General features: G+C 57.8%; 55 protein-coding genes and 2 pseudogenes (1 of these 57 running past the window's edge). 38 read left to right on the top strand and 19 right to left on the bottom strand.

Annotated elements, in window-relative coordinates:
* Both AACY11_RS14940 and AACY11_RS14935 read right to left on the bottom strand, forming a co-directional pair.
* A protein-coding gene (locus AACY11_RS14940; protein WP_339495099.1) for a flagellar basal body rod protein FlgF crosses the window boundary here: on the bottom strand, nt 1-58 show its start. The gene continues 683 nt to the left of window position 1, outside the view; 58 of the gene's 741 nt are visible here — the first part of the coding sequence; the start codon lies at nt 56-58; the stop codon falls past the left edge of the window.
* A gap of 310 nt (nt 59-368) precedes the next feature.
* Entirely contained in the window at nt 369-1928 is a 1560-nt protein-coding gene (locus tag AACY11_RS14935; RefSeq protein WP_221732010.1) for a sigma-54-dependent transcriptional regulator, read from the bottom strand.
* 325 nt (nt 1929-2253) lie between these two features.
* Between AACY11_RS14935 and phhA the strand changes: the two genes are divergently transcribed.
* The 6 genes from phhA to AACY11_RS14905 all read left to right on the top strand — a co-directional run bounded on the left by phhA (nt 2254) and on the right by AACY11_RS14905 (nt 6660).
* The gene (phhA, locus tag AACY11_RS14930) at nt 2254-3045 is read left to right on the top strand and encodes a phenylalanine 4-monooxygenase (protein ID WP_339432637.1); all 792 of its coding nucleotides are present in this window, start codon (nt 2254-2256) and stop codon (nt 3043-3045) included.
* A gap of 107 nt (nt 3046-3152) precedes the next feature.
* A complete protein-coding gene (locus AACY11_RS14925) occupies nt 3153-3509 on the top strand; it encodes a 4a-hydroxytetrahydrobiopterin dehydratase (RefSeq protein WP_003222798.1) in 357 nt (118 codons plus the stop codon).
* Nucleotides 3509-4702 carry an amino acid aminotransferase gene (locus AACY11_RS14920; RefSeq protein ID WP_339495098.1) on the top strand — a complete coding sequence of 398 codons (1194 nt, stop codon included), beginning with the start codon at nt 3509-3511 and terminating at the stop codon, nt 4700-4702. Before AACY11_RS14925 ends, AACY11_RS14920 begins: the two co-directional genes overlap by 1 nt.
* Nucleotides 4703-4972: 270 nt before the next feature.
* Nucleotides 4973-5104, top strand: a complete 132-nt coding sequence (locus AACY11_RS14915) for a hypothetical protein (RefSeq protein ID WP_260455831.1) — start codon at nt 4973-4975, stop codon at nt 5102-5104.
* A 70-nt stretch (nt 5105-5174) separates the two neighbouring features.
* Nucleotides 5175-5357, top strand: a complete 183-nt coding sequence (locus tag AACY11_RS14910; protein WP_042558181.1) for a hypothetical protein — start codon at nt 5175-5177, stop codon at nt 5355-5357.
* Between the two features lie 103 nt (nt 5358-5460).
* Nucleotides 5461-6660 carry an MFS transporter gene (locus AACY11_RS14905; RefSeq protein ID WP_339495096.1) on the top strand — a complete coding sequence of 400 codons (1200 nt, stop codon included), beginning with the start codon at nt 5461-5463 and terminating at the stop codon, nt 6658-6660.
* Here the strand turns inward: AACY11_RS14905 and arfB are convergent.
* Nucleotides 6657-7070, bottom strand: coding sequence for an alternative ribosome rescue aminoacyl-tRNA hydrolase ArfB (arfB, locus tag AACY11_RS14900; protein ID WP_339495095.1), 414 nt, complete (start codon nt 7068-7070; stop codon nt 6657-6659). The genes AACY11_RS14905 and arfB overlap by 4 nt on opposite strands.
* A 138-nt stretch (nt 7071-7208) precedes the next feature.
* Here arfB and AACY11_RS14895 point away from each other — a divergent pair, with 138 nt between their 5' ends.
* From AACY11_RS14895 to AACY11_RS14870, 6 genes are all read left to right on the top strand, one after another.
* On the top strand, nt 7209-8630 hold the full coding sequence (locus tag AACY11_RS14895; protein ID WP_339495093.1) for a tyrosine-type recombinase/integrase: 1422 nt from the start codon (nt 7209-7211) through the stop codon (nt 8628-8630).
* Nucleotides 8631-9094: 464 nt separating this feature from the next.
* Nucleotides 9095-9310, top strand: a complete 216-nt coding sequence (locus AACY11_RS14890; RefSeq protein WP_339495091.1) for a helix-turn-helix transcriptional regulator — start codon at nt 9095-9097, stop codon at nt 9308-9310.
* A gap of 606 nt (nt 9311-9916) precedes the next feature.
* A complete protein-coding gene (locus tag AACY11_RS14885) occupies nt 9917-10531 on the top strand; it encodes a hypothetical protein (RefSeq protein ID WP_339495090.1) in 615 nt (204 codons plus the stop codon).
* 201 nt (nt 10532-10732) lie between these two features.
* Complete coding sequence (locus AACY11_RS14880) at nt 10733-11746, top strand: toprim domain-containing protein (RefSeq protein ID WP_339495088.1); 1014 nt, start codon at nt 10733-10735, stop codon at nt 11744-11746.
* Entirely contained in the window at nt 11743-13521 is a 1779-nt protein-coding gene (locus AACY11_RS14875; RefSeq protein ID WP_339495087.1) for a DUF927 domain-containing protein, read from the top strand. The genes AACY11_RS14880 and AACY11_RS14875 overlap by 4 nt, the downstream gene beginning before the upstream one ends.
* A 497-nt stretch (nt 13522-14018) precedes the next feature.
* Complete coding sequence (locus AACY11_RS14870) at nt 14019-14309, top strand: hypothetical protein (RefSeq protein ID WP_339495085.1); 291 nt, start codon at nt 14019-14021, stop codon at nt 14307-14309.
* Nucleotides 14310-14392: 83 nt separating this feature from the next.
* Here AACY11_RS14870 and AACY11_RS14865 read toward each other — a convergent pair whose 3' ends face one another.
* Nucleotides 14393-14650, bottom strand: a complete 258-nt coding sequence (locus AACY11_RS14865; protein ID WP_339495083.1) for an ogr/Delta-like zinc finger family protein — start codon at nt 14648-14650, stop codon at nt 14393-14395.
* Nucleotides 14651-14779: 129 nt separating this feature from the next.
* On the opposite strand from AACY11_RS14865, the pseudogene AACY11_RS14860 reads away from it, so the two are divergent.
* From AACY11_RS14860 to AACY11_RS14830, 7 genes and pseudogenes are all read left to right on the top strand, one after another.
* Nucleotides 14780-15238, top strand: a pseudogene (locus tag AACY11_RS14860) (GPO family capsid scaffolding protein); the annotation flags it as partial.
* 184 nt (nt 15239-15422) lie between these two features.
* Nucleotides 15423-16148 carry a hypothetical protein gene (locus AACY11_RS14855; RefSeq protein WP_339495079.1) on the top strand — a complete coding sequence of 242 codons (726 nt, stop codon included), beginning with the start codon at nt 15423-15425 and terminating at the stop codon, nt 16146-16148.
* A gap of 1024 nt (nt 16149-17172) precedes the next feature.
* On the top strand, nt 17173-17874 hold the full coding sequence (locus AACY11_RS14850; protein ID WP_339495078.1) for a hypothetical protein: 702 nt from the start codon (nt 17173-17175) through the stop codon (nt 17872-17874).
* Between the two features lie 59 nt (nt 17875-17933).
* Nucleotides 17934-18368: a hypothetical protein gene (locus tag AACY11_RS14845; protein WP_339495077.1), complete on the top strand. Its 435-nt coding sequence runs from the start codon at nt 17934-17936 to the stop codon at nt 18366-18368.
* 604 nt (nt 18369-18972) lie between these two features.
* Nucleotides 18973-19458: pseudogene (locus AACY11_RS14840) on the top strand (Hcp family type VI secretion system effector).
* Nucleotides 19455-20174 carry a DUF4225 domain-containing protein gene (locus AACY11_RS14835; protein WP_339495076.1) on the top strand — a complete coding sequence of 240 codons (720 nt, stop codon included), beginning with the start codon at nt 19455-19457 and terminating at the stop codon, nt 20172-20174. Before AACY11_RS14840 ends, AACY11_RS14835 begins: the two are co-directional and overlap by 4 nt.
* Nucleotides 20167-20472 carry a hypothetical protein gene (locus AACY11_RS14830; RefSeq protein WP_339464119.1) on the top strand — a complete coding sequence of 102 codons (306 nt, stop codon included), beginning with the start codon at nt 20167-20169 and terminating at the stop codon, nt 20470-20472. The genes AACY11_RS14835 and AACY11_RS14830 overlap by 8 nt, the downstream gene beginning before the upstream one ends.
* A 227-nt stretch (nt 20473-20699) precedes the next feature.
* On the opposite strand, the gene AACY11_RS14825 is transcribed toward AACY11_RS14830, so the two are convergent.
* A complete protein-coding gene (locus tag AACY11_RS14825) occupies nt 20700-22121 on the bottom strand; it encodes an amino acid permease (protein ID WP_339464118.1) in 1422 nt (473 codons plus the stop codon).
* 893 nt (nt 22122-23014) lie between these two features.
* Here AACY11_RS14825 and AACY11_RS14820 point away from each other — a divergent pair.
* Nucleotides 23015-23152, top strand: coding sequence for a hypothetical protein (locus AACY11_RS14820; protein WP_003222780.1), 138 nt, complete (start codon nt 23015-23017; stop codon nt 23150-23152).
* Nucleotides 23153-23223: 71 nt separating this feature from the next.
* Nucleotides 23224-24189, top strand: a complete 966-nt coding sequence (locus tag AACY11_RS14815; protein WP_339495075.1) for a leucyl aminopeptidase — start codon at nt 23224-23226, stop codon at nt 24187-24189.
* 119 nt (nt 24190-24308) lie between these two features.
* Here AACY11_RS14815 and rluB read toward each other — a convergent pair whose 3' ends face one another.
* From rluB to AACY11_RS14785, 6 genes are all read right to left on the bottom strand, one after another.
* The gene (rluB, locus tag AACY11_RS14810) at nt 24309-25529 is read right to left on the bottom strand and encodes a 23S rRNA pseudouridine(2605) synthase RluB (protein ID WP_339495074.1); all 1221 of its coding nucleotides are present in this window, start codon (nt 25527-25529) and stop codon (nt 24309-24311) included.
* A gap of 143 nt (nt 25530-25672) precedes the next feature.
* Nucleotides 25673-25864, bottom strand: a complete 192-nt coding sequence (locus tag AACY11_RS14805) for a DUF1289 domain-containing protein (protein ID WP_339432646.1) — start codon at nt 25862-25864, stop codon at nt 25673-25675.
* A 46-nt stretch (nt 25865-25910) separates the two neighbouring features.
* On the bottom strand, nt 25911-26882 hold the full coding sequence (gene scpB, locus AACY11_RS14800) for an SMC-Scp complex subunit ScpB (protein WP_339495072.1): 972 nt from the start codon (nt 26880-26882) through the stop codon (nt 25911-25913).
* A gap of 11 nt (nt 26883-26893) precedes the next feature.
* Complete coding sequence (locus tag AACY11_RS14795; RefSeq protein WP_221732046.1) at nt 26894-27592, bottom strand: segregation and condensation protein A; 699 nt, start codon at nt 27590-27592, stop codon at nt 26894-26896.
* Between the two features lie 123 nt (nt 27593-27715).
* Complete coding sequence (locus tag AACY11_RS14790; protein WP_221732024.1) at nt 27716-28345, bottom strand: L-threonylcarbamoyladenylate synthase; 630 nt, start codon at nt 28343-28345, stop codon at nt 27716-27718.
* A 13-nt stretch (nt 28346-28358) separates the two neighbouring features.
* Entirely contained in the window at nt 28359-29222 is an 864-nt protein-coding gene (locus AACY11_RS14785; protein ID WP_339495071.1) for a PHP domain-containing protein, read from the bottom strand.
* Nucleotides 29223-29309: 87 nt separating this feature from the next.
* On the opposite strand from AACY11_RS14785, the gene AACY11_RS14780 reads away from it, so the two are divergent.
* From AACY11_RS14780 to AACY11_RS14755, 6 genes are all read left to right on the top strand, one after another.
* Nucleotides 29310-29906, top strand: a complete 597-nt coding sequence (locus AACY11_RS14780) for a septation protein A (RefSeq protein WP_339432649.1) — start codon at nt 29310-29312, stop codon at nt 29904-29906.
* 1 nt (nt 29907) lies between these two features.
* Nucleotides 29908-30207 carry a YciI family protein gene (locus AACY11_RS14775; protein WP_025110562.1) on the top strand — a complete coding sequence of 100 codons (300 nt, stop codon included), beginning with the start codon at nt 29908-29910 and terminating at the stop codon, nt 30205-30207.
* A gap of 112 nt (nt 30208-30319) precedes the next feature.
* Nucleotides 30320-30730, top strand: a complete 411-nt coding sequence (locus AACY11_RS14770) for a translation initiation factor 2 (protein ID WP_221732027.1) — start codon at nt 30320-30322, stop codon at nt 30728-30730.
* 7 nt (nt 30731-30737) lie between these two features.
* A complete protein-coding gene (locus tag AACY11_RS14765) occupies nt 30738-31415 on the top strand; it encodes a response regulator transcription factor (RefSeq protein WP_339432650.1) in 678 nt (225 codons plus the stop codon).
* 125 nt (nt 31416-31540) lie between these two features.
* Complete coding sequence (locus tag AACY11_RS14760; RefSeq protein WP_095187815.1) at nt 31541-31990, top strand: Spy/CpxP family protein refolding chaperone; 450 nt, start codon at nt 31541-31543, stop codon at nt 31988-31990.
* Between the two features lie 178 nt (nt 31991-32168).
* The gene (locus AACY11_RS14755; RefSeq protein WP_339495069.1) at nt 32169-33509 is read left to right on the top strand and encodes a sensor histidine kinase; all 1341 of its coding nucleotides are present in this window, start codon (nt 32169-32171) and stop codon (nt 33507-33509) included.
* 112 nt (nt 33510-33621) lie between these two features.
* Here AACY11_RS14755 and AACY11_RS14750 read toward each other — a convergent pair whose 3' ends face one another.
* Complete coding sequence (locus AACY11_RS14750) at nt 33622-34188, bottom strand: nitroreductase family protein (protein WP_339432652.1); 567 nt, start codon at nt 34186-34188, stop codon at nt 33622-33624.
* A gap of 121 nt (nt 34189-34309) precedes the next feature.
* Between AACY11_RS14750 and AACY11_RS14745 the strand changes: the two genes are divergently transcribed.
* Nucleotides 34310-35764 carry a TrkH family potassium uptake protein gene (locus AACY11_RS14745; protein WP_339464114.1) on the top strand — a complete coding sequence of 485 codons (1455 nt, stop codon included), beginning with the start codon at nt 34310-34312 and terminating at the stop codon, nt 35762-35764.
* Here AACY11_RS14745 and AACY11_RS14740 read toward each other — a convergent pair.
* The gene (locus AACY11_RS14740) at nt 35721-36782 is read right to left on the bottom strand and encodes an AraC family transcriptional regulator (RefSeq protein WP_339432654.1); all 1062 of its coding nucleotides are present in this window, start codon (nt 36780-36782) and stop codon (nt 35721-35723) included. The two genes, AACY11_RS14745 and AACY11_RS14740, sit on opposite strands and share 44 nt — an antisense overlap.
* 164 nt (nt 36783-36946) lie before the next feature.
* On the opposite strand from AACY11_RS14740, the gene AACY11_RS14735 reads away from it, so the two are divergent.
* Both AACY11_RS14735 and AACY11_RS14730 read left to right on the top strand, forming a co-directional pair.
* A complete protein-coding gene (locus AACY11_RS14735; RefSeq protein WP_339432655.1) occupies nt 36947-37258 on the top strand; it encodes a DUF962 domain-containing protein in 312 nt (103 codons plus the stop codon).
* Between the two features lie 25 nt (nt 37259-37283).
* The gene (locus tag AACY11_RS14730) at nt 37284-37874 is read left to right on the top strand and encodes an HD domain-containing protein (protein ID WP_339495068.1); all 591 of its coding nucleotides are present in this window, start codon (nt 37284-37286) and stop codon (nt 37872-37874) included.
* A gap of 54 nt (nt 37875-37928) precedes the next feature.
* Here the strand turns inward: AACY11_RS14730 and AACY11_RS14725 are convergent, their stop codons facing one another.
* Nucleotides 37929-38744, bottom strand: a complete 816-nt coding sequence (locus AACY11_RS14725; protein ID WP_339432657.1) for a UDP-2,3-diacylglucosamine diphosphatase — start codon at nt 38742-38744, stop codon at nt 37929-37931.
* 132 nt (nt 38745-38876) lie between these two features.
* On the opposite strand from AACY11_RS14725, the gene AACY11_RS14720 reads away from it, so the two are divergent.
* Complete coding sequence (locus AACY11_RS14720) at nt 38877-39641, top strand: AraC family transcriptional regulator (protein ID WP_339464112.1); 765 nt, start codon at nt 38877-38879, stop codon at nt 39639-39641.
* A 72-nt stretch (nt 39642-39713) separates the two neighbouring features.
* Entirely contained in the window at nt 39714-40607 is an 894-nt protein-coding gene (locus tag AACY11_RS14715) for a DMT family transporter (protein WP_339432659.1), read from the top strand.
* Here the strand turns inward: AACY11_RS14715 and AACY11_RS14710 are convergent.
* Nucleotides 40601-40888 (bottom strand): SelT/SelW/SelH family protein, encoded by a 288-nt coding sequence (locus AACY11_RS14710; RefSeq protein WP_339495067.1) that lies wholly within the window; start codon nt 40886-40888, stop codon nt 40601-40603. The two genes, AACY11_RS14715 and AACY11_RS14710, sit on opposite strands and share 7 nt — an antisense overlap.
* A 70-nt stretch (nt 40889-40958) precedes the next feature.
* On the opposite strand from AACY11_RS14710, the gene AACY11_RS14705 reads away from it, so the two are divergent.
* Nucleotides 40959-43160, top strand: coding sequence for a patatin-like phospholipase family protein (locus AACY11_RS14705; protein ID WP_339432661.1), 2202 nt, complete (start codon nt 40959-40961; stop codon nt 43158-43160).
* 147 nt (nt 43161-43307) lie between these two features.
* On the opposite strand, the gene AACY11_RS14700 is transcribed toward AACY11_RS14705, so the two are convergent.
* The 3 genes from AACY11_RS14700 to recQ all read right to left on the bottom strand — a co-directional run bounded on the left by AACY11_RS14700 (nt 43308) and on the right by recQ (nt 47897).
* Nucleotides 43308-45071 carry a FimV/HubP family polar landmark protein gene (locus AACY11_RS14700; protein WP_339495065.1) on the bottom strand — a complete coding sequence of 588 codons (1764 nt, stop codon included), beginning with the start codon at nt 45069-45071 and terminating at the stop codon, nt 43308-43310.
* 127 nt (nt 45072-45198) lie between these two features.
* Nucleotides 45199-45633 carry a MarR family transcriptional regulator gene (locus AACY11_RS14695; protein ID WP_007962151.1) on the bottom strand — a complete coding sequence of 145 codons (435 nt, stop codon included), beginning with the start codon at nt 45631-45633 and terminating at the stop codon, nt 45199-45201.
* 134 nt (nt 45634-45767) lie between these two features.
* Entirely contained in the window at nt 45768-47897 is a 2130-nt protein-coding gene (gene recQ / locus AACY11_RS14690) for a DNA helicase RecQ (RefSeq protein WP_339432663.1), read from the bottom strand.
* 266 nt (nt 47898-48163) lie between these two features.
* Between recQ and AACY11_RS14685 the strand changes: the two genes are divergently transcribed.
* The 5 genes from AACY11_RS14685 to AACY11_RS14665 all read left to right on the top strand — a co-directional run bounded on the left by AACY11_RS14685 (nt 48164) and on the right by AACY11_RS14665 (nt 52043).
* Nucleotides 48164-48751 carry a YecA family protein gene (locus tag AACY11_RS14685; RefSeq protein ID WP_339495064.1) on the top strand — a complete coding sequence of 196 codons (588 nt, stop codon included), beginning with the start codon at nt 48164-48166 and terminating at the stop codon, nt 48749-48751.
* Nucleotides 48752-48761: 10 nt separating this feature from the next.
* Nucleotides 48762-49157: a YbaN family protein gene (locus tag AACY11_RS14680; protein WP_339432665.1), complete on the top strand. Its 396-nt coding sequence runs from the start codon at nt 48762-48764 to the stop codon at nt 49155-49157.
* Between the two features lie 124 nt (nt 49158-49281).
* Nucleotides 49282-50685, top strand: coding sequence for an AAA family ATPase (locus tag AACY11_RS14675; protein WP_339432666.1), 1404 nt, complete (start codon nt 49282-49284; stop codon nt 50683-50685).
* Between the two features lie 13 nt (nt 50686-50698).
* Entirely contained in the window at nt 50699-51346 is a 648-nt protein-coding gene (gene ptuB, locus AACY11_RS14670) for a retron Ec78 anti-phage system effector HNH endonuclease PtuB (protein ID WP_339432667.1), read from the top strand.
* Nucleotides 51347-51683: 337 nt separating this feature from the next.
* Nucleotides 51684-52043, top strand: coding sequence for a DUF6124 family protein (locus AACY11_RS14665; protein ID WP_339432668.1), 360 nt, complete (start codon nt 51684-51686; stop codon nt 52041-52043).
* Between the two features lie 241 nt (nt 52044-52284).
* On the opposite strand, the gene AACY11_RS14660 is transcribed toward AACY11_RS14665, so the two are convergent.
* Nucleotides 52285-57671: Ig-like domain-containing protein (locus AACY11_RS14660; protein ID WP_339495062.1), on the bottom strand; the 5387-nt coding region annotated here is incomplete at its 5' end.

The following is a 57671-nucleotide window of genomic DNA, read 5'->3' as shown; positions in this document are numbered from 1 at the left end:
TTTGCGCCAGTGCGTTCTGGCTGGCGCCGGTCATTGCCACATAAAGGTACTTGTCCACACTCTTTCCTCTGCATGCCGGACGTTTGCCGCCCACCGCTGTACTGCTGAGCCATAAGCAATTTGCAGACCAACTTTTTTCTGGCGGCTTCAGGCCCGGCAAACAAAGGACTTGAGGGGTTTTGCGCGAACGGGAGAAATGTATCGAAGTCGAAAAACCGGCGGTGTTATGCCGGTAGGTGGCAAAGCCTGGCGCTGAGGCTGTCGGTACCAACGCCTTCGCGAGCAAGCTCGCGCCCACAGCGATTGCATTGCAAATGTGCAAGCAGGCTTGCTCGCGAAGAGGCCATCATTACCCACACATGTTTGGGCTATGAATCGGTTTTACCGACTTCATACTCCCGCAACTTATTGGCAATGGTCGTATGCGAAACCCCCAACCGCTTGCCTAATTGCCGACTGCTCGGATGCTCGGAATACAACCGCTCCAGCACTGCTTTCTCAAAGCGCCCGACAATCTCGTCCAAACCACCCTCCAGCGAAAAATCGCCAAGCGGCTGACGCACGCCGTAATCCGGCAGACGAATATGCTCAGCCTTGACCGTACCGCCATCACACAGCGAAACGGCCTGGAACAGCACGTTTTCCAACTGCCGCACATTACCCGGCCAATGGTAATGACTAAGCCGGTCCATCGCCGCCGGTGCCAGTTTGGGCAGCGAACACCCGATCTGCCGACTGGCCTGATCGAGGAAGTGCTCCACCAGCGGCGTCAAGCCATCGAGGCATTCACGCAACGGTGGAATGTGCAGCGAAAGCACGTTCAAGCGGTGATACAAATCCTGGCGAAACTCACCGCGCGCGCACAGCTCCGACAAGTCGACCTGCGTGGCGCAGATCACCCGCACATCCAGATAAACCTCTTCGTCGCTGCCGACCCGACGGAAACAGCCATCCTGCAGAAAACGCAGCAACTTCACCTGCAAACGCGGGCTCATCTCACCGACGCCATCGAGAAACAAGGTGCCGCCCGCCGTCAGCTCCAGCAGCCCGAGTTTGCCTTCGGCGCGCGCACCTTCGAAAGCACCCGGGCCATAGCCAAACAGCTCGGTCTCAGCCATCGACTCCGGCAGCCCCGCGCAATTGAGCGCCATCAACGGCGACTGCCCACGCGGACTGGCGAGGTGGCAGGCGCGCGCCAGCAACTCCTTGCCCGTGCCGGTCTCACCCTCTATCAATAAAGGTGCGTCCAATGGCGCCATGCGTCGCGCCTCGCGCACCACCGCGGCCATGACTTTCGAGCTTTGGAAGATGCTGTCGAACCCGCGCAACTCTTGTTTGCGCACGTTATAGATGCGCTCGCCGACGCGGTCGGCGCGATGCAACGTCAACACCGCACCAGCCATGGCTTCGCTGTCGTCGTGCTCTGATTGCAGCGGTGCGATGTCGGCCAGAAAGACGTCACCCTTGACCTTGACCCGCATACCGTTGATTCGCGATTTGTTGGCGCGCACCAGTTCCGGCAAATCGAAATCCTCGGCATAGCGCGAGAGCGGAATCCCCGGCACCTCATCAACCCGTACGCCCAGCAACTGTGCCGCCGCCCGGTTCGCCGCGACAATCGAGCCGCCCATGTCGATCGACAGCACCGGGAATTCCAAGGCGCCGAGCAAGGCATTCAACTCCATGTGCCGTCGCTCGCTGGGCATCAGCCCTACTCGCTTGACCCCGAACACCCCGGCAATCGCCTCGAACTTCGGCCGCAGCGCCTGGAACTGGATATTGATCAGGTTGGGACAATGCAGATAGATCGCGTTGCCGTGCTCACCACCGACCTCGCCGCGCGCGACGTTGATTCCGTAAGCCACCAGCAGGTTGAGGATGTCGCGCAAGATACCGATGCGGTTCTGGCAGTGGACTTTGATGCGCATAGAAAAGGCCTGACAAGGATTAGGTTGAACACAACCCCTGTGCAAGCAAGCGGCTCCCACAGGGTTTTGCGGCGCACCCTGGTCTCACTTTTCTGTCGAGGCGCGCAGATAGTCGTCAAGATTATGTGACACCCAATAGCCTTTTCAAACCTGAAAATCGCAGCAAACGCGAAGCAGACTACAATCCGTAACGAATACTTTACGAAAATCGACGATCTTTCCTACAAGGACGCCATTCAACCCGCTGCAAATCAACACGCTCTCGAGTCATTCTGAGTCCATCGCTGGACATAACAAGAACGAATTCCCCTAGCAGGAGAGCAGCATGAAGCAGACGCAATACGTGGCCCGCGAGCCCGATGCGCAAGGTTTTATCGACTACCCCGCCGAAGAACACGCGGTGTGGAACACGCTGATCACTCGCCAACTGAAAGTGATCGAAGGCCGTGCGTGCCAGGAATATCTGGACGGTATCGAACAACTCGGCCTGCCCCACGACCGCATTCCGCAACTGAGCGAAATCAACAAGGTGCTCGGTGAAACCACTGGCTGGCAGGTCGCTCGCGTCCCGGCACTGATTCCCTTCCAGACGTTCTTTGAACTGCTCGCCAGCAAGCAATTTCCGGTGGCCACGTTTATTCGTACCCGCGAAGAACTCGACTACCTGCAAGAGCCGGACATTTTCCACGAGATTTTTGGTCACTGCCCGCTGCTGACCAACCCGTGGTTCGCTGAATTCACCCACACCTACGGCAAACTCGGCCTGCAAGCGACCAAGGAAGAGCGCGTGTACCTGGCGCGCCTGTACTGGATGACCATCGAGTTCGGCCTGGTCGACACCCCGCAAGGCAAGCGGATCTACGGCGGCGGCATCCTGTCCTCACCGAAAGAAACCGTTTACTGCCTGTCGGACGAACCTGAGCATCAGACATTCGATCCGCTGGAAGCCATGCGCACGCCGTACCGCATCGACATTCTGCAACCACTGTACTTTGTCCTGCCAAACCTCAAGCGCCTGTTCGACGTGGCCCATGAAGACATCATGGCCATGGTCAGACAAGGCATGCAGTTGGGTCTGCATGCACCAAAATTTCCGCCGAAACCAAAAGCGGCGTGAACCGTGGCTTTTGCTTACAAGTGAGTCTGTCCGTTAGCGCCACTTTGGTTTAGCGTGGCGCAATTGACGACCGTTATAAAAAAAACACTCGATTCAGGAATCCAACCATGTCCACTTTGAACCAAGCCCACTGCGAAGCCTGCCGCGCCGATGCGCCACAAGTCAGCGACGAAGAACTGCCGATCCTGATCAAGCAGATCCCTGACTGGAACATCGAAGTACGCGACAGCATCATGCAGCTGGAGAAAGTCTTCCTGTTCAAGAACTTCAAACATGCACTGGCCTTCACCAACGCCGTCGGCGAAATCTCCGAGGCCGAAGGTCACCACCCGGGCCTGTTGACCGAGTGGGGCAAAGTCACCGTGACCTGGTGGAGCCACTCGATCAAAGGCCTGCACCGCAACGACTTCATCATGGCCGCACGCACCGACGAAGTGGCCAAGACCGCAGAAGGACGCAAGTAATGCACTTCGACGCCATTGGCCGGGTACCCGGCGACCCGATCCTCGGTTTGATGGAGGCGTATGCGCAGGACAGCAACCCGCGCAAATTCGACCTGGGTGTTGGCGTCTACAAGGATGCCCAAGGCCTCACGCCAATCCCCGAGGCAGTGAAGATCGCCGAGGCACGGCTGGTCGAAAGCCAGGACACCAAAACCTACATCGGCGGCCACGGCAATCCGTCGTTTGGCAAAGTCATCAATGAGCTGGTACTGGGTGCTGACTCGAAGTTGATCGCCGAACAACGCGCCGGCGCTACTCAGACCCCGGGCGGCACCGGTGCCCTGCGTCTGGCCGCCGACTTCATCGCGCAGTGCTTGCCGGGCAAAGGCGTATGGCTGAGCAACCCGACCTGGCCGATCCACGAAACCATTTTCGCGGCGGCCGGCGTCAAGATCAGTCACTACCCGTATGTGGGCAGCGATAACCGTCTCGACGTCGAAGCCATGCTCGCAGTGCTCAATGAAGCACCGAAGGGCGATGTGGTGCTGTTGCATGCGTGCTGCCACAACCCGACCGGTTTCGACCTGAACCACGACGACTGGCAGCGCGTGCTGGAAGTCGTGCGCCGTCGCGATTTGCTGCCGCTGATCGACTTTGCCTACCAGGGCTTTGGCGATGGTCTGGAGCAAGACGCGTGGCCGACCCGCTTGTTCGCCGCGCAACTGCCGGAGTTGCTGATCACCAGTTCCTGCTCGAAGAACTTCGGCCTGTATCGCGACCGCACCGGCGCGCTGATCGTCTGCGCGAACACCGCCGACAAGCTCATCGACATTCGCAGCCAACTGGCCAACATCGCCCGCAACCTGTGGTCGACCCCACCGGATCACGGCGCAGCCGTTGTAGCGACCATCCTTGCCGATCCAGAGCTGAAAAGCCGCTGGGCCGACGAAGTGGAGGCCATGCGTTTGCGTATCGCGCAATTACGCAGCGGTTTGGTCGAGGCGCTGGAGCCCCATGGTCTGCGTGAGCGTTTTGCGCACATTGGCGTGCAGCGCGGAATGTTCTCTTACACCGGCCTGTCACCCGAGCAAGTGAAACAACTGCGCGAGCAACACAGCGTTTACATGGTCAGCTCAGGCCGGGCGAACGTGGCCGGTATCGACGCCACACGCCTCGCCTTGCTGGCACAAGCGATCGCTGACGTCAGCAAATAGATCCAGCCACACAAACCGCTGTGGGAGCGGGCTTGCTCGCGAAGGCGCAGTGTCAGTCGACAATTAAGTTGCCTGATACACCGCCTTCGCGAGCAAGCCCGCTCCCACATTTACTTTGCGGTGATCTTTGTTTTTGCTCCCCCTGCGGCCATTTGTCGCAATAATTCGAATTAAAAGTCTGATTGTCATTTTTCCTGCTGTATCCTGCTCAGGCTTTCAAAAAGCGCGGATCTACCAGATCTATCAACAGACTTAGCGAGGAGCGCAACCATGCACGAGATTCCTAATCTCCCCTTCCCAAGCCTGCACGTACCTGAGCAGACGACCACGCAACAAGCCGGCGCGGGGCAGCCCGAACCGAAAGAAGCCGTTGAGAGCCGTCCGGCCGACAGCGAAGAGTAACCCCGCCGTACAGACCGTGTGGAAAGCGCTAACATGCGCTTTCCACACTGCCTGAAACCCCGAGCCCGCCATGACCGACGAATTCTCCGAAAGCCAAGCCGCCGTTCTGATCGGTGCCACCGAGAAAATGATCGAAATCTGGAGTCGGCTCTCCCCCGAGAAGCAAGCCGCCCTGCTCGCCCGTTTCGGCAGCGAAGAGAACGCACTTGCCGCACTGGTCACCACGCAACTGGTCGCCCCCGCCAAACCCTGAAACCGTCGACCGGCAAATAGTTTTACTTTTCCCCGCCCCTGAAACGTTCGCGCCGGTATCATGAGCAGCCTATCTAATCTGCTGCTCCCGTGGACCTTTACCCATGTCGTTCTCTATGTCAGAGCCCCAGCGCCCCCTGGCGGTCACGCTGCAAGTCGTTTCCATCGTCCTCTTCACCTTTATCGGCTATCTGAACATCGGCATTCCACTCGCTGTACTGCCGGGCTACGTCCACAGCGACCTCGGTTTCGGCGCGGTAATCGCTGGCCTGGTGATCAGCGTGCAGTATCTGGCCACCCTGCTCAGCCGTCCGTATGCAGGCAAGATCATCGACAACAAGGGCAGCAAGCTGGCAGTGATGTATGGCTTGGCGGGCTGTGGTTTGAGCGGTGTGTTCATGCTGATTTCAGCATGGACACCGAACATGCCGATGCTCAGCCTGATCAGCCTGTTGATCGGCCGACTGGTGCTGGGCAGCGCGGAAAGTCTGGTCGGTTCCGGCTCGATCGGCTGGGGCATTGGTCGGGTTGGCGCGGCGAACACCGCCAAAGTGATCTCGTGGAACGGCATCGCCAGCTATGGCGCGCTGGCAATTGGCGCACCGTTCGGCGTGTGGCTGGTCAGCCGTCTGGGCTTGTGGAGCATGGGGGTGAGCATCATTCTGCTGGCCGCGTTGGGCCTGTTACTGGCCTGGCCAAAAACCGCCGCGCCGATTGTCGTCGGTGAACGTCTACCATTCATGCATGTGCTGGGCCGCGTTCTCCCTCACGGCTGCGGCCTGGCGCTGGGTTCAATCGGCTTCGGTACCATCGCCACCTTCATCACCCTCTATTACGCCACTCAGCAATGGGACAACGCGGTGCTCTGCCTGAGTCTGTTCGGCGCCAGTTTCATCGGTGCGCGCCTGCTGTTCGGCAACCTGATCAATCGTCTTGGAGGCTTTCGCGTGGCGATTGCCTGCCTGTCGGTGGAAACCCTTGGCCTATTGCTGTTGTGGCTGGCACCGGATGCCCATTGGGCATTGGCCGGCGCAGCGTTGAGCGGTTTTGGTTTCTCGCTGGTATTCCCGGCGCTGGGTGTGGAAGCGGTGAATCTGGTGCCCGCGTCCAGTCGCGGCGCGGCAGTCGGCGCTTACTCGCTGTTCATCGATTTGTCGCTGGGGATCACCGGGCCATTGGCCGGTGCGATTGCGGCAGGCTTCGGTTTTGCCTCGATCTTCCTGTTCGCCGCCCTCGCTTCTCTAAGTGGATTGGCGTTGAGCGTCTATCTGTACCGTCACACCGCCAAGTATCGGGAAGACTAGAAATCCACCTTGCCGCGCCCAGCCTTGATACTGCCGCGCTTGGTTTTCGATTCAAGCCGACGCTTCTTCGAGCCAAGGGTCGGCTTGGTCGGGCGGCGTTTCTTTTCGACTTTGGTGGCGCTCAGGATCAACTCGACCAGACGCTCCAGCGCATCGGCGCGGTTGGCTTCCTGCGTACGATATTGCTGGGCCTTGATGATCAACACGCCATCGCTGGTGATGCGACTGTCGCGCAACGCGAGCAGTCGCTCCTTGTAGAAATCAGGCAAGGACGAGGCCGGAATGTCGAAGCGCAGGAGCATGGCGCTGGAGACTTTGTTGACATTCTGCCCGCCGGCGCCTTGGGCACGGATGGCCGTCAATTCGATCTCGGCATCCGGCAGATGCACGTTGTTGGAAACCCTCAGCATTGCATTCTCATAGTGATTCCGAATAACTCTCAGTATCCGTAAAGCCCTTGATTATTATGGCTTTAGGCGTTCTTCTATTGTCTCAGTGTTTCACTCTACAACGTTACTTTTCAGGCGAAACGGGAAACAAACGGGAAAATGGCCAAGCGCATTCGACTGACAGAAATGGAAGCCTACAACGTCAAGGGCAAGAAATCCGAACCTATAGGCTCCCGTGGCAAAGGCACCCTGACACTCGAGCGCAAGACGGCGGGGTTCATCAACGGCTACTACCGAGAGCGCACCAACGCAGGGGACAAGCGCATAGCATTGGGCACATTGACCAAAAACCCACGCCCCGACACGAATGAAATGGATCTGGACGCTATGCGACTGGCGGCGCTGCGTGTCGCTACCGCGTCAATCGCTGCGGGTGGGCTGGAACAGTACCTGGAACAACAATTGGCCCTAAAGGCCACAGCAGCGGCAGAGTTGGCACAGGTCGCCGCGCAAGCCGCCCTTGAGGCGAGACGCGGCACCTTCGGCGACCTGTTGGACAGCTACGTCGCTCACCTGGAAATGTCAGGAAAGGTGAGTCATAGGGCCGTAGCGAACCAATTCAAGTCTCATATCAAGGACTATCACTCCGACCTCATTCAGCGCCCCGCCGCCCTGATCGAGCCCGAGGATATCCAGCTCATCTTATCCGGCGTGCTGGGACGCAAACCCAAAGGCCGAGGGGTCGGCAACCATGCTGCAGGCGGTGCATCAAACGATATGCGCTCGATCTGCAACAACCTCCGTCTGTCACTGCAAGCAGCCTTCAGTCACGCCGTCAAAGCGCACCTCTCGCCTGAACGAATGGCGCACAGCGGTAAAGTGTTTGCCATACAGGCCAACCCTGTTCGGGATGTTCCGTCCGTACAAGGAGCCAAGCGAGCCAATACGGAATCACTGACGCCGTCGGAGATGGGCGAACTGCTGCGTTACCTGGACAAATTACCCGAGCCTAAACGGGGCATAGCCAACGCCCTAATCTACCTCGGCGGGCAGCGGATGACCCAGCTTTGCTCCGTGCCCTGGAACGCCGTTACCGACGACACCATTTGCCTTATGGACTCCAAGGGGCGCAAAGATCAAGCCTGGGAGCACCTCCTACCCATCACAAAGCGCATTGCCGAAATAATGGCCCCCATGGTCGAGCACCACATAGGCGATGGCCCTTTCTCCTTCTCAGAAGGCACGACTGCAAGCACCTCAACGATCATCAAGGCGTTCAGCGAGGCAGGCCAGGTGCTGGCAAAGGCCGGCAAGACTCGCCTCTTCACCTATCGCAATGTTCGTGTCACTGCTGAAACCCTAATGGCGCACCAGGGCATCAGTTCAGAGGTGCGCGCTTGGCTGCTGTCGCATGGCCGCAGTGGGGTGCAAGCGAAGCACTACGACCGATACGCCTATCTACCAGAAAAACGTGCCGCTCTGGAGCAATGGGGGCGCTACTTGGATGCCTTAGTAAAGGGAGACCAGTCCAGCAGCAATGTCGTTTTACTCACCCGCAGGAAAAAATCCGACGAACGGTAGATTGGTGACCATTGCCGGGCATATTGACATATGTGTCCCATATGCCCCTTGGGGAAGCTCTTTAAGCATCGAAAGGCAGTTCAAACACGCGCTCTGTCGACACCTTAGAGTTGAATGCGCCTGAAACGCCCCGCTACCATGTGGGCACTGGCGAGTTATGTCGTGACGCCCTAAACACCAAAGAACATTGGGCAAATCAGCAAAGTCGGTAATTAGCAGGCAAGAAAAAGCCCCGGTATTTGAGGTACCGAGGCCGATTCGGAAAGGAACGTTGGAGCGTCCCCTGCATACCGCAACAAGCCAGTACGCCATCCGAGAGACGAAGCTTTTTGAGGGGCTTCTTTGCGGGCTTTTGGCCTGCCATGAAACTGTATTGCCATGAGGCGGACTATGCAATGTCCTCCCATCGACGCGAACACTTTCACGCTCTCGGCTTTTCCGTACGCCGTTAGAGTAAGCAAGCAATGACGCTATCCACCGACAATACCCCACGCCCAAACCTGCCGCGTGCAGGGATCCGAGCCACTACAGAACAACTCTGCACCCTCTATCAGATCAGCCGCACCACCTGGTGGCGCTGGTCGAAAGTCGAAAATTTTCCAACCCCGCTTCGCGCCGGCCGCATCCTGCGCTGGGATGCCGATGCCGTGGACGCATTCCTCACCAGCCAGAAGGGTTGAGCAATGGCAACCTGCATAACAACTCGACCAAGGGTTGCAAACTCGTTCGTGCACGGCTATCGTTCGTCTGTCGCTGCTAATTCAGCGACCGGGTTTGGCGACCCGATTACTGTTAGGCGCACAAGCGCCCCCATTACGATTGCAGGCGCTTTTTTTGTGCCCGCACATCCTGTTTATGGTGGCTGTGCGCGGGAGACCTTCGGGTCTGCCGGGTGCCTAACGTCCCGGTTCGCCAACCTGCGCACAGCTGCCACCTTAAATCGTTTGGCGACGATCGGTGGCAGCTCCAACACTACGTCAGGAGCTCCACCCATGTCTGCCCTCATTCCGCCCGCAATCCGCGCACTTGCTCACCGTCGCATGGCCTTGAGCGCCCTCCGCGCAAACTCATCCCTATCCGTTCGACTCAATCGCTATAACGCCCATATGGCCATTGTCCGAAGCTGTGAAGCCATTGTTTCCAACTCGCGTGAAACAACGTTGCATCGAGTAAATTACTGCCCATTAGCCAGCCACGACTAAGCATAAACAATCTCAGCGTTCTATCGCCTTTGTTGGCCGCTAATAACGGTCGCGTAGCCCAACTTACTCGACGGGTTTAACACAATGATCATTTTTCAAATGCGCAGTAATGCGCTGATGGGATCGGCTTGCCCGAAAAAAGCCTCTGGTATCCAGCACCAGGTCAAACAAATAAATCATGACGGGTATGCAGCTCCCGTCCGTACCTATTACCAAGTCGGAGACCAGCAGAATGTCCAGGCTGGGGACTACGGCACCGCGATTGCCGGAGACAGCGGTAAAGCCGTTGTCGGGGAAAGTGGTTTCGCCGTCGTAGGGGATCGCGGCAAGGCTCACGCAGGAGACTTTGGCACAGCCTATGCCGGAGAGTTCGCTACAGCCATCGTTGGAGATTGTGGAGTGGCCACTGTCCGGGACTGTAGCAACGCCGTTGCCGGAGTCCTGGGGACAGCCATCGCAGGTGACTATGGCCAGGCCTCAGCCGGGGCAAGTGGGATGGCCAGCGCCGGAATTAAGGGAGTCGTTTCCGCCGGCGAGAAAGGCGAAATCCGGCTCAGGTACAGAGACAGCCGAGAAGAACGGTTTAGAACCGTTATCGGCTACATCGGTGAGAACGGCCTTATGCCGAACACTGCCTACACACTCGACGATAAACACGCTTTTGTGCGGGCCACCCGTGCGTTGGGTGATGCGCAATGAATACGACTATTCCAACGTCCGTATGGGCGACAGCACAGCAGCTTTGCGCTCGCTACCAGATCAGTCGCACTACCTGGTGGCGCTGGTCTACAACATCGGGTTTCCCCACACCCATCCGTTTCGGTCGCACAGTGCGCTGGGACGTTAATGCGGTAGAGACCTACCTGACACGACTGGAAACGAACCAGGAGGGAAGTACTCATGAGTAAGCCCACTCCCCTCGACCTGATACGACAAACCGCCCTGCACGCCCTGAGCGCTGCTGAAACTCTGTTACCTGAGTGGCTACCAGGAGGCACTCGCAAAGGCCGCGAATGGGTGGCACCCAACATTGCCCGCGGGGATCAGAAAGCCGGTTCCTTTGGCGTGTCGCTCGACTCTGGCCGATGGAATGACTTTGCCGACGACAGTGCGCACGGTGGTGACCTGGTGTCACTTCTGGCCTATCTCAACGGTTGCCGACAACTGGACGCCGCCAAGGAGATTGACGACCGTCTACGGCTGGGCCTGTTCAATCTCACGGCTGCCGATGCTCAGCAGCTCCAAGAACGCCGCCGACAGGCCGATCAGGAGCGCGCATCGTGGCGTCTGCGTGAGCAGCAGCTCCAGGAGGCGAAAAACCTTGCTGCTGCCCGCCAGGCGTCGCAGCTCTGGAAAATGGCGAAGCTCGCCGATCCACTGCACACCTACTTGTTAGCCAAAGGTGTGCAGCCGTATCTGCTGCGCCAGTTGGGCCAGGGTCGCCTGCTGGTTCCGCTCTGCGATGACGGGCGCTTGGTCAATCTGCAAATCATCACGCCGGACGGTGGTAAACGCTTTTTGACGGGTGGTCGTGTCCAGGGCTGCTATTCGCCTTTGGGCAAGTTCTCCGACGGCTGCCGCCTGTATGTCTGCGAAGGCTGGGCCACTGGCGCAACCCTGCACAACAACACCGGGAGTCCGGTGGTCTGCGCAATGAACGCGGGCAACCTCAAGCCGGTGGCCGTGGCAATGCGTGAGCGCTACGGCGCAACGTTGGATCTGGTCATTGCTGGTGATGACGACCGAAAGACGATTGGCAATCCGGGGAAACGTGCTGCCAACCAAGCAGCCCGCGCAACCGACGCTCGTGTGGTTTTCCCGGAATGGCCCGCTGAGGCCCCGTCCGACCTATCCGACTTCAACGACCTGCACCTCTTGCTTGCAGGTCAATCTAAAAAGAGCCGCAAGGTATGAGCACTCACGAAAAAGCGTCCACCCTGAGCCTGGTTGGTGACCCTGCTGCTCCAGCACCTGAAAAACTGGAGCGGCCACGTTATGCCGTCTACGAGAACCATCGCACCATCGAGGGCAGGACATACAAGCCAGGCACCTGGTATCACGGCTTGAAGCAAAGCGGGCCGGATGAAAAGGCCATCCCCGTAGACCACTGGATCTGTGCGCCTCTAAACGTTGAAGCTGAAACGGCCAACTCAGAAGACGGCACCATTGGGCGGCTCCTATCTTTCAGCCACCGGGGAAGGCGTATTGAATGGGTCATGCCCATGGAAGCGCTGGCCGGTAAAGGTGATGAGGTTCTGAAAGTTCTGATGGGGCGGGGTCTGGTCATCGAGCACCACCAGCGCCGCCAGATCGTCCCCTACCTGGCTAGCCATCAAGCGCCCGAACTGGTGATCGCGACCACCACCAAACCGGGCTGGCATGAATCAGGGGCGTTTGTGTTGCCCTCTCGCGTCATCGGCGGCGAAAACGTGCGTTTCCAGGACTCTGGCAGGGCAGCCAACATCTTCACCGACAAGGGGTCTATCAGCGGCTGGCAGACCGAGATTGCTACCCGCTGCCTGGGCAACCCCGTGTTGATCCTGTCGGTCTGCTGCGCCTTGGCGGGGCCTCTGCTCGCCAAGGTGGGGGTGAATGGGGGCGGTGTTCACCTGGTGGGCGATTCGTCGAGTGGTAAATCGCTTGCCCAGCTCTTGGCTGCATCCGTGTGGGGCAACCCAGGGAGCTTCGCGGCGTCATGGGACGTATCGAAAGGCGGTGTCGAGATTGAGGCTGCCTCGCGCAACGACACCGTATTGATCCTGGACGAAATCAAACGGGCCGACCCCAAGCGTGTTCAGGAAATGGCGTATGCCATCGCCAACGGGATGGGCAAGGGAACCATGACCAGGGAGCGGGAGGGACGCGCCAAGTTGACCTGGCGTGTACTGGCGCTTTCCAGCGGCGAGCGCTCATTGTCAGACCATGCCGCCATCGGTGGTAGTGGCGCCCACGCCGGAGCTGAGCTGCGCATGGTGGACGTCAATGCCGGCACTCGCACGCACCGCGCCTTCGACGATGTGCACGGACTGACGGGGCAAGATTTTCACCGGGTCGTCAACGATGCTGTGGCGCAGCACTACGGCCATGTTGGCCCGGCATTTGTGGAATCGCTGATCCAGAAGCCCGAGGATCTGCACAGCGCTTTCAGGCAGGTGCGGGAAGCCTTTGGTACTGAGAGTTCACAGGCTGGGCGGGTGGCTGATCGCTTCGCGATTATGGCTCTGGCGGGTGAATCGGCTATCCGCCGCAACTTGCTGAACTGGCCGAAAGGAACAGCCATAAAGGCCTGTCGCCTTCTGTTCAACGAATGGCTCTTAACAACGGGTGATGGCAACGCGGAAGATCGCCAGATCTTACGTGGTCTCGCTGATTTTATCGCTCTACATGGTGACAGCCGTTTTTCGGATGTACGCGCAGAACACGCCAACCTGACTGTCCGTGAACGAGCAGGGTTCTACGAGGTAGACGATGACAAACGCCTGTACCTGTTCAACACACCCGCACTTCTGGAAGCGGCTTCTGGCTTCGGTAAAGAACGAATTCTACGAGCCCTATTAGGAGCTTCGGCAATTGTAAAAGTTGACGAGGAAGCCAAGGGTAGCAGGCGGACAAAAAAGTACCGCACGCCAGGTGGTGGCAGTTCCCGTTTTTACGTGATCGACCCCGAGCGACTGGAAAATGAGGGGTAAAGTCAACAGCGGTCATCATCAAACCATAAGCGCACTGTGAATTTTTGATGGGAACAGTGGGAACAAGGGAACAAGCCAGTAAATACGGGGTTTCTAGCGTTCCCATATAAAACACAAGAGTGGGAACATGGGAACACAACTCTGTTTAATAGGGGCTTTACCACTTCCTCTGTTCCCGCTCAAAAAAAAGCGGGAACGGCCAGATGCTCTGAAAGCCGCATTCTAGAGCGGTTGATCCCGAGTTCCCGTGTTCCCTCAAGTTTTTGAAATTAGACGCGGTATAAGGGGGGTGGCAGTGTTTTTTGTTGACGGAATGTCGGGAGGCTGGTCTAGAAAAAAAATAGCAATCCAGGTGACGGACATCCAGGCACGACAAAGCCAGTGAACGCATCGCCACTTGGCGAGCAGTTTTACCCCCGTCAGCGTCGACAAAACTGCTATCACTTTTCGCGATCGATCTGCGCACCAGGTTAAGAATTGCTAGCAAGGAAAACGCAATGAGAGAGCAGAAAAAGGTACTCACCATCCGAGATCCATCGCCCTTTTTGATACTGCAAGCCAAGGCAATGACGGGGAAAGCGACCGGTAGCCAGGCGTTCATCGCGGGTATCGAAATGATGATCCGGCAATCCGAGCAAATCGCCGATCTGCGAGACGACAACCGCAAGCTTCGGGAGCAGCTCCAAATCGCGCAGGGCCTGCTCCGGCAGATCACACCGATGTGCGTCCAGGTGGCCGAACTGGCGGGTCAGAAAGACTGGTTATTCGACAATTGCGGTACTAGCTGATCGACCAAAACAAACAAAGCCCCAAGCGGTTATGGTGGGGCCTTTCACTTATTCGGAATTTAAGTCAGTTAAATAACTCCAGCTCACTTTGAAACATCTAACTGTTCGAACATCTGAAGTTGCTGATCCCTGGGCAGCTCACACAAACGCACAAGCAGAGAGTTATTCGGCTTAACAGCTGAAGGCTTAAGAGTGTGCGAAAAGTTAATATGCGCAACAAAGCTGTGACCGCACGCCCTAGCGTTCGTACATTGACAGTAAAGCTTTGAAAACACTGACGACATTTTTTCTTCCTCAGTAATAAGCGCCTTACTTCCACACTCTCTGCAATAAACCCGCATAAAGATCAACTCTACATGTCAGACAATCAATTGAATTGTGTTAATATTAACACGCAATAAAAGCATATTGAGCAACTTCATACTGACCGCACTCAAAGAAATTAACCATATCACTCAGGGAGGCGCTTAATGCCCCGATCACTTGTTTCTTCTTGGAAGCGTGTCGCCATCAGTGGCCCAACTGCCGACGGCCGAGAAATCAAACCACAGGAACTACGCGACTGTGCAGAAACCTACAAGCCATCGACGTACACCGCTGTTATTTGGGTTGAGCATCAGCGCTGTAATGGTGCCCACGGGACTGTCTTCGCCGTACGCCTGATTGACGGCGACCCCTCATTTGGAAAGGGCCAAGTTGCACTAGAGGTACAGATGAAACCAAACTCCCGACTACTCAAGTTAAATAGTGACGGAGAAAAGCTGTTTTCCAGCGTGGAGATTACTCCGAATTTTGCGGGTTCTGGACGGGCCTACATGACCGGTCTGGCCGTCACTGATGAACCTGCCAGCCTTGGAACTCAGGAACTTTATTTTTCCAAACGGGCCAACAAAGCCTCCTATCGCACTGCATCTATGCCACTGCCGTCGCAACTGCGTAGTAAGGCGTTAGCAGCCAACCTGGAGCGAGCGAAGCGGAAGATGATATTTTTTTCGAATGAAGCTAGAGAACGTCGAGAGCTGACTAACAAATCCAAGCCGGGCAAACGAGTGCTTTAGCGTAGCCCACACTTTGACGCCCCCAACATTAATTAAATGACTAAGGAACATTGACATGCAACTCACCACTATTGATCGAGCCAACCTGGCACCAGAACTACGGGAGCTCGTGGCTTGTTTTGACGCCGACAAAGAAAGTTACATTGCCCTGCAAAATCAGCTCGCCGAAGTGACACAGGAAAGCCAACGGATCAATCAAAAAGCCTCTGAGTTGGAAGGGCAAGCCAAACGTACCGATGCGTCTTGGAATGACTTAGCGAAGTCTGCCACCATCGACCAGGATAAAATCAATGAAGAAATTGAACGTAGCGCCCAACTCAGGAAGGATGCTCAGGCGCTACGTGTCACCGCCGAAGCAAGAACCGGCCTTCAAAATAACTTAATTGTTCGAGTAGCAGAAGCTCGAATAAAGCTGGCAGGTGTTCCTAACGTAATTAACAAGGTGCATTGGCAAACTCAACTTGCAAAAATATTTGCTCAAGACGGTATGCGGGAAAGCTTGTTGGAAATGTTCGCTTTGTCCCGCGCATTGTTCCTCAGAAGTCTTGAAGAGCACGATGGTTTATTGCGTGGCTGTAATAGCATGCGCGAGAGACAAGCAAAAACGAATGAGCTTACCTGGAAGGCTTTCGGTAAAGACCTTGAGAAACTGTTTGGCGATGATGAGGAAAGCGCACTGGCACCATCATTGGTAACGATGCCGCCCGCCGTGTCGAAAGAAGTAGTAGTGAACACACCCGGTGAATTGCTGAGACTTAAGAAAGCAAACGTGGATCGCTGAAAGTGTTCAACGAGACGCTGGGAGTTTTGACATTCCAGGATCTGCAACAGATCGCTGGAGACCAGCGCCGGTCGGACGTGGAAAGGACTCTAATCCGCCAGAGGGTGAGGATGTTTCGGTGGCGCTCCAGCCCCAGGACAACCCTCGCCCTCACCAACCACCCCGGTGGCATCAGCGCACCCAACACAGAACGATACGATAGCGACATCCTGTAAGGCCGCCGCCCGAGCGGCCTCACTCCTCCCTTCGATCTTCCACCCCGCCTGCGAGACTTTGCCTGTTCCGGAGACTCTCACACAAAGCTGTTTTCAGGCCCGCTCCGCAATGGGCGATAGCTGCGTTTTCGATTGCACCACCGCAGACGCTCGCACGAAGAGAAATGCAATCGACAAAATCCGAAAAACTGGGCTGAAAGCCTTGCTCCATTTGGCTTGCACGCTTTCCATTCGCTCCCACCTCATGATGAATGCAACCAAAAAAAACAATCTGTTCACTTTCAGAAAACACGGGTGCACCCTTATTGCCATTGGGTTTGGTGACTTGAAACGCCGTCAGGTATGGACGCGCTGCCAGTGCATTGGCTTTGCATTTCCTTGCAAAACTTTGCACAAAATGAAAAAGGCGATTGTCTCGGAAGCCCCGCAGCCAGACTGGGCTAGAACCCTGGTTGCACTACCTTGAGATTTGCACAAAAAAATCACACAGAGCGCGTCGGCGGGAGGGGGATAAGTGCTTTTTCATGCTGCCTTTTTTTCATGATTGGATTTTTTGCGGCAGGTGTGAAATTGAACTCCACTTGACCACTCGCTAGCACTCGCCCCGCCGCGCAATGTGCATTGAATTTGACCAGCACGCGTTGTGCATCATGGCCGTCATAAACCGGACAAAAGCCGCCAGTAGTGGCAAATGGCATCTACCTGCTACGCTGAATCTCTACCGCAGTCAGGCAGGCCATGCAATCGCGATAAGAAACCCGACATACAATACCGCCTATTAGTAGCTACATCCCTTTCATGGAGCTCCAATGTCAAGCCCAGAAAACCGTAATCGGTTGCTTATCAAATTCATGGATGAGCAATACGTCGACAGCTTTATAAATGAAGGTTTATTGTTTATGAACAATATTCAATTTTTTAGAGCATACGAAGATAGCGATCCAGCATTGAGAGGCGATGTTCACGAAGGACTCTCCGCTAGTTTATTACCTGAAAATATAACTCTAGAAATCAATGGGCGAGTCATTACAGAGGCTGTTGGAAAAATTGATATACGAAAGTGCCGTCAGGATGAAACCAACATCTACAGCATGACAATAATCACCGATCAAGATATATTAAACTCTGGCGAGCACGGCTTGCATCTATCAAGTAACTTTTCGAAATTCGGCAACAAAGCAGTTTTTATTTGCGGCAGCGATATAAGTAAATTCTGGAATCGCTTAAAAAGCTCTATAGACGACAATCAATTTATCTACACATTAGAAGACAATAATATTATAGGTGGAAAAGTCAACTATATTGAACGTGCATTACATCACAGCCGACTGAATGTATTTAATAAATTCAAGGAGTACGCATGGCAGCACGAATGGCGCATTGCCCTAAATCAAACCACACGCGTCGGGCCACTACCCCTAAAAATTGGTAGCCTTGCAGACATAGCACACGTAATTGATACGATTGATCTCGTAAAACAACCTATTAAATTTCAGGAACAAGTTTCATGATATTGTGCTCAAATGGGTTGCCGTGCAGCAGCTCCTTTGCCAAACGCGAGGTATTTACCATGTACATGCTCGACACATGCATATTCAACAAGTTACTTGACCGGAAGATCAAACCCGAAGAACTTCCTTCGAATGGAGAATTCTATGCCACGCACATCCAGATTGATGAAATAAAGAAGACATCAGACGCCAATCGAAGAGAGGCGCTGTTATCAAAATTCAAAGAATTAATCCAGCCAGAAACAATTGCAACTGAAACATTCTTGGCAGATATATCGCACGTCGATCTTGACAAGATCGGTAGTGGAGTTTGGTATAGCAAGCTTCATAACAAACTAGACTCGCTCAACAAAAGAAAGCGAAATAACCCTCAAGATTCGTTAATTGCTGAAGCGGCCTTCATGAACGATTTCACTCTGCTTACAGCTGACAAGGATCTATCAATCGCCTGTGAACAACTCGGTGCAAAAGTCATTTACTTCGAAACCTACTAGTGGCTCAAGTAGTTCGCGCCGGTTAGCGCGAGCGTTATGAATTCCTGCAAAGGTTCAAGGGTGCATGAAAACGCTTAGAGCACGTTTGGTACGTCAAAACCCGAACAAAAGCCGCGTTCCGACGTAAATTTTCGATCTGCCTGACCACCCAAGCACAGGCAAATTTTACGTAGCAACGCAGACTACAAAACGGTGCATGCGTTTTCACACAGCTAGGGCGCTCTACCGGTCGCCAACGTTTATTGCGCTACCTATAAACAAGAGGTACAAAACAAATACGGGATAGAAACGGGAAAAAATCGAATTTCCACCAGAAATACCAAACATCAAATAACGCCTAAAGCCCTATATTTAAAGAACCTTAAGCCAATCCATAAATCCGAGAATAAGTGATTGGAAATCACCAGCATGGAAAAGCGTCCGTATTCAGAGTGCGCAGGATACCGCGAAACAGATGCCAGGCCTGAACGGGATACATGGACGAAGGCCTGCGCACTGGAGATAGCGCCAGCCAGCAGACACCAACATGCTTTTCAGAAACGCCCTACAGAACACCTCAAGTCCTTGTAATACAATTTCAGGTCGACTAAAGGAGTGTCAAGAAATGGCCAACCACGGATATATGTCCATCACCGGTAGAACTCAAGGTTTGATTTCAGCGGGCTGCTCAAGCCCAGACTCTATTGGCAATAAATATCAGGCAGGACATACAGACGAAGTTATGGTGTTGTCTTACAGCCACAACATGGCCAATATCGAAAACATTAATAAGCCGACACACAGCCCTCTCATCATAACTAAGAACGTCGACAAATCCTCACCACTTCTCGCTCATGCACTATCAACCAGAGAAAAAATAGACTGCACGATCAACTTTTATCGCGTGTCCTCCTTTGGCATACAGGAAAAGTTTTATTCCATCTCGATTACTGGCGGTGTTATTGCCGATCTGACGCTTGAGATGCCTCACTCTATTTTGCAAAACGATGCAGAGCCGTAGGAACACCTGGCTATTCGCTATAGGGAGATCACCTGGGTACACCACTCAGCTGGAACCAGCGGCCACAGCACCTGGGGAAACGAGGCGTGAAACCAATAAGTGAATGCAAACCCGGTAGTTGCGATTATTGGCTTGTCAGTGAAGCCGCAAGAAGACTTGGAAGCCAAGCCTGCACATTAGGTGCCAGGCACATTAAGGACGGCACGCTACGCTTGCAATTTGGTCGAGAGGTTTCTTACTACGCCAAAAGCATTGTTGATGCAGTTGCACAGGGTGAAAAAAATCCCGAGCAGGCTCTAAAGGATCTCAAGAATGAACAGAGCAGCCTTCTAAGCCAGTCACTGGAGGTTGCTCAAAAAGGCGTGGGAGCAATTGCTGGAGCGCTCCAATTTGCAGCAGGCGCGGGGATCTGTTACGGCTCCGCGGGCACACTTTGTCTACTCGCAGGTACCCCTTTGATGCTTCATGGGGCGAATAACGTATATGAGAATGGGCGAAATTTGTGGGAAGATCGCTCAGATACGCAGGGGCCAGTCAGAAAAGGTTACCAAGAGGCTGCAAAACTGGTAGGCACCGGAGAGCCTGAAGGAAATATGGCATATGGAGTCGTTGATTTAGGGCTTTCCGTATATGGAGTTGCCGGTCAAGTGTTAAAGCCTGATGCATGGCGATTGTTTAGATATGTACGAGCTGATTACGTACGCGGGTATGAAAAAGCAAGTAAATCAGCACTGTCTTTTGAGGCCATCTCAAACTCAATAACAATAAACTCAATATACAAGGAGAAAAAAAATAGTGATGAGTAGCCAACCACTTACAACAACACTATACTCACTTGTTTCTTTAGTAGCATTTTGGATTTTTTACTTAACAGCAAAAAAAATTTCAGGACCTAATCTTAAACCCGGAATGTTTTGGTTCTTTTTTGCATTACTCATGCTTTGGGGGGCAATACAACTTAACGTTGCTCGCTATGGCTACATCTTATTCATCCCTTCATCCAAAGACACTATTGAAAACAACTACATGATTCGATGGATTGCCTTTGCAAGCGCCATACTTCAAACGCTTTGCACGCCAAGCAAAGAAAATAAAAAACACTGATTCTCAAGTAGTTACATTAGAGACTAATCAATCTCGTCGATCATAATTCGACAACGCTCAGGCACCACCAGTGACAATCCATACCAAGAGACCAAGACCTGCCAGAAACACAGCCCCCCCTCATTGGACCAGCCGCAGCGCTCCCACAGGATCTGGTTTCACTTCAGAGCCACACTTCCAAACGACAAACCCGGCACTTGGCCGGGTTTGTCGCCTCTGCGTCTTGCTTACTTTGCGACAGAACCCGCCGCGTGCAGCGCCTGCTGCGCACCGCGTTTGTTCTTGATCACATAGCAGACCCACATGAACACGACCCACACCGGAATCGCGTACACCGAGATCTGGATACCCGGGATCAGCAGCATCACGCCGAGGATGAACGCGACGAACGCCAGGCAGATGTAGTTGCCGTACGGATACCACAGTGCCTTGAACAGCGGCGTTTGCTTCGTCTTGTTCATGTGCTGACGGAACTTGAAGTGCGAGAAGCTGATCATTGCCCAGTTGATCACCAGCGTTGCCACAACGAGCGACATCAGCAGTTCCAGCGCATGCTGCGGGATCAGGTAGTTGAGCAACACCGCCACCAGCGTCACCGCCGCCGAGGCCAGGATCGAACGCACTGGCACGCCGCGCTTGTCGATCTTCGCCAGGGCTTTGGGCGCATCACCCTGCTCGGCCATGCCCAGGAGCATGCGGCTGTTGCAGTAGGTACCACTGTTGTAAACCGACAGCGCAGCGGTCAGCACGACAAAATTGAGGATGTGGGCGGCGGTGTTGCTGCCGAGCATCGAGAACACTTGTACGAACGGGCTTCCACTGTAGGAATCGCCGTTTGCGTTGAGGGTTTCCAGCAGGCTGTCCCACGGGGTCAGCGACAGCAGGATCACCAGAGCGCCGATGTAGAAAATCAGGATCCGGTAGATCACTTGGTTGATTGCTTTCGGGATCACGGTTTTCGGTTTATCGGCCTCGGCTGCGGTGAAACCGAGCATTTCCAGGCCGCCAAACGAGAACATGATGATCGCCATGGCCATCACCAGACCACTGACACCGTTGGCAAAGAAACCACCGTGGGACCACAGGTTGCTGACCGAGGCTTGCGGGCCGCCATTACCGCTGACCAGCAGGTAGCTGCCCAACGCAATCATGCCGACGATCGCCACGACCTTGATGATCGCGAACCAGAATTCGGCCTCCCCGAATACTTTGACGTTGGCCAGGTTGATGGCGTTGATCAGCACAAAGAATGCAGCAGCAGAAACCCACGTCGGGATGTCGGGCGCCCAGTAGTGGATGTACTTGCCGACCGCCGTCAGCTCCGACATGCCCACCAGAATGTACAGAATCCAGCAGTTCCAGCCCGACAGGAAACCGGCGAAACCGCCCCAGTATTTATGCGCGAAATGGCTGAAGGAACCGGCCACCGGCTCTTCGACAATCATCTCGCCAAGCTGGCGCATGATCATGAAGGCGATGAAGCCGCAGATGGCGTAGCCGAGGATCATCGACGGCCCGGCGGATTTCAGCACCCCGGCCGAGCCGAGGAACAATCCGGTACCGATCGCGCCACCGAGGGCGATCAGTTGAATGTGGCGATTTTTCAGGCCGCGTTTCAGCTCGCCTGATTGTGAGGGTTGTCCACTCATGAAAAAGGTCTCACGCAAGGTTTGATGATGTTCAGTAGACGTTGCTGCAAGGTTGCGATTTCAAGCAGCCCCGATCAAACCCCAGCGCAGGCACCAGGAGTTCAGCTTTTTTACAACGGTCATGCGTCACCTGTTTGTTTTTATCTGTGACGAAATCGAACCCGACACGCTTGTGACGCGGCGGAGTGAACAAGGCAGATAGCCTTGAGATTTGCGCGATTACGCAGAGGGTCACAGTTAAAACGCGGCGCATTGTACACCGCTAACCCCCTGCTGCCAGACTCCGCTGGATCAGCGTGTCGGTTGCCGGGATTGCACGTGTCCGCCTCGAGTCGCAAGGGCGGCTGCAAAAAATGAGTCAGGCCGTTGCAGGCCATCGACGGGGACGAGTGGAAAACCGTCCCACGGTGAGAGGTGGAAATCAGTCACGGCGTTCATTGCGCCTCCTTGTTGTTATGCGCCTGCACGACAGGCATGGAGCGCATCTCACCCTTCAAACGCCGCTGAAACAAGCGGGCCAGAGCCTTGTGCAACACCTGACCGGGCAACGTCCGGCAGCTTTTCCTTACACGAGCGACGTGGGGGGACTTTCACTGGGTTTGGTCGCCCTTTTCGTAAATATTTCCTTACAAGGCGTAACGTAAAATTTCCAATTCAGACAATTCCGTAGGTCGCCTGCAAATTGACGGTGGCTCGCTCACTCTTGAAAAAAGCCATCTAGTTTTTTGTTTTGAAATAAGAAAAACCTCATTCAAAAACAGAATAAAAAGTTTATTTAAAAATTAAATAGATGATTTTTTGCATTACAAAAAACCCTGAACTAGGTTCTTCACGTCTTGTCGGCCAACTTGACCGGCCAGTCACAACCATGAAAGTCATCTAGGAGATCGACCATGCAAGCACTGGAAAAAGACTTGGATACCGAACTGCAACTGGACGAATGGTTTGAAGCCCCCACTCACGAAGCGGCCGTGGAAATGATGCAAGCCGACGCGGTCGTGCCGTTCGGCACGGCGATGTGGCCTCTGTAACACATCATTGGGCAGACACGATCCGGCCGATCGTGCCTGCCGCTTTTTTCACGGTCAGTCAGGGAGGACTCATGGATAAGCCACGCGCGATCTCGCATTTCCTTTACTACCTCGAACATCACCCGGCCCTCGCCGACCTCGACTCGGCGCAGATTCTGCTCGGGCACACTGCCGATTACCAAGCCCTCACCGGCGCCATCGCCGAACAGGCCGGCGAACATTCACGCTTCAGGTTCAGCGCCCGACGTCTGGACCTGGAAAGTAGCGCAGCGCTGACTTCGGCGATTGCCGACAGCGATCTGTACATTTTCTTCTACGACTCTTCCACCCTGCCCAACCCGCGCCCCGACGGTCCGGAGTTTGTTCGCGCCCTGCAAGCGGTGATGGCGCAGAACTGGAAGAAGTCGCTGCTGTTCAAGGATTACGGCGATTATTTCTACGACACATTCAGTGTCACGCCACGGCGCATTGCCGGGCTCAATAGCCACTTGATCCAACGCATGTCCCAAGCGACGACGCTGAGTTTCAAAGACGATGAAGGCTCATGGTTCGAAGCGCCCATGAGCAGTATCAAGAAGTGGACCGACATCAACGGCGTCGGCAACTTCGATCTGGCGCCTGGCGAGATCGCCACCCACAGCGAAGCCATTAACGGTCATGTGAAGTTCAAGGGCACCTTCCTCAGCACCATTCCGTTTGCGCGCAAGTACGGGGTACTGGAATCACCGCTGGAACTGTGGATCGAGAATTCGACCATCAGCCGCATCGCCACCGATGTGCCGGGGCTGGAGCATGATTTCAACAAGTACCTGGACGCGAACCCGTCGAACAGGCGCATCGAGGAGCTGGGGATTGGCACCAACGAAGGCGTGAAAACACTGTATGCGCGCAATGCCGGGTTTGAAGAACGGCATTGTGGATTGCACCTTGGGCTTGGGGGTGGAGCCAAGGGCAGTCATCACCTGGACCTGATCTTCTCCGGTGGCGTGTTGGCGCTGGATGACAAGCCAGTGTTTGATGGACGGTTTGTGTTTTAGCCTGAAATTGATGGCGCTGCTAGCGGCCTCTTCGCGGGGCAGGCACCACAACACTTTCGCCAGACGAAAAAAAACGCCAACCCTGCGGTTGGCGTTTTTCATTCAGGCGCTAAACCCGATCACTCAGGCTTCTTGCGCCCGAAACCCGGACGCTGGCCAGAGCCGGCCGGTGCGCCGCGACGCTTGCCCGACGGCTTGTCACCGTCGACCAGTTTGATCCCTGGGCGCTTCGGCGCAGGCTTGGCCGGACGCTTGTTGGTGGTGTCCACCGGACGATCCGCTACCGGTGTACCGCGACCGGCCGGTGCGCCACGCTCACCACGCTCGGTGCGACCGTTGGCCGGACGCGGAGCGCGCTCGCCGTCACGGGCAACTGGCTTGCGCCCCGGACGCTCGCCTTCGATCTGCGGCTCGCGGCCTGGACGCGGGCCGGTCGGCGCGCCAGCGGCTGGACGCAGGGTACGCACGCGCTCGGTCTTGGCCATCGGCCGCGACGATTTGCGCTGCATGCGTTCCAGCTTGTCTTTGCTCTTGGCATTGAGCTGCGGCATCGCTACCGGCGTCAGACCCACTTCAGCACTCAGAATGTCGACTTCGTACTGGCTCATTTCGCGCCAGCGGCCCATCGGCAGGTCGGAGTTGAGGAACACCGGGCCGAAACGCACGCGCTTCAGACGGCTGACCACCAGACCTTGCGATTCCCACAGACGACGAACCTCACGGTTACGACCTTCCATCACCACGCAGTGATACCAGTGGTTGAAGCCTTCGCCGCCTGGTGCCTGCTTGATGTCGGTGAACTTGGCAGGACCGTCTTCCAGCACCACGCCGGCCTTCAGGCGCTCGATCATTTCGTCATCGACTTCACCGCGTACACGCACGGCGTACTCACGGTCCATCTCATAGGATGGGTGCATCAGGCGGTTGGCCAGCTCACCGTCAGTGGTGAACATCAGCAGCCCGGTGGTGTTGATGTCGAGACGACCGATGTTGATCCAGCGACCTTCTTTCGGACGCGGCAGCTTGTCGAACACGGTCGGACGGCCTTCCGGGTCGTCACGAGTGCAGATCTCGCCATCGGGTTTGTTGTACATGATCACGCGGCGTACCGATTCGGCAGCCTCTTCACGCTTGATCACCTTGCCATCAATGGTGATGGCGTCGTGCATGTCGACGCGCAGGCCGAGGGTGGCGTCTTTACCATTGACCTTGATCCGGCCCTGGCTGATCCAGGCTTCCACGTCACGGCGCGAGCCGACGCCGATACGGGCGAGGACTTTCTGCAGCTTTTCGCCTGCTGGGCCGATTTCCTGGTCGTCTTTCTGATTGATGTCACTCATCTGGGCACCTCCCGGTGTGGTCTGTTCAGGCGGCGCCTGAAGCATTGAAATCTGGGTACTTTGCCGAAGGGATCGGCGAAGGGTCGCGAATCATACGCGGATGTGGGCCATCGCGCATCAGAGACTAGCTGATCAATGCACAGTTATTTCTTTTTCCGCCGACCGGCTCCGCCAAGCTTGATCAGCCGCAGCGCGGCTTCGGCCAGGACAGCGCGTTTGTCGTCCTTGTCGAGTTTCTTCCAGGCTTTGATTTCGCGCTTGCTGCGACCGCACCCCTGACAAACATCATCGGTGAACTTGCAGAGGCTGATGCACGGGTCTTTGGTTGAGCTCATCAATCTCTCCGGGCTGAACATAGAGCCAATGGGGGAGCGGCCGTGTTCAATCCTCAAATTCGCGGCGTTCGGCTTCGATGGCTTCAGCCAGGGCTCGGGCTTCGGCTTCCTCTTCGCTCAACTCGGGTGGCGGTGCGCACTGCTCAAGGGCTGCAACGGCAGCAAGAAGTTTTTCCCGTGCTTGCGCAACACCCAGCACGTCCTCTTCAGGTTCGGCTTCAGGCTCGGCTTCAAGTTCAACCTCGATAACCGGCTCGGTGATTTGCGTCTCAGGCTCAACCGGCGGCGCTTCGAAATCGGCGCCATCACGCAACAAATCATCGAAATCGGTCTTGATCCCCTCCTCCATACCGTCCAGCTCCAGCAGCAAGGTGTGGAAACTGGTTTCCTCCTTCTCCTCTTCGGGCTCGGCACTGGCGTCGGCCAGCTCCTGCAAACCCTGAGGCACTGGCGCGTCGTCAAAATCGAGTACCGGGTCGGCCTCCATCTCGCGCAGTTCGGCCAGCGGCGGCAAGTCTTCGAGGTTTTTCAGATTGAAGTGATCGAGAAACGCCTTGGTAGTGGCGAACATCGCCGGTTTGCCCGGCACGTCGCGGTAACCGACGATGCGGATCCACTCGCGTTCGATCAGGGTTTTGACGATGTTGCTGTTGACCGCCACACCGCGCACATCCTCGATCTCGCCCCGGGTGATCGGCTGGCGATAGGCAATCAGCGCGATGGTTTCCAGCAAGGCACGGGAATAACGCTGCGGGCGCTCCTCCCACAGACGGCCAACCCATGGCGAAAACTTCTCGCGGATCTGCAAGCGATAGCCCGAGGAGACTTCTTTGAGTTCGAAGGCTCGGCCATCGCAGGACTTGGCGAGCAACGCCAGGGCTTTCTTGAAGACCGGTGGCTCGGGCCGTTCGCCGTCTTCGAACAGTTCGTAGAGACGTTCAAGCGATTGCGGCTTTCCCGAGGCCAGCAGAAAGGCTTCAAGCAGGGGGGCCAGCTCGCGGGGTTCAGTCAGGTTCATGTTTGGACTCGTTATTCGGCTCGGGCTCGCACGTGGATCGCGGCGAACGGCTCATTCTGCACCAGCTCGACCAAGGATTCCTTGACCAGTTCAAGGATCGCCATAAAGGTCACCACCACACCGAGGCGACCCTCTTCGGCGGTGAACAGCTCGACAAACGGCACAAAACCGCCGCCCTTGAGCCGCTCAAGCACATCACTCATGCGTTCGCGGGTCGACAGGGCCTCGCGGCTGACCTGATGGCTTTCAAACATGTCGCCACGGCGCAAGACTTCGGCCATGCACATGAGAATTTCTTCCAGCGCCACATCAGGCAACAGCTTGCGTGCCCGAGCCTGCGGGGCGTCGAGCTTGGGCACCACAACATCACGGCCAACCCGGCTCAAGCCGTCGATGCCTTCGGCGGCAGCCTTGAAGCGCTCGTACTCCTGCAAGCGGCGGATCAGTTCGGCACGCGGATCGTCTTCTTCGTCTTCGACGGTCTCGGCCCGTGGCAGGAGCATGCGCGACTTGATCTCGGCGAGCATCGCGGCCATCACCAGATACTCGGCGGCCAGTTCCAGGCGCACCGACTGCATCAGCTCGACATAGCCCATGTACTGCCGGGTGATTTCCGCCACCGGGATGTCGAGGATGTTGATGTTCTGTTTGCGGATCAGGTACAGCAGCAGGTCGAGTGGGCCTTCAAAGGCTTCAAGGAACACTTCCAGCGCATCTGGCGGGATGTAAAGGTCCAGCGGCATTTCCATGACCGCCTGGCCATAGACCATGGCAAACGGCAGTTCCTGCTGGGCACCGGCCTGGGGATCGACAACGGTTTGCACTGCGGACATTCAGGCCTCGACCATGAACGGCGCGGGATCGCCGCAACCGACGCGGATCACTTCCGGATCGTCGCCGGTCAGGTCGATCACGGTGGAGGCCTTGATGCCGCCGAAACCACCGTCGATGATCAGGTCCACTTGATGTTCGAGTAACTGGCGCATTTCGTAAGGATCGCTGAGCGGATCTTCATCGCCCGGCATGATCAGGGTCACGCTCATCAACGGCTCGCCCAGTTCGGCCAGCAGTGCCAACGCAATCGGTTGGCTCGGTACGCGCAGGCCGATGGTGCGTTTCTTCGGATGCAGCAGCAGCCGGGGCACTTCCCGGGTGGCGTTGAGAATGAAGGTGTAGGGGCCCGGCAGGTGCGCCTTGAGAATACGGAAAATGCCAGTGTCGATCTTGGCATAGTTGCCCAATTGCGACAGATCGCTGCAGATCAGTGCGAAGTTGTGCTTTTCGTCAAGCTGGCGCAGGCGTCGAACGCGCTCAATGGCGGTTTTGTCGCCAATTCGGCAACCGATCGCGTAGGAAGAATCCGTGGGATAAATCACCACCCCGCCTTTGCGGATGATCTCGACCGCCTGTTTGATCAGGCGCGCTTGCGGGTTTTCCGGATGTATCTGGAAAAATTGACTCACATTCTCTACCTGTTCAGACGGCGGCAATAACTGTGTCATGTTTGAACCGACACCACAGGGGTGGAAGGTCCTCGGGAACCGGCCGGTACTGGCCGATCTCGGACCAGCCACCAGGGCCATGGAAGTCACTGCCAGCGCTGACCAGCAGACCGAACTCACGGGCAAGGATTGCCAGGCTGCCCACCTGTTCTGCAGGCTGATGGCCATTGACCACCTCGATCGCATGCCCGCCTGCTTGAATATAGTCGGCAATCAGCTTTCGGCGCTTGCTGCGGGTGAAATCGTAGTGCCACGGATGCGCCAGGCTGACCCAGGCATTGGCGGCGCGCAACGTGTCGACAGTGTCTTCCAGCGTCGGCCAGTGCAACTTGACGTCACCCAACTTGCCAGCGCCGAGCCACTTGCGAAATGCTTCGGCGCGATCCTTTACAAACCCTTCACGCACCATCCAGTCAGCAAAATGCGGACGAGCCGGCGCGTTACCGCTATCGCCCAGCTCCTGCTGGATCTGTCGGGCGCCATCGAGGGCGCCAGGCATCCCCTTGAGCGCGAGCTTGCGGCTTATTTCTTCCGACCGCAGCCAGCGGCCATCGTGCAATTTGGCGATGGCCTCGACCAGTGGAGCGGCGTTGACGTCGAAACCGTAGCCCAACACATGGATGGTCGCGCCGCCCCAGGTGCAGGAGAGTTCGACGCCGTTGACCAGTTGCATGCCCAATTCATTGGCGGCCGCGCGCGCTTCGGCGAGGCCTTCAAGGGTGTCGTGGTCGGTCAACGCCAGGACTCGCACGCCGTTTTCGAACGCACGTGCAACCAGAACCGCTGGCGCCAATGCGCCATCGGAGGCCGTGCTATGGCAGTGCAAATCAACATTCACGGGGAGTTGTAACCTCAAATCAGCTGGCGCTATCGCGCGCCCATATGTTTGTTATTATGCCGCCACATCCAGCTTCTGGCTCTCACTGTGAAACAATTCATCGATTTCATCCCGCTTCTGCTGTTCTTCATCGTTTACAAACTCGATCCGCGGGTCGTCGACCTCGCTGGCCATGAAGTGACTGTAGGCGGTATTTACAGCGCCACCGCCATGCTGATCATCAGCTCCCTGGTGGTATACGGTGTGCTTTTCATCAAACAGCGCAAGCTGGAAAAGAGCCAATGGCTGACCCTGATCGCCTGCCTCGTGTTCGGCAGCCTGACCCTGGCCTTCCACAGCGAAACCGTCCTCAAATGGAAAGCCCCGGTGGTCAACTGGCTGTTCGCCGCGGCCTTCATCGGTAGCCATTTCATCGGCGACCGTTTGCTGATCAAACGCATCATGGGTCACGCGCTGACCTTGCCGGAACCGATCTGGACCCGCCTGAACATCGCATGGATCGTCTTTTTACTGTTCTGCGGGGCCGCCAACCTGTTCGTCGCCTTTACCTTCCAGAGCATCTGGGTGGACTTCAAGGTGTTCGGCAGCCTGGGCATGACCTTGGTGTTCCTGCTCGCACAATTTATTTACCTGTCCCGTCATATGCACGACGCCGATACCAAAACACCAAAAACCGAGGACTGACATGCTCTACGCAATCATTGCCACCGACGTCGCCAACTCTCTTGAAGCTCGCCTGGCCGCGCGCCCTGCACACCTGGAGCGCCTGCAAGTGCTCAAGGGCGAAGGCCGTATCGTACTGGCCGGCCCGCACCCGGCCGTCGACAGCAATGATCCGGGCGCAGCGGGTTTCACTGGCAGCCTGATCGTCGCGGAATTCGACTCCCTGAGCGCCGCGCAAGCCTGGGCCGATGCCGATCCGTATATCGCCGCCGGCGTCTACGCCAGTGTGATCGTCAAGCCGTTCAAGCAAGTCCTCCCGTAGTTCTTCCCCCCCACGCGATGAACCTTGTCGGTTCATCGCGTTCTCAATCGCTCATTATTCTCGTTCGTCTGCCGACAACCTGCCCAATATCCATTTGGAAACAGGTGTCGCGATGCGCAAGGGTCCGTTGTGTCTGATGTGGGTCACGTTGTCGATCATGGCGCCCGCCCACGGTGAGGAAACCACCGAAGGCGGCAGCTCCACGCCATTGTCGTTAAGTGCTGGCAGCCAGATCACCGAGTTGCAACAGCGCCTCAAGGCCAGCGAGCAACAGCGAGAAATACTGAGCAAACAACTGCAAAATGCCGACAACGAACGCGAAAGCGCTCAGCTCGCCCGGTTGCGCCAGGAGAATCAGCGTCTCAAGCTGCAACTCAGGGAAGCCCAGGCCAGTCCGCTGCCGCGGATGCTGACCGAGCAGCAGCAGTGGTTCATTACGGGAGGTGGGGTAGCGCTATTGGCACTGCTCTGCGGTATCTTTGCCAGTGGTGCAAGCCGAAAACGTCGGCAATGGCTAAATTGAGTGAGTCATGAGCGAGCTGTTACTTATTGATGATGATCAGGAGCTGTGCGAGCTCCTGAGCAGTTGGCTGAGCCAGGAAGGCTTCCAGGTGCGTGCCTGCCACGATGGCCAGAGCGCTCGCAAGGCCTTGGCCGAAACCGCCCCGGCGGCGGTAGTGCTGGACGTGATGTTGCCCGATGGCAGCGGTCTGGAATTGCTCAAGCAACTGCGCAACGATCACGCTGATCTACCGGTCTTGATGCTCTCGGCAAGGGGCGAGCCGCTGGATCGCATCCTCGGCCTGGAACTGGGCGCCGACGATTACCTGGCCAAACCCTGCGATCCGCGCGAACTGACTGCCCGCTTGCGCGCCGTGTTGCGGCGCAGTCACCCGGCCGCCGTGTCGACTCAGCTTGAGCTGGGCGACCTGAGCTTTAGCCCGGTACGTGGCGTGGTCAGCATCGACGAGAAAGAACTGACCCTCACCGTCTCCGAAAGCCGCTTGCTCGAAGCCTTGCTCAAGCAGCCCGGTGAACCGCTGGACAAACAGGAACTGGCGCAACTGGCCCTCGGCCGCAAGCTGACCCTGTATGACCGCAGCCTCGACATGCACGTCAGCAACCTGCGCAGAAAGATCGGCCCGCACCCCGACGGCCGCCCGCGCATCGTGGCCCTGCGTAGCCGCGGTTATTACTACAGCCTGTAGGATTTGTCAGGTCAGCGCGAGAGCGTCTTTACCCAAGCTTTACGTAGCGCTGACCGCCGCTGACCTTGATCTCCGTAATCTGAACTCATCCGGAACGTACCGGGAACGAGACAAGGAGATACACCATGCGCAAGACTCTTATCGCTCTGATGTTCGCTGCCGCTCTGCCAACTGTCGCCATGGCCATGCCGCAAGACGGTGGCCCGATGGGTGGTCCGCTCGATGGCCCACGCCACGGCGGTCAGATGCACGGCATGCACGGCAAAGGCCCGTACAGCCAACTCGACCTGTCCCGCGAACAGCGCGAACAGATCCGCAAGATCATGGGCGAGCAGATGCACGAGCGTAAGCAAGTGGTCGACAAATACCTGGAAAAACTCTCGCCGGCTGATCAGAAAGCCATGAAAGACGAGATGGCGGCCAACCACAAGAAAGCCGAATCCGACGTCCGCGCCGTGTTGAAACCGGATCAACAGAAGAAATTCGACGAAATCCAGAAAAAACAAGCCGAGCGTCGCGCAGAATGGGCTGAATTCAAGGCCTGGAAAGCGCAACAGCCGCAAAAGGCGCAATAATGCAGTAACCCACGATCCGACGGCCAACACCGTCGGGTCTGTTGCCACTCAATTCAAATGTGGGAGCGGGCTTGCTCGCGAAGAGGGATTATCAGTCGACATCCTCAGTGACTGATCCACCGTATTCGCGAGCAAGCCCGCTCCCACATGGGCATTGCGTCTGTTCTGAGGATTTTCTGTGCGTTCATTGTTCTGGCGTATTCTCGCGAGCTTCTGGCTGGCCATCGCTCTGGTTGCCGGGCTGTCCATTCTGCTGGGGCACATGCTCAATCAGGACGCGTGGATCCTCAGTCGTCATCCCGGGCTTAACACCCTCGCCGCTGAATGGACGCAGCGCTACGAAGCCCAAGGCGAAGACGCCGCCCAGAAGATCCTCGAACAACGCAAACGTCAGTACCACATCGACGTTCAGGTGCTGAACGAGACCGGCGACCCGGTAGTGCGCGGCACCTTCCCCCGCCGCGCGGCCGCTTTCGAAGCCCGGCAAAATAGCGATGACCGACGCCTGCCGTGGCGGCGTCTGACCGACGAATTCACCAGTGACAAAACCGGTGACACGTACCTGTTCATCTACCGTATTCCACACCCGGAACTCGATGCCTGGCACCGCGAAAGCCTGCTCTGGCCCCTGAGCGCGCTGGGTATCGCGCTGGTAGTGCTGACCCTGTTCAGCCTGTTGGTGACCTTCTCCATCACCCGTCCGCTCAGCCGTTTGCGCGTCGCGGTACACGATCTGGGGCAGACCACCTATCAACAGAACAGCCTTGCCAAACTGGCCAACCGTCGTGACGAGTTCGGCGTACTCGCCAATGACTTCAACCGCATGGGCGCCCGCCTGCAAAGCTTGATCGGCAGCCAGCGCCAATTGCTGCGCGATGTGTCCCACGAACTGCGCTCACCGCTGGCACGGCTACGCATTGCGCTGGCACTGGCTGAGCGGGCCAATCCTGAAGAACGGGAAAAACTCTGGCCACGCCTGACCCGCGAGTGTGATCGGCTGGAAGCGTTGATCAGTGAAATCCTGGTACTGGCGCGGGTCGATGCCGACAACGCCAGCGCTGAAGACGTCGACCTGAATGCTCTGCTTGGCGCCCTGCACAAAGATGCGCAACTCAGCTCGCCAGAGCAGGCCGTACGCCTTGACGCCGAACCACAACTCCACCTCAAAGGTTGGCCAACCATGATCGAACGCGCCGTCGATAACCTGCTGCGTAACGCGCAACGGTTCAACCCGGAGGGTAAGCCGATCGAGATCCAGGCCTCGCGTCAGGGCGAGCGGATGGTGGTGAGTGTGCGTGATCACGGGCCGGGGGTGCAGGCCGAGCATTTGACTCAATTGGGTGAGCCATTTTATCGAGCGCCGGGGCAGACGGCGGCGGGACATGGATTAGGGTTGGCGATTGCCAAACGTGCAGCGGAGCGCCATGGCGGGAATCTGACCCTGGCCAACCATCCTGAGGGCGGGTTTATTGCCAGTCTGGAATTGCCGTTGGTGCCGGGAGCCGTGGTGCAACCCTGATCAAAACGGTGGAAGCGGGCGTGCTCGCGAAGGCGTCAGGCCATTCAACAACGATGTTGAATGACACACCGCTTTCGCGAGCAAGCCCGCTCACCTATTGGCGTTCGGGGTATCAGGCCTTGCCCGGCCAGGCGCTGACAAACTGCGCCAGATCAACCTTCTCCGCTACACGCGGCTCTTTCTGCGGCGTGCCAAGGTACAGGAACGCGATCACCTCTTCCCCCTCAGCCAGACCCAGGCCTTGGGCGACGTGTTTCGAATACGCCAGATCGCCCGTACGCCACACCGCACCAATCCCCTGCGCGTAAGCCGCCAGCAAAATCCCGTGAGCCGCACATCCCGCCGCCAGCATCTGCTCGGCCTTGGGATACTTGATGTGCGCCTGCAACTTCGCGATCACCACAACCACCAGCGGCGCACGCAGCGGGCCATTGCGCGCCTTGTCGATCATCGCGTCAGTGACTTCGCCTTCCTGCATTTGCGCAGCCTCGGCCAGCAACTCGCCCATCTGCTCGCGCGCCGGGCCTTCGACCGTCAAAAAGCGATACGGCTGCAAGTGCCCGTGATCCGGTGCACGCAGAGCGGCGCCAAACAGGGCTTCTCGCTGCTGCGCCGTCGGGGCCGGTTCGACCAGTCGTGGAACGGAAACACGGTTGAGCAAAGCGTCGAGAGCCTGCATCGGCCACCTCCTGAAAAAAATGTGCGGCTATTCTAGCTTCATCTGCCATCGGGATGCCGGTTTACATGCCCTGCCCCGCAGGTAGAATGGCGCCCTTCACACTACAGCCCGAGCGGACTTCATGGCGTTGCCGACCTTACGGATCATTGGTTTCATCATCGGCATCTTCCTGATCACGCTGGCCGTTGCCATGGTCGTGCCCATGGCCACCCTGATGATTTTCGAACGCACCAGCGACCTGCCGTCGTTCCTCTGGGCGAGCATGATCACCTTCGTCGCCGGCCTTGCGCTGGTGATTCCCGGCAGGCCGGAACACATTCATCTGCGTCCAAGGGACATGTACCTGCTGACCGTCAGCAGTTGGCTGGTGGTGTGCATCTTCGCTGCGCTGCCGTTTCTGCTGACGCAGCACATCAGCTATACCGACTCGTTTTTCGAAAGCATGTCCGGCATCACCGCCACCGGCGCGACCGTGCTTAGCGGTCTGGACACCATGTCTCCCGGCATCCTGATCTGGCGCTCACTGCTGCACTGGCTCGGCGGTATCGGTTTCATTGGTATGGCGGTAGCGATTCTGCCGCTGCTGCGCATCGGTGGCATGCGGCTGTTCCAGACCGAATCCTCGGACCGCTCGGAAAAGGTCATGCCCCGCTCGCACATGGTGGCGCGGTTGATCGTGGCCGCCTACGTCGGCATCACCGTTCTCGGTAGTCTGGCGTTATGGTGGGCCGGCATGAGCCCGTTCGATGCGATCAACCATGCCATGTCGGCGATCTCGACAGGCGGGTTCTCGACCTCCGATCAATCCCTGGCGAAATGGACGCAACCCGCCGTTCATTGGGTCGTGGTGGTGATCATGATCCTCGGCAGTCTGCCGTTCACGCTGTATGTGGCGACATTGCGCGGCAACCGCCGGGCACTGATCAAGGATCAGCAGGTGCAAGGTTTGCTCGGGATGTTGCTGGTGACCTGGCTGGTGCTCGCGACCTGGTACTGGTGGACCACCAACCTGCACTGGCTGGAAGCATTGCGGCATGTGGCGCTGAACGTGACGTCGGTGGTGACCACCACCGGTTTTGCCCTCGGCGACTACAGCCTGTGGGGCAATTTCTCGCTGATGCTGTTTTTCTATCTGGGTTTTGTCGGCGGTTGTTCCGGGTCGACGGCGGGCGGGATCAAGATTTTCCGTTTCCAGGTCGCCTACATTCTGCTCAAGGCCAACCTTAACCAGTTGATTCACCCGCGTGCGGTGATCAAGCAGAAGTACAACGGTCACCGCCTCGACGAAGAAATCGTGCGTTCGATTCTGACCTTTTCGTTCTTCTTCGCCATCACCATCTGCGTGATCGCCCTGCTGCTGTCGCTGCTGGGTGTCGACTGGATGACAGCGTTGACCGGCGCGGCCAGTACCGTGTCCGGCGTTGGCCCCGGCCTTGGCGAAACCATCGGCCCGGCGGGCAACTTTGCGACGCTGCCGGATGCGGCCAAGTGGATTCTTTCGTTCGGCATGCTGCTCGGCCGACTGGAGATCATCACGGTGTTTGTGCTGTGTATTCCGGCTTTTTGGCGTCACTGACCGCATTCGGCGCTTGCAACAGCCGCGCCCGGTAATCGCCGGGCGTGGTGTCGAACCAGCGGCGGAACGCGCGGAAGAAGTTGCTCGGATCGGCGAACCCCAACAGGTAGGCGATTTCCAGCAGGGTCATGCTCGGCTGCGCCAGATACTGCTCGGCCAGTTCGCGGCGGGTATCGTCGAGCAATTGCTGAAAACTCGTGCCCTCCTCCTGCAACCGACGCTGCAAAGTGCGCTGCGACAAGTGCAAGGTCTGTGCGACGGTATCGCGCTTGGGTTCGCCCTGAGGCAGCAAACGGCACAGCACCTGGCGCGCCTTGTGGGTCACGCGGCTTTCGGAAAAGCGTGCCAGATATTCCCCGGCAAACCGGTCGTGCAACAGCGCCATCGCCTCGTTGGCGGTGGGCAGTGGCGCCTCCATGTCGGCACGCTCGAAGATCAGCGCATCGTACGGCGCGTTGAACATCAGCGGCGCATGGAAGGCTTGTTTGTAGGGTTGCAGATCAGCCGGTTGATCGCCCTGCACCAGTACTTTGACCGGGTGCAGCGTGCGCCCGCTCAGCCAGCCACACAGGGCCAAGGCACAGGCCAGCGAAGCTTCGGCGCTTTGCCGGGTCGGCGGCAGATGATCGCCGTGCACGGTCAGAATCAGCGCATAACCGTCTTCAAGCAAACGAAAACTCAGGTCGGCACTTTCGGCGATGATGCGCTGATAACGCACCAATCGCTGAAAACCTTCGGCCAGGGTATTACTCGACATCAGCGCATAACCGGCGACATGAAACGAGGCCGGCCGCACCACTTTGCCCATGTTCAGGCCAATCGCCGGGTTACCGGACAGCTCGACTGCCCGTTGCCAGAGTCGAGTCATGGAATCTTGCGGGAAGCGCGCATCCGGATCATCCAGGGCGGTGTAATCAAGCCCCAGTTGCTTGAACAGAACCCGGCAATCCAGGCCGTCCATCTCCAATGCTTTGACAATCCCCATCGCCCAGCTTGCAGAAGTCGTTCGTTCGCTCATGGCGTTTTTCTTTTACATGATGGGCCGCCTGTTACGGCCTGATTTGCGAAGGATACTAAAGTGGCGCCGATTGTCACTGGCCCCCCTCCATGATCACTCTAGACTCAAATAGGCTACCCGCAGAACAACTCGTCGCCAGAACAATAACCACAGAGATAGCGGTCGTGGAAAACATCAAACGTTTCAACAACTTCGCCGAGTTCTATCCGTACTACCTCAGCGAACACAACAACAGCACCTGTCGTCGCCTGCATTTCATCGGCACGACACTGGTGATTTTTATTCTCGCGCTGACCATCGCCAAAGGTGCATGGCTACTGTTACTGGCCCTGCCGCTGGCTGGATACGGCTTTGCCTGGGCCGGGCATTTCTTCTTTGAAAAGAACCGCCCGGCGACGTTTCAACATCCGTTCTACAGCCTGCTTGGCGATTTCGTCATGTACCGCGACATGATTCTGGGGCGCGTGGCGTTCTGAAAAAAAGAAACATTGAGGATGGCCGATGAACGACAACGCGCGCTTCACCCATATGAAAGACGGCACGCAGGAAGACTGGGCGATCATCGCTGCGGATTTCAGTGCCTACGCCAGACAGTTGCCGTCACGGATCATGACGCACCTGAAATTGCTCGAAGGTGACTTCGGCGGTTTTCCGGTGGATCGCCTGACGCACTCGCTGCAAACCGCGACCCGCGCCTTTCGTGACGGACGTGAGGAGGAATACGTGGTGTGCGCGTTGTTACATGACATCGGTGACACCCTCGGCTCTTACAACCATCCGGACATTGCGGCAGCGATTCTAAAGCCGTTCGTCAGTGCCGAGAACCTGTGGATGGTCGAAAAGCACGGGGTGTTCCAGGGCTACTACTTCTTTCATCACCTGGGCATGGATCGACACCTGCGCGAGCAGTTCAAGGAGCATCCGCAGTTTCAGGCAACCGCCGAATTCTGCGCCAAGTACGATGCGCCTGCATTCGACCCTGCGTATGACACCCTGCCGCTCAGCTTCTTCGAACCGATGATGGCGCGGTTGTTCGCCGAGCCGAAGCACTCGATTTACAAGGCCTCGATGCAAGAACAGGCATCAGTCTGAGAACACCACAAACCGGTGTGGGAGCACACTCGCTCCCACATGGTTCTCTGTCGTTCAGGCGACCTCAGCGACGTTGGCAGCCTTGAGCTGCGCCTCTCGCGCCTGCGCATCCGCCAAACGATACAACTCGATCGTGCCATCCCAGTGCTCGATCAGCGCCGTGCATGACTCCACCCAATCGCCGCAATTGAGGTAATCCACGTCCCCCACCTTGCGGATCTCGGCATGGTGAATGTGCCCACAGACCACACCATGCAACTCGCGCTTCACACATTCATGGGCGATTGCTTCTTCAAAGTCACTGATGAAACTCACCGCCGTCTTCACCTTGTGCTTCAGATACGCCGACAACGACCAGTAACCATAGCCATACCGGGCGCGCCAGTGATTGAGCCAGCGATTGAGCGTGAGGGTGAATTCGTAGGCAGAGTCGCCAAGAAAGGCCAGCCAGCGGTGGTAACGGGTAATCACATCGAACTGGTCGCCGTGAATCACCAGCAAATGCCGACCATCGGCCGTGACATGCACCGCTTCATCGACCAACTGGATGTTGCCCAGAATCAGCTTGGAATAGCGGCGCAAGAACTCATCGTGGTTACCGGTGACGTAGATCACTTCCGTGCCGCGTTTGCTCATGGTCAGCAAGCGGCGGATCACGTTGGTGTGCGCCTGTGGCCAGTACATGCCGCCACGCAGTTTCCAGCCATCGATGATGTCGCCGACCAGATAGATCTTGTCAGCATGGTAGCCCTTGAGAAATTGCGACAGGTGTTCGGCCTGGCAATCGCGCGTGCCTAGATGCACGTCGGAAATCCACAGGGTTCGTACCCGTTGTTTACGGCTGGGTTTGGCGAGCTCGGCGCTGGTCATGGGCAACCCTCTGGGATGTTTTGGCCAGAGTGCGCTCGCCCGGTTAATCGACCATGACAGGTGTGAGTCAGTCCTGTGACAGCGCACCCTGAGTGCGACGGTGTAGACTGACGCCCTGCCCGGAGACCTGCCATGCGTCCGATCCTCACCCTGCGTCAGTACACCCGCGACCTGATCGTCCACAGCCACGACCACGCTCAATTGGTCTTCGGGTTGTCCGGCGCGCTGGATTTCGAGGTCGAGGGCTGCGGCAGCCAAGTGCGTCAGCAAAGTTTTGTGGTGGTCCCCTCTGGGGCCCATCACGCCTGCGACAGTCCGGGCGGCAGTCGTTGTCTGGTGATGGACATTCCTGACGGGCAATGGCTGACCGATTCGCTGGGCGAACATGCCGAAACCAGTCGCCGTTTGCTCGACCAGACTGCGCGGTTATCGCTCAACTCGGGGCAAAGCCAACTGGTCAGTTGGCTGGCCAACAGTCCGGTCAGCGATCCACTGATCGCTCAGCAAGGCGCGGTGTTGCTGCTGGCCAGCCTGAATCACGCGCAACCCGCCGAACTCACAGCCCGCCGCCTGCCTTATGCAGCCCTGGACAGGCACATCGAGCAATACGCCGCCTACCCACTTCAAGTCGCCGATCTGGCGCGAGTCGCCGGGTTGTCCAGCGCACGTCTGCATGCACGCTTCATGGCCGAATGCGGGCAGACACCGATGGATTACATCCGCAGTCGTCGACTGCACCTGGCAGTGCAGATGCTGCGTGACACGGGACTGCCCATCGGCGAAATCGCCAGTCGCGTCGGCTACAGCTCGCAGAGTGCTTTCTCGGCCGCCGTCCTGCGAGAGTTCGGCTCATCTCCTGGCCAACTGCGGCGCGAGTCCTACAACAAAAGACGCTAGTTTGCCGACAGACTTGTTGGCCGAGACAGGGTTCAATAGGTCAATGAATTTGTGTTTGGATCAAGGATTGCAATGACTCCGCGTACCGCCCTCGGCGCTCTGCATGTTGGTGCTTTGATGTTCGGCCTGACCGGCGTGTTCGGCAAGCTCGCCGCCGCATCGCCCGCCGTTATCGTCTTCGGACGTGCTGCATTCGCCGTGCTCGCCTTGGCGTTTTTCGCCCGCTTCGCCAGCCAGAGCGGCTGGCAGAAACTTCAAGCCGTCGACTGGCGCCGTCTCGCGCTTGGCGGCGTGTTGCTGGCCGGGCACTGGGTGAGTTTTTTCATCGCGGTAAAAGTCGCCGGCGTTGCGATCGCCACGTTGGGCTTCGCGAGTTTTCCGGCATTCACGGTGATTCTTGAGGGACTGATCTTCCGCGAACGCATCCGCGCCAACGAAATAGTGTTGGTGGTGCTGGTCAGCATTGGTTTGGTGCTCGTGACCCCAGCGTTCGATCTGGCGAGCGGCGCGACCACCGGTTTGCTTTGGGCGGTGCTATCGGGGCTGTTGTTTTCCCTGCTGTCGCTGACCAACCGGGCCAGCTCCGGGCGTATCCCGGCGGTGCAAGCGGCGCTGTGTCAGAACGTGGTGGTGGCACTGTGTTTGCTGCCGGTCGCGGCACCGCAACTGAGCGAAGTCAGCGCGCTGGACTGGCTATGGATCGCACTGCTTGGGGTGTTCTGCACCGGTGTCGCCCACAGCCTGTTCGTCGCCAGTCTGGCCGTGATCAAGGCGCGCACGGCGGCTGTGGTCTTTGCGATGGAACCGGTTTACGGCATCACCATGGCCTGGCTGCTGTTCAATGAAACCCCGACGCTACGCATGCTCATCGGCGGCGCGCTGATCATCGTGGCTATCGTGGTGTCTGCTCGCATGTCCGGCCATGCCGACAAAAAAACCGTGGCTGCCGAAGCGGCCTCTCACTGAGTACGGTCGTTGTGGCCGAGGTCGCGGTCAGGATCAATCTGATCGCGAACGCGTTGCTTGAGCACCTTGGCTTCGGGGAAACCGCCGTCCGCCTTGCGCTCCCAGATCTGAACGCCGTCGCAAGTGATGTGAAACACCCCGCTGGTGCCCGGCACCAGTGACACTTTGCCCAGATCATCACCGAAGGTGCTGAGCAGCTCTTGCGCCAGCCACGCGGCGCGCAGAAGCCACTGGCATTGGGTGCAATAGGTGATGACAACTTCTGCTTTTACGACAGTCATGTTCGTTGAAACTCCTGAAACGAGGGCGCCGCTATAATAGCCGGCTTTATTGCTTGCCCAGAGACTCACAATGCGCCGTCTGCTGTTCTGCCTGCTGCTTGGTTTCCTGCCCCTGTTCGTCCTCGCCAGCGTCCATGCCAGTGAGTCACCACGACCAAAAGTCGGCCTGGTGCTGTCTGGCGGCGCCGCTCGCGGTCTCGCGCACATCGGCGTGCTCAAGGCACTTGAAGAGCAAGGCATCAAGATCGATGCGATTGCCGGCACCAGCATGGGCGCAGTGGTCGGCGGGCTGTACGCCTCTGGCTACAAGATCGACGAGTTGGAAAAACTCGCGCTGCAGATCGACTGGCAGCAGGCACTCTCCGATGCGCCCCCCCGGGAAGATGTACCGTTTCGGCGAAAACAGGATGACCGCGATTTTCTGGTGAAACAGAAACTCAGCTTCCGCGACGACGGCAGCCTCGGTCTGCCCCTGGGCGTGATTCAGGGCCAGAATCTGTCGCTGCTGCTGGAAAGCCTGTTGGCCCACACCAGCGATACCCGCGACTTCGACAAACTGCCGATCCCGTTCCGCGCCGTGGCCACCGACATCGCCAATGGCGAAAAAGTAGTGTTCCGCAAAGGCCACCTGCCTCAGGTGATCCGCGCCAGCATGTCGATCCCGGCCGTGTTCGCACCGGTCGAACTGGATGGTCGTCTGTTGGTGGACGGCGGCATGACTGACAATATCCCGCTCGATGTGGCACGGGAAATGGGGGTCGACGTGGCCATCGTGGTCGACATCGGTACGCCGCTGCGCAGCCGCAAGCAACTGAACACCGTGGTCGACGTACTCAACCAGTCGATCACCCTGATGACCCGACGCAACTCGGAAGAGCAACTGGCAGTGCTTAAACCTTCAGATGTGCTGATTCAGCCTTCGCTGGCTGCGTTTGGCGTCACTGATTTCGGCAAAGCCCAAGAGATGATCGACGCAGGCTACCGCGCGACCAGAATTCTCGACGCGCGCCTTGCCGTGCTCAAACCCGACGAACCGCAGGACGCCGAACTCAACGCCGCACGCTCGCCGGGTCAACGCACGCCGATCATCACCGCGATCAAAGTCGAGAACAACTCGAAAGTCGACGACGATGTGATCCGCTACTACATCCGCCAACATATCGGCGAGCCTCTGGATCTGGGGCGATTGCATTCGGACATGGGCACCCTGTACGGCCTCGACTACTTCGAGCAAGTGCAATACCGCGTGGTACACAAGGGCCAGGATCACACCTTGGTGATCAGCGCCCGTGGCAAACGCAGCGGCACCGATTACCTCAGGGTCGGCCTGAACCTGTCGGACGACATGCGCGGCGACAGCGCCTTCAACCTCGGTGCCAGTTATCGCATCAACGGTATCAACCGCCTCGGCGCCGAATGGCTGACCCGCGCGCAGTTCGGCGATAAACAGGAACTGTACAGCGAGTTCTATCAGCCACTGGACGTCGGCTCGCGCTACTTCATCGCCCCCTCGGTGGTGTTCGAAGCACAGAACGTCGATGCGGTGCTCGACAATGATCCGATCGCCCAGTACCGCGTCGAGCGCTACGGCATGGCCTTGAACGTCGGTCGACAGATCGGTAACAACGGTGAAGTGCGTTTCGGCGTCGGCGAGGCCTGGGGCAAGGCCGACGTGCGCATTGGCGATCAGGACCTGCCGAGTGAAAGTTTCAATGAGGGCTTTTATTCGCTCAAGTATTCCTATGATTCGCTGGACAACGTTTACTACCCCCATGAGGGCAAGGACGTCAGCCTGACGCTGCTGCAATTCGAACCAAGCCTGGGCTCGGATACACGTTACCGGCAGTGGGAATTCAAACTCGACAAAGCCATGAGTCGTGGGCCCGATACGCTGATTCTCGGAGGTCGCTACGGCCGCACCCTCGACGACACCAGCGTCGTGACGTCGAGCTTCCTGCTCGGCGGGGCGCGGCAACTGTCGGGGTTCCGCGAAGACTCGATTTCCGGGCAAAACGTCAGTCTGATGCGCGCGGTGTACTACCGCCGGTTGACACCGCGCTCGTATCTGCCGCTGGACTTCCCGCTGTATGCCGGGGCTTCGCTGGAACGCGGACGGGCATGGAACAACGACAACGAATTCGACAGCGGCTACATCAATGCGGCAAGTGTGTTCATCGGTTTCGATACGCCGCTGGGACCGTTGAATTTCAGCTATGGATTGAATGATGCGAATGAGCAGGCGGTGTATTTGAATCTGGGGCAGACGTTCTGATTCTCAACGATTGATGGCGCCTGAAGGACCGAATTGGCGAACAAGCCGCTCCCACACAGGTTTTGTGAACACGAGCCCAATGTGGGAAGCGGGCTTGCTCGCGAAGGCGTCAAAACAATTACCCCCGTCAACACACTTGGCCTCAGATCAACGAATCCCCGCCAACAACGTCCGGGCCGTTTGTTTCAACGGTTCATCCCCGTCCTTGAGCAAATCGCTGAGCAACGCGATCGCACTGTCAATGTCACCGTCATCGATGCAGGTCTGCGCCTGTTCGAGTTTCCCGGCACTGGCGGCCTCGACGGGCTGCGACATGTGCAAATCCAACGGCTCCAGTGACGGTTCCAGATCGCCAAACTCATCGAGAAAGTCATCGTCCAGCGGCTGCGCATCCGGCTCGGGGATCCACTCAAGCTCCGCTTCCTCGGCGGTTTCAGTCTCTGGCAACTCGAAATCCTGCGGCAACACCTGCAGGCTGGAGCCCAAAGCCGATTCATTAACTGATGGCTGCGGTGGCACCGAACGGGTGTCCTCAAGATCCCAACTGGAATCCATCGACAACTGATCCAGATTCAACTGGAAATCATCCTCCAGCACCGCAGATTCGGGCGCGGCGCTGGCAACCAACGGGTCGGCTGCCGAGGCCGGCGCAGGGCTCTCCAGCGCCGGGTAGCGAGCACGGACATCCTGCAACTGTCGAGTATCCACGCCTAGCTCGCGCAAATTGCTTTCGTGCTGCCCGTACGCGGTACTGTCGCCCTGCTGCCCCAGCACTTCCAGCAACTGCAAACCGAGATCAATGCGATCCGGCTCCTTGTTCAAAGCGTCGCGCAGCAGTCCAACGGCTTCGCCGAGTCGGCCATAGGCCAGGTAAATGCCCACCGCCTCCAGCACATTATCCGCAGCTGGCTCATTACGATGCTCGGCACCGACATGAGCCCTGAAAGGTTCGGTGTTTGCGGGTGCGTCCTGAACAGGCTCATGGCTCAAAGGCGCCAGAGGCACCAGCGGCAGCGCAACATCGCCCTGTTGCTGTTGCTGTCTTCGACGCAGGATGAACAACACAGCCAACGCCCCCAGCAATAGCAGCAGCCCACCCAGCAATGGCCAGTTCAAACCGTCATCTGTGGATTCGACCGGTGCTGCAACCGGAGCCGGGGACACGACAGGTGCAGGCGCAGCCTTTTGCAACTCGGCCATGCGGGTTTGCAGATCACTGATCTGCTTCTTGCCTTCGGCAATTTGCACATCTTGTGTTTGCAGTCTGGCGTTCAATTCGTCGAGGGTCTTTTGCGACTGCTGGTTCTGCAGCACGCTCGCCGCCAGTTGCTCGGCCAGTGCATCGTTGACAGGCACCGTTGCCGTTGCTGGCACAGGCGCACTTTCGCGCTTGCCCTGGGCTGCCTGCGTCGGCGCGGTGACCGGTTCGACAGTGGGAAATGCAGAGGATTGCGCGCGCGGATCCGGCTCATCAGTGGCCGGGACAATACCGGGCGAGCCCGGCGGATCGATCAGCACCGTGTACTCGCGCAGCAAGCGGCCATTGGGCTGATTGAGCTGTACCAGAAAATCCAGAAACGGCTCATTGACCGGTTTGCTGGAGGTCACACGGATCATCTGGCGGTTGCCATGCAGGATCGGCGTGAACTTGAGGTTGTTGAGAAAGAACACCCGCTCAACCCCGGCACGACCGAATTCGTCTGCCGAGGCCAGACTCACTGAAAGATCGCTCTGGGTCAGACCGCCGACATCAACCAAGGCGATATCCGCCTTGAGCGGCTGATTGAGGGCTGAATGAACGGTGATATCACCCAGCCCCAAGGCCTGCGACCAGGTCGAATAGCCGAACACGCCTGCGACCAAAAGCCCTTTGGCGCAAACGCGCAGTACCATGTGCCAACTTGCGAGCATGAGCATCCCTTAAATAAGCAAAACCGACTTCTATGCGTTCGCACATCCGGTACGAACACGATATTGCCCAGTAGTTCTTATAGTCTGCTCAGCGCGTTCTCTCAAAAAAACGGCACAAGGTTATGCCTCAAGATTTTTCCAGGTTGGCCAGAATGTGCCCGTGCACGCGCATGCACACCTTCAAATCCGCCTCGTCGACGCCTTCGAACAATTCGTGACGCAGTTGGGTGGCAATGGTTTCGATTTGTTCGATCAACGGCAGGGCTGGTGCGCAGAGGACAATTTTTTTCGCTCGGCGGTCTTCCATCACGGACTGGCGTTGCACCAGCCCCTGGCTTTCCAGACTATCGAGCAAGCGTGCGAGGGTCGGCCCTTCGACGCCCACGCTTTGCGCCAGCTCACGTTGGGTCGGGGCATCTTCGAAGCGCGCCAGATGCAGCAGCACCAGCCAGCGCGCCTGAGACAGACCGAGGCCCGCCAGCCGGCGGTCCAGTTCGGCACGCCAGCCACGAGACATCTGGGCCAGTTGCATGCCAAAGCGGTGTTGATCGGTTAACGGCATAAAACACTCATGATTAGACTGAAGTAATAGAGAAAAACTAATTATTAGTCAGCTAAGCATGAGCTGCAGCTATAGGCAAGTGGCGCTCTGAACTGAATCGTTACAACTGTATGGCGCTTGGCGTAATCGCCGTCTTACATTTCAAACTCAGATTGCAGCGCAGCCCGCACGCAGTAAAGGACGCCTTCCGGTACGCGACCGGCAAACAACTCGGCGATCTCGGCGACCGACGGCAACTCGCCCTCGCCGTCAAGGAACGCATCCTGCACTTCGCCCATCAGATCTTCGGGCAAGTCCAGCGCCTGCTCCAGCGACAACTGTTGCTTGCCAATGGCCTCGGCCAGCATGGCGTACACGTTCTTTTCCGAGCACTGCAACTGACCGGCAATCTGCATCGGCGTCATGCCGGCGCGGGCCAGAGTGATCAGTTCGTGGCGCACGTCGGCCACCGCTTTCGGCGCCTCGACCTCGCCGCCGAGCACCTCGAGGAAGGCCTCGCCATAACGTTCCAGCTTGCGTGCACCGACGCCACTGACCCGGGCCATTTCCGCCAGCGAAGTGGGTTGGCTGCGCAGCATTTCCAACAGTGTCGAGTCGGGGAAAATGACGTACGGCGGCACACCATGCTCTTCGGCCAGTTTGCGCCGCAGGGCGCGCAGGGCTTCCCACTGTTCGCGCTCTTCGCCGCGCACCAGTTGGCTGGCAGGGCTCTTGCTGACGGTTTTGGCGGTGACTTGCGGTTTCAGGTCGCGGCGCAGCTCCAGGGTGACTTCGCCCTTGAGCAGCGGTCGGCAACTGTCGTTCAGACGCAGACCGCCATAGCCTTCGTGGTCGACATCGGCCAGACCACGCGCCACCAATTGCCGGAACAACGAGCGCCACTCACTTTCGCTCAGCGCCTTGCCGACGCCGTACACCGACAGATGCTGATGGCCGAAGCTACGGATTTTTTCGTTGTCCTTGCCCAGCAACACATCGACCAGATGCCCCACGCCATAACGCTGACCTGTGCGAAAAATTGCCGACAACGCCTGACGTGCAGGTTCAGTGGCATCCCAGGTCTGCACACCGTCGACACAGTTGTCGCAGTGACCGCAAGGCTGCGGCATGTCTTCATCGAAATACGCCAGCAGTGTCTGACGCCGGCAGCGGGTTTCTTCGCAAAGCGAGAGCATTGCGTCGAGTTTGTGCTGCTCAAGACGCTTGTGGCGCTCATCGCCTTCGGAGTTCTGCAGCATCTGCTTGAGCATCACCACGTCTTGCAGACCGTAGGCCATCCACGCATCCGCCGGCAGACCATCACGGCCGCCGCGACCGGTTTCCTGGTAGTACGCCTCAAGGGACTTCGGTAGATCGAGGTGGGCGACGAAGCGCACGTTGGGCTTGTCGATACCCATGCCGAACGCCACCGTGGCGACCATGATCAACCCCTCCTCATTGAGGAAGCGCTTCTGGTTGAAGGCACGCAGATCATTGGGTAGACCGGCGTGATACGGCAGCGCCGGGAAGCCCTGCTCGCTCAAAAACGCCGCGACCTCCTCGACCTTCTTGCGCGACAGGCAATAGACGATGCCGGCATCGCTGCGCCGTTCGGCCAGGAACGCCAGCAACTGCTTGCGCGGCTGCTCTTTGGGCACAATGCGGTAAAAGATGTTCGGGCGGTCGAAGCTCGACAGGAAGCGCTCGGCGTTCTGCAGATGCAGACGCGTGACGATCTCTTCGCGGGTACGCTTGTCGGCAGTGGCCGTCAGGGCGATGCGCGGTACGTCGGGGAACATCTCGGCCAATTGACCCAGCTGCAGGTATTCCGGGCGGAAGTCGTGGCCCCATTGCGATACGCAGTGCGCTTCGTCGATGGCGAACAGGGCAATATTCAAGCCTTGCAAGAACGACAACATGCGCGGCTGCACCAGACGCTCGGGCGCCAGGTACAACATCTTCACTTCGCCGCGCTTGATCCGCGCCGCCAGATCGCGCTGTTGCTCGGCGCTCAAGGTGGAGTTCAACGCAGCGGCGGCCACACCCAGTTCGTCAAGGGTGGCGACCTGATCGTCCATCAAGGCGATCAGCGGCGAGACCACCACCGCCAGGCCATCGCGCAACAGCGCGGGCACCTGGAAGCACAAGGACTTGCCGCCACCGGTAGGCATCAGCACCAGCGCATCACCGCCGCTGGCCACGCGCTCAATGATTGCACCCTGACGGCCACGGAAACTGTCGTAGCCGAAGATGTCCTTGAGGACGCGTTGAGCCTGTTCGAGCATAAAAACTCCAAAAATCTACCGAAACATCCCTGCGCAGGCTGGTTCAAGACAGCCAGGGCTGCTTAAACAAAACGTAAGGGCTCGTTGCATGACGGCCGCAATACGGACAGGGATCGCAAAACGCGGCAGTATACCCGAGCACTCCCTCGCACAGGGCGCCGCTGATAAGACTCCACCAATTAGGGCAAATCTGCCTTGTGGCTGGCTTGAGCGCGCAAGAAGGCCTAGAATTCCCGCATTGTTTATTCCCCCAAGGTAGCCCCGTAATGTCCTTCGCTGAGCAACTGACCCGCCTGCAAGTATTCCTCGACGCCGACGAACTGCATGACGAGGCGCTGGATTACGTGGCCGCCCACGGTTACCTGACCGCCCTGTCGATTTGTTCGGAGGAAGTGCCGGAGCGTGAATGGATCGACGCCCTGTTCGCCGAAGAGCCGCATTACAGCAGCGACGCCCAGCGCGAAGAGATCGAAGCCACGCTGATCGGCCTCAAGGCCCACATCGCCCGTCAACTGGCGTCCGACGAAGAGTTCGAGCTGCCATGTGAACTGGATCTGGGCGAAGAGCCGGACGACTCCGAACTGCGCGGCTGGTGCATTGGCTTCATGGAAGGCGTGTTCCTGCGTGAAGCGGCCTGGTTCGAAACCGCCGAAGAAGAAGTCAGCGAAATGCTCCTGCCGATCATGGTCGGTTCGGGCCTGTTCGACGAACAGCCAGAGTTCGAAGACATCGCCAAGGACGCCAACCTGATGGACGACATGATCGTGCAGATCCCGGAAGCCCTGACCGCGCTGTACCTGCTGTGCCAGGCGCCCGACGAGAAACCGGCGATCCTCAAGCCACGTCACCACTAAGATCCGGCCTATGGACAACCCCATAGGCAACCGCCCCCTGATGTTGCGCTACTTCCTGCTGGCCATCGGCTGGCTCAGCGTGGCATTGGGGGTGATCGGGATTTTCCTGCCCGTCCTGCCCACCACCCCTTTCCTTCTGCTCGCCGCGGCCTGCTTCGCGCGCAGCTCTCCGCGTTTTTATCGCTGGCTGGTCGAGCATCCGCGGCTCGGGCCGTGGATCCGCGATTACCTCGATGGCAACGGCATTCCGCTCAAAGGCAAGGTCTACGCGATCGGGCTGATGTGGGCGAGCATTCTGTTTTCCTGCTACCTGGTGCCGTTGCCGTGGGCGCGTGGGTTCATGTTGACGAGCGCGGTGTTGGTGACGGTTTATATTTTGCGGCAGAAAACACTGCGCAAACCTTGATGCACTACTGGATAGAGGACAGGTATGCACCTGTTTCCAATCACAGTAGAATTTGCGCCAAATCTGATCCTTGGACACACCACCACTGCCGCAGCCTGGCATCGGTCTACATGGAGGAAAGTCTGTGAAACTGATCAGGCTGGAGCTGGAAAACTACCGTTGTTTCCCATTGCTGACACTTGAACTCGATACTCAGCTGACTTTGTTGGTCGCGCGCAACGGTCAAGGCAAGACAAGTCTGTTGGATGCTATCAAGGTGGCGTTGTGGCCTTACGTTCGCGGGTTTGACCTCGGCAGCACTACCAATGACATCACCGGAATTCATCCGGAAGACGTTTTTTTGCGCCCCCTAAAAGCGCATCAAATGGAACCATCTCTTCCTGCTCGACTGTCTGCTCAAGCAACTCTGCATGGACAAAACTGGGAGTGGACTCGGCGCCGTGAAAGCATTCGTAAAGGCACACAGACCCGCGGTGATGACGCTGCCAACAAGCTTGAGGCAGCAGCCGAAGCCCTAGAGGTACAGATTTTCAACCGCGCAGTTTCGGACCAGCCTCCATTCGATTTACCCGTTCTGGCCTACTACGGCACCGGTCGGCTCTGGAGTCAGAAAAAGCTGACCGCTGCATTCGAGAAGGCGGAAAACGCCGAATTTTCCAGGACGTACGCCTACCGCGATTGTCTGGATCCGGCATCCAGTTATAAGCACTTCGCTAAGTGGTACACGCGAATTTTCCGCAGTTACCGCGATGAGCAAATTCGCAACATTGAACGCGGACATCTGAGTATTGATGTCAAGGATGAGTTCGCGCATCCGATACTGGCTGTCCAGAATGCAGTAAATGCTGTCCTCGCGACTCAAACTGGCTGGAGAAATCTGGCTTACAGTAGTGAGTTTTCCGATCTCGTACTTGAACATCCAATTCATGGGACGCTGAAAGTCAGCCAACTCAGCGATGGTATCCGCAACATCGTTGCCTTGGCGGCAGATATCGCCTATCGCTGTATAAAGCTAAATCCTCACTTGGGTATTACCGCGCCTCGCCAATGCACGGGTGTGATATTGATCGATGAGGTCGACATGCACCTTCATCCTGCGTGGCAACAAACGGTCATACCTGATCTGCTCGGTGCCTTTCCAAATATTCAGTTCATCGTCACGACACATAGCCCGCAAGTAATCACCTCGGTGAGGGCAAAGTGTATCCGTGTCCTGCACACCGTAACTGAAGACAAATTGCTGCAAGTAAAAATCAGCAATGTCGATCAACAGACTCAAGGGGTCGCCAGTTCACAAGTCTTGGCATACGTGATGGGCATTGACCCCACACCTGACAATGAGCCTTCTCGCAAATTAAGCGAGTACATGGCGCTGATTCAGCAAGATCTGCATAAATCACAACAAGGTTTGGTGCTACGCGAATACCTGAACTTGCATTTTGGTACCCAGCATCCGGACATGCTTGATTGTGATCGGTTGATTCGCCTCGAAACATTCAAACGCAAACAACTGACACAAAAAAAATAAGGAAGTCGGGCGGATGCGAAAACTGATTCGAGGTACGGTTCCAAACTGTCTTGCTCGTTATAGGCATGGAATAAATAAATGGGCTGATGTGACACATGCAGACAAAGAGCAGATCCGCCAGTGTCTTCAAGCTATGCAAGATACTCGTTGCGCCTACTGTGAAGCGGATATCAGCACGATAGGACATTCGCATATCGAGCACTTTCGACAAAGGCACGGATATGCCCAAGGTACATTCGAATGGACCAACCTCTTCAATTCATGTTGTCGGGAAGAGGCCTGCGGAAAATTCAAAGACAATTGCCCACCCTACGATCACAAAAACTTGCTTAAACCTGACGAGGATGATCCGGACGGTTTTTTGCTTTTTATCAGTGACGGCACAATCAGCCCACTCGTTAATCTGGATGACCGGGCACTGACGCGCGCCGTCGAGACGCTGCGCATATTCAATCTGGACGCGCAAAACGGGGCCTTGCGCGCCATGAGACGAGAGGCAATTCGCCCTCACCAGAAAACGGTTGAGGATCTGATGGCGATAGCCGAAGAACTGTCGCCAAACGATCTTCAGGAGTTTCTGCAAGACGAGATTCAGAGCATCGCCCATTTGCCATTCTCTACAGCCATACGACACACCCTGTCGAAATCTCGGACTGTTTGAGAGACACCTCCAGACACGCCTTCCAGGCTACGAATCCTTGCGCCTTTGCCTACAGCTACGCCAGAATCCGCCGGCTTGTGCGCCTTGGGGGCGGGTTCTATTGTGGCGCGGTCGCTGACGAATCGGTGATCGGATTTGACCGTCCGCCCAACATCAAGGCGCAGCAGCGTCCTGCACGTGTTCAGGCATTGCCTGAAATCATGTCGCGGTGGCTGTGCGTGGGACACCTTCGGGTGTGCCGGAATCCTTGATGTCCGGTCGGTCAACCCGCGTACAGCTGCCACCCTGTTTGTTTGACCGCGAACGTTGGCAGCTCCATTCATCAAGGAGCTTGACCATGATCAAACCCACACCCAACCCACCCGAAACCGACGCCACCTCCCCCTACGAATCCCTCGACTCGAAAAAGCTCAACAAAGCCGCCGACCGCGCCCTCGATCATTACCTCTGCCCGCCTGGATCCACGCCGCCGCCCCGTAAAAACCGCGGGATGTATGCCGCGACTGCCGACACCAAAAACGAGGAATTGCTGCTCGATGCCTGCGAAACACTCGCTTCGGCCAAGACCATCGCACATGACTTCGCCCGCCTGTTGCCCGCGCCGCAACGCAGAACAGTGCTGGGCATTGCGCAATTGATCATGCTCGGGGAGCTGGCGGTGAATCGGGTGCTGGATAATCTGGAGCTGCCGCAGTAGCAGGCATCAGTGACAAGCCTTTATTGATGTGTTGTGGTGGCTGACGCCTTCGGGAGCAAGCCCCCTCCTACAGGTTTCGAGTCGTTCGCAAAACTGGTGCACCACACAAATCACTGTGCGAGCGGGCTTGCCCGCGAAGGCCGACTCACAGGCGATACATCGCTGCTGCCAGAAAAAACCCGCCGCCCCGTTCAACCGGGGCGGCGGGTTTTGTCGTTTCAGGGCTTTTATCAAATGCCGATCACACCGTATCCACCTTCAACGAATGATCATTCAGCATCCCGCTGATGATCGTCGCGGTGTCGTGCCCGCTGGCAATCATCCCACCCGCGCCCGGTGTCACGCCGTAGTGGCTGGCGAGGTTGACGCCGGCCAGATCAATCGTCTGGTTCGGCGTGGCGCCGGCCAGGGCGCTGACGTCGATGGTGGTGAGTACCGAGGCGCCGCTGCCGGTGACGGTGAAGTGCAGGTAATCGTCCAGCGACGCGGTGGTGCCGTTTTCGCCTTGCAGCAGTTGCGACAGGTCGAGCTTGTCGGTGCCGGGGGTGAAGTCGGTGATCAGGTCGTGGCCGCTGTTGCCCTTGAGCCACTGGAAGGTGTCGGCCCCTGCGCCACCGGTCATGGTGTTGTTGCCCATGCCGCCGATCAGCAGGTCATCGCCGCCACCACCGTTGAGGATGTCGTTACCCAGGCCGCCGTTGATCACGTTGTTATTGTTGTCGCCGGTCAGGGTGTCGTTGAAGTTCGAACCGACGAGGTTTTCGATGCCGGCCAGCGTGTCCGTGCCGGCACCGACGGTGTTTTGCGCACCGAGCAGTCCGAGGTTGACCGTGACCCCGGCGGTGGCATGGGCGTAGCTGGCGGTGTCGATGCCAGTTCCGCCGTCGAGCAGGTCGTTGCCCGGGCCGCTGTAGAGCAAGTCATTGCCCGCGCCGCCATGCAGTTCGTTGTTGCCGGAACCGGCGGTGAGCACGTCGTTGCCGTCGCCCGCGTTGAGGATGTTGTTGCCGGTGCCGGCCACCAGAATGTCATCGCCCGATGTACCGGTGAGGGTGTGGCCATCCTGATAGCTGATGGTCACGGCGGCGGTGTCGCTGCCGCCGTGGTTGTCGTTGGCGGTGTAGGTGCCGTGGTAGTCCGGGGTGAGGTCGTGGGCCCCGGCGTAGTTGACCGTCATGGTCAGTTGGTAGTTTTCCGCGGCGTTGGTGTTGCCACCGCTGGTGTTGGTGATGTTGGTGATGTGGATCTGGTAGGTGCCATCGGCGCTGGCGGTGATGGTGCCGCCGTCGGCGATGGTCACGAACGCGCCGCCATTGAGCGAGTACTCCATGGTGATGTGCCCGGCCGCCAGGTTGTGATCCAGATTAAGGGTCTCGCCCTGTTTCAGTTTGACGGTGATCAGGTCTTCATCGTTGGCATTGGCGTTGGTCACCGCGCCGAGGTAGCCGCTGACCACCAGTACAGCGGTCATCGCGGCGGTGTTGGCCGCGAACGAGTTGCGCACGTCGGCCAGGTTCTGGTTGGCGGCGCTGTTGCTGGTGCCATTGAAGGTGATCGCCCCCGTGCCGGTGAAGTCCGCGCCCTTGGCGACCCAACCGGTGTTGAAGGTGGTCGGTGTGGCATTGAGGGTGTCGCCGTTCGGATCGGTGTCGTTGGCCAGTAGCAGTTCGCCCGGCACCACGATGTTGCTCGACAGCACGTTGGTGATGACGTGATCGTCCGCCGCCACCGGAGGCGCGTTGGGGATCACTTTCACGGTCAACGTTGAGCTGGCGAGGTCGCCGTCGTTATCGCTGAGGGTGAAGCCGATGTTCTCGGTGATCACAGTGGTGGTGGTTTTCTGCGAGGTGTAGGTGTAGTCGCCGGTGTCGAGGTTGATCACCAGCGTGCCGCTGTTGTTGGTGGCGATGCTCAGCGTGTTGTTCACGGTGTTGAAGGTGCCGTGGTTGACGCCACCAGTGGCAGTCAGTGACCCCTGGCCGCTGAGGGCTTTGGGGTCGTAGGTGTACGTGGTGCCGTCGACCACGATGGATTTGATGAAACCGCCATCGGCGCCGAAGCTGCCGCCCTCACCCAGTAACGAACCGGTAACCGGCGCGCCTTCGACGGTGCCGGACAGCACCGAGTTGAGTTGATTGAGATCAGTGACCACTACCGCATTGGTGTTGGTGTGGCTGATGCCGTCATAGGCCAGCGGATCGAGGTTGGCGTTGCTCACGCCACTGCCCAGGCCGATCGCGTAGTTCTTGATGTTGTTGGCATCAAGGAAAGCCTTGAGTGTGGTCTCGTCAGCCGTGCCGATGTCCTGACCGTTGGTGGGTTTGCCGTCGGAGAAGAAGTAGCCGACGTTCTGCGCCCCGGTGAGTTTGCCTGCGGTGTTGAACGCCGTTTGCATGGTCGCCACGGCGGCGTCGTAGTTGGTGCCGCCACCGGCGCTGAGGCCCGCCAGGAGCGTCTTGGCCGTCGCTACATCAACCCACACCGTGGTGCGGTCAGTGGCGCTGCTGCTGAAGGTCACGAGTTGGACTTTCACATCACCGAGGTCATTGTATTTGTCGAGCAAGGCGCTGATCGCTTGCTTGGCCAGGTCCAGCCGCGACAGGCCCGGCACACCGGAGGCGTCGGCCATGCTGCCGGAGATGTCGAGCACGATGAGGATGTTGGAATCGATCTCCACCGCCGCCACCGAGCGATCCGACGCCACGGCTTTGGGCACGTCATCGACGATGTTGACCACGATGGTGCTGGTGGTGCTGTTGCCCAGCGCGTCAGTGGCTTTGTAGGTGAAACTTTCGCTCAGGGTGTTGGCCCCGTCGTTGGCGTTCGGTGAGGTTTTCGGTGCCGACGTCAGCGTGTAGGTGTAGGTGCCGTTGGCATTGAGCTGGATCTGCCCGTAGGTGCCGGTGGCGCTGCCAACCAAGGTGTAAGTGAGCGCGCCGCTGCCGCCAGTCACCGCGCCGACCAGCGTGCCGGTTGCGGTTTCGCCGGTGTTGGTCGGATCGCTGCCGGTGACCGTACCCGGGGCCAGGTCTTGGCCGTCCTGGGTCAGGTCGAGGGCTTTCTCAAAGACCGTCACGTCCTGATCGACCGAGGCCACGAGTTTGCTGTCGGCAACGTTGATGGTGAGGGTTGTGGTGCTTTCGTCGCCGTCGGTGTCGCGGATGGTGTAGGTAAAGGTGTCGGTGGCGCCGGGTGGGCTGACCGAGTTCGGATTGCTGTGGTAAACGGCGTTGCCCGCCGCATCCAGGGTCAGGTAACCGTAGGCGCCGTTGATGTTGCTGTTGAGCCCGCCAACGGCCGAAGTGCCGGTGTTGCTGCCGGCGCGCACGCCAACCACGGTGGCCGCACCATCGGCCCCGCTGATGTCATTGCCCAGCACGCTGACGTTGACCGTGCCGCCCTCCGCCACCGAGCCCGTGTCGGGTGTGGCAGTTGGCAGGTCATCGATGATGTTGACGTTGATCTGGCCCGTGGCGGTGCTGCCATCGGTGTCGGTCGCCACCACGTTGAAGTTTTCGGTAAGGCTGTTGGCACCGTTGCCGCTCGGATGGGTTTCGTTATCCACCAAGGTGTAGCTGTAGCTGACCACACCGGTCGCCGGGTTGTAACCGGTGATGGTGAACGTGCTGCCCAGGGGCGAGACGGCCGATTGCGGGAAGCCTGCAGCCACACCGTTGGTGACCACGGCGATGCCGCCGACCGTGAGGGTTTGCAGACCATCAAGCGCAGTGACGGTGAAGGTGCCGCTTTGGGTCAGCGCCGCAGTGTTGGGGTTGGTGCCGTCGCTGAGGTTTTTCTCGTAGACGGTGAGTTCGCCGCCATAGACATCGAGCCCGTTGAGCACCACCGGATCATCATTGTTGTGGATGTTCAGCATCAGGTTGGCGGTGCTGGTGTCACCGTCTGCATCGGTCAGCGTGTAGGTGAACGTTTCGGTGCCGTTGCCGCCGCCGTGCAGGTTTTTGAAATCGGCATCATTGGTGTCCAGGGTGTAGGTGTAAGTGCCGTTGGCGTTGAGCACCAAGGTGCCGTAAGTGCCGACGATGGTGGCGGGCGTGATCGGCCCGGCATTCGGCCCGGTCGCTACCACGTCCGCCCCTTGCACATCGTTGGTCAATACGTTGCCGGTCAGCGTCAATTGGGTTTCCGATGCGGTGTTCGCGTTGCTGTCGTTCATCGCTTTGGGCACGTCATCGACGATGCTGACGACGATGGTGCTGGTGACGATGTTGCCCAGCGAATCGGTGGCCTGATAGGTAAAGCTTTCGGTCAGGGTGTTGGCACCGTCGTCGGCATGCGGCGTGGTGGTTGCCGGCGATGTCAGGGTGTAGGTGTAGGTGCCGTTGGGGTTGAGCACGATCTGTCCGTAGCTGCCGATGGCGCTGCCAACCAGCGCATAGCTGATCGCACCGACGGCGCCCGTGACCGAGCCGACCAACGTGCCAGACGCGGTTTCACCGGTGCTGGTCGGATCGCTGCCAGTCACCGTACCGGCGGCCAGGTCGGCGCCATCCTTGGTCAGGTCCAGGGCTTTCTCGTACACGGTGACGTCGGTATCGCTGGCCGCACACAGTTTGCTGTTGGAGACATCGATGGTGATGGTCGTGGTGCTTTCATCACCGTCGGAATCACGCACGGTGTAGGTGAACACATCGAACGCGCCAGGCCCATTCACGGCATTGGGCGCGCTGTGGTAAACCGCGTTGCCGTTGGCATCCAGCGTCAGGTAACCGTAAGTGCCGTTGATCTGGGTGTTCAAACCACCGAGGGCCGAGGTCGAGGTATCTGAACCGGCGCGCACGCCAACCACGGCGCCCGTAACGGCCGGGCCATCGGCGCCACCAATGTCGTTGTCCAGCACATTGCCGCTGACGGTGCCGCCCTCCGCCACCGACGCCGAATCGGGGTGAGCGCTGGGCAAGTCATCGATGATGTTGACGTTGATCTGGCCGCTGGCAGTGCTGCCGTCGGTGTCGGTCGCCACCACATTGAAGTTCTCGGTGATGCTGTTGGCGCCGTTGCCATTGGGATGGGTTTCGTTATCCACCAAGGTGTAGCTGTAGCTGACCACGCCGGTCGTCGCGTTGTAGCCGGTGATGGTCAGCGTGCTGCCGAGCGGCGTGACCACCGATTGCGGGAAACCTGCGGCGACGCCACCAGTCACCACGGCGATGCCACCGACGGTGAGGGTTTGCAAACCGTCGAGTGCGGTGACGGTGAAGGTGCCGCTCTGGGTCAGCGCTGGCGCGTCAGGGCTGGTGCCGTCGCTGAGGTTTTTCTCGTAAACGGTGAGTTCACCGCCATAGACGTCGAGGCCGTTGATGATCACCGGGTCGTCATTGTTGTGGATCTGCAAAACCAGATTCGCGGTGCTGGTGTCACCGTCCGAATCGGTGATGGTGTAGGCGAAGGTTTCGGTGCCGTTGCCGCCGCCGTGCAGCGCTTTGAAATCCGCATCGCTGGTGTTCAGCGTGTAGGTGTAAGTGCCGTTGGCGTTGAGGACCAACGTGCCGTAGGTGCCGGTGAATGTACCGGCCGTCACCGGCCCGGTGGGTACACGGTCGGCGCCTTGCACGTCGTTGGTCAGGACGTTGCCGGTCAGGGTCAGTTGGGTTTCCGAAGCCGTGG

The sequence above is a fragment of the Pseudomonas sp. RA_105y_Pfl2_P56 genome, assembly GCF_963970845.1.
Lineage (GTDB): Bacteria > Pseudomonadota > Gammaproteobacteria > Pseudomonadales > Pseudomonadaceae > Aquipseudomonas > Aquipseudomonas baetica_A.
Note: the sequence above shows the minus strand (reverse complement) of the source record. Positions and strands in the feature narration are given on the sequence as shown.

Coding starts and splice junctions, on each gene's coding strand:
- AACY11_RS14935 (WP_221732010.1), bottom strand. CDS start 1,928: ATGCGCATCAAAGTCCACTGCCAGAACCGCATCGGTATCTTGCGCGAC.
- phhA (WP_339432637.1), top strand. CDS start 2,254: ATGAAGCAGACGCAATACGTGGCCCGCGAGCCCGATGCGCAAGGTTTT.
- AACY11_RS14925 (WP_003222798.1), top strand. CDS start 3,153: ATGTCCACTTTGAACCAAGCCCACTGCGAAGCCTGCCGCGCCGATGCG.
- AACY11_RS14920 (WP_339495098.1), top strand. CDS start 3,509: ATGCACTTCGACGCCATTGGCCGGGTACCCGGCGACCCGATCCTCGGT.
- AACY11_RS14915 (WP_260455831.1), top strand. CDS start 4,973: ATGCACGAGATTCCTAATCTCCCCTTCCCAAGCCTGCACGTACCTGAG.
- AACY11_RS14910 (WP_042558181.1), top strand. CDS start 5,175: ATGACCGACGAATTCTCCGAAAGCCAAGCCGCCGTTCTGATCGGTGCC.
- AACY11_RS14905 (WP_339495096.1), top strand. CDS start 5,461: ATGTCGTTCTCTATGTCAGAGCCCCAGCGCCCCCTGGCGGTCACGCTG.
- arfB (WP_339495095.1), bottom strand. CDS start 7,070: ATGCTGAGGGTTTCCAACAACGTGCATCTGCCGGATGCCGAGATCGAA.
- AACY11_RS14895 (WP_339495093.1), top strand. CDS start 7,209: ATGGCCAAGCGCATTCGACTGACAGAAATGGAAGCCTACAACGTCAAG.
- AACY11_RS14890 (WP_339495091.1), top strand. CDS start 9,095: ATGACGCTATCCACCGACAATACCCCACGCCCAAACCTGCCGCGTGCA.
- AACY11_RS14885 (WP_339495090.1), top strand. CDS start 9,917: ATGATCATTTTTCAAATGCGCAGTAATGCGCTGATGGGATCGGCTTGC.
- AACY11_RS14880 (WP_339495088.1), top strand. CDS start 10,733: ATGAGTAAGCCCACTCCCCTCGACCTGATACGACAAACCGCCCTGCAC.
- AACY11_RS14875 (WP_339495087.1), top strand. CDS start 11,743: ATGAGCACTCACGAAAAAGCGTCCACCCTGAGCCTGGTTGGTGACCCT.
- AACY11_RS14870 (WP_339495085.1), top strand. CDS start 14,019: ATGAGAGAGCAGAAAAAGGTACTCACCATCCGAGATCCATCGCCCTTT.
- AACY11_RS14865 (WP_339495083.1), bottom strand. CDS start 14,650: ATGCGGGTTTATTGCAGAGAGTGTGGAAGTAAGGCGCTTATTACTGAG.
- AACY11_RS14855 (WP_339495079.1), top strand. CDS start 15,423: ATGCAACTCACCACTATTGATCGAGCCAACCTGGCACCAGAACTACGG.
- AACY11_RS14850 (WP_339495078.1), top strand. CDS start 17,173: ATGTCAAGCCCAGAAAACCGTAATCGGTTGCTTATCAAATTCATGGAT.
- AACY11_RS14845 (WP_339495077.1), top strand. CDS start 17,934: ATGTACATGCTCGACACATGCATATTCAACAAGTTACTTGACCGGAAG.
- AACY11_RS14830 (WP_339464119.1), top strand. CDS start 20,167: ATGAGTAGCCAACCACTTACAACAACACTATACTCACTTGTTTCTTTA.
- AACY11_RS14825 (WP_339464118.1), bottom strand. CDS start 22,121: ATGAGTGGACAACCCTCACAATCAGGCGAGCTGAAACGCGGCCTGAAA.
- AACY11_RS14820 (WP_003222780.1), top strand. CDS start 23,015: ATGCAAGCACTGGAAAAAGACTTGGATACCGAACTGCAACTGGACGAA.
- AACY11_RS14815 (WP_339495075.1), top strand. CDS start 23,224: ATGGATAAGCCACGCGCGATCTCGCATTTCCTTTACTACCTCGAACAT.
- rluB (WP_339495074.1), bottom strand. CDS start 25,529: ATGAGTGACATCAATCAGAAAGACGACCAGGAAATCGGCCCAGCAGGC.
- AACY11_RS14805 (WP_339432646.1), bottom strand. CDS start 25,864: ATGAGCTCAACCAAAGACCCGTGCATCAGCCTCTGCAAGTTCACCGAT.
- scpB (WP_339495072.1), bottom strand. CDS start 26,882: ATGAACCTGACTGAACCCCGCGAGCTGGCCCCCCTGCTTGAAGCCTTT.
- AACY11_RS14775 (WP_025110562.1), top strand. CDS start 29,908: ATGCTCTACGCAATCATTGCCACCGACGTCGCCAACTCTCTTGAAGCT.
- AACY11_RS14770 (WP_221732027.1), top strand. CDS start 30,320: ATGCGCAAGGGTCCGTTGTGTCTGATGTGGGTCACGTTGTCGATCATG.
- AACY11_RS14765 (WP_339432650.1), top strand. CDS start 30,738: ATGAGCGAGCTGTTACTTATTGATGATGATCAGGAGCTGTGCGAGCTC.
- AACY11_RS14760 (WP_095187815.1), top strand. CDS start 31,541: ATGCGCAAGACTCTTATCGCTCTGATGTTCGCTGCCGCTCTGCCAACT.
- AACY11_RS14750 (WP_339432652.1), bottom strand. CDS start 34,188: ATGCAGGCTCTCGACGCTTTGCTCAACCGTGTTTCCGTTCCACGACTG.
- AACY11_RS14745 (WP_339464114.1), top strand. CDS start 34,310: ATGGCGTTGCCGACCTTACGGATCATTGGTTTCATCATCGGCATCTTC.
- AACY11_RS14740 (WP_339432654.1), bottom strand. CDS start 36,782: ATGAGCGAACGAACGACTTCTGCAAGCTGGGCGATGGGGATTGTCAAA.
- AACY11_RS14730 (WP_339495068.1), top strand. CDS start 37,284: ATGAACGACAACGCGCGCTTCACCCATATGAAAGACGGCACGCAGGAA.
- AACY11_RS14725 (WP_339432657.1), bottom strand. CDS start 38,744: ATGACCAGCGCCGAGCTCGCCAAACCCAGCCGTAAACAACGGGTACGA.
- AACY11_RS14720 (WP_339464112.1), top strand. CDS start 38,877: ATGCGTCCGATCCTCACCCTGCGTCAGTACACCCGCGACCTGATCGTC.
- AACY11_RS14715 (WP_339432659.1), top strand. CDS start 39,714: ATGACTCCGCGTACCGCCCTCGGCGCTCTGCATGTTGGTGCTTTGATG.
- AACY11_RS14710 (WP_339495067.1), bottom strand. CDS start 40,888: ATGACTGTCGTAAAAGCAGAAGTTGTCATCACCTATTGCACCCAATGC.
- AACY11_RS14705 (WP_339432661.1), top strand. CDS start 40,959: ATGCGCCGTCTGCTGTTCTGCCTGCTGCTTGGTTTCCTGCCCCTGTTC.
- AACY11_RS14700 (WP_339495065.1), bottom strand. CDS start 45,071: ATGCTCGCAAGTTGGCACATGGTACTGCGCGTTTGCGCCAAAGGGCTT.
- AACY11_RS14695 (WP_007962151.1), bottom strand. CDS start 45,633: ATGCCGTTAACCGATCAACACCGCTTTGGCATGCAACTGGCCCAGATG.
- recQ (WP_339432663.1), bottom strand. CDS start 47,897: ATGCTCGAACAGGCTCAACGCGTCCTCAAGGACATCTTCGGCTACGAC.
- AACY11_RS14685 (WP_339495064.1), top strand. CDS start 48,164: ATGTCCTTCGCTGAGCAACTGACCCGCCTGCAAGTATTCCTCGACGCC.
- AACY11_RS14680 (WP_339432665.1), top strand. CDS start 48,762: ATGGACAACCCCATAGGCAACCGCCCCCTGATGTTGCGCTACTTCCTG.
- ptuB (WP_339432667.1), top strand. CDS start 50,699: ATGCGAAAACTGATTCGAGGTACGGTTCCAAACTGTCTTGCTCGTTAT.
- AACY11_RS14665 (WP_339432668.1), top strand. CDS start 51,684: ATGATCAAACCCACACCCAACCCACCCGAAACCGACGCCACCTCCCCC.